Source organism: Streptomyces sp. S4.7, from assembly GCF_010384365.1.
In the GTDB taxonomy this organism is placed as follows: Bacteria; Actinomycetota; Actinomycetes; order Streptomycetales; family Streptomycetaceae; genus Streptomyces.
Window position 1 is genome coordinate 7,315,909 of record NZ_CP048397.1, and the last position, 57,671, is coordinate 7,373,579.

General features: G+C 71.7%; 42 protein-coding genes and 2 pseudogenes (2 of these 44 only partly in view). 29 read left to right on the forward strand and 15 right to left on the reverse strand.

Annotated features, from left to right (window positions below; genetic code table 11):
- From SSPS47_RS32175 to SSPS47_RS32200, 6 genes are all read left to right on the forward strand, one after another.
- Nucleotides 1–1,908 carry the 3' portion of an AbfB domain-containing protein gene (locus SSPS47_RS32175; RefSeq protein ID WP_164253969.1) on the forward strand. It extends 498 nt beyond the left edge of the window, so 1,908 of the gene's 2,406 nt are visible here — the last part of the coding sequence; the start codon falls outside the window, past its left edge; the stop codon is at nucleotides 1,906–1,908.
- A gap of 20 nt (nucleotides 1,909–1,928) precedes the next feature.
- The gene (locus SSPS47_RS32180) at nucleotides 1,929–2,132 is read left to right on the forward strand and encodes a hypothetical protein (protein WP_147874700.1); all 204 of its coding nucleotides are present in this window, start codon (nucleotides 1,929–1,931) and stop codon (nucleotides 2,130–2,132) included.
- A 162-nt stretch (nucleotides 2,133–2,294) separates the two neighbouring features.
- Nucleotides 2,295–2,738 carry a tetratricopeptide repeat protein gene (locus SSPS47_RS32185; RefSeq protein WP_164253970.1) on the forward strand — a complete coding sequence of 148 codons (444 nt, stop codon included), beginning with the start codon at nucleotides 2,295–2,297 and terminating at the stop codon, nucleotides 2,736–2,738.
- Between the two features lie 466 nt (nucleotides 2,739–3,204).
- Complete coding sequence (locus tag SSPS47_RS32190; RefSeq protein WP_164253971.1) at nucleotides 3,205–6,081, forward strand: carbohydrate-binding protein; 2,877 nt, start codon at nucleotides 3,205–3,207, stop codon at nucleotides 6,079–6,081.
- 20 nt (nucleotides 6,082–6,101) lie between these two features.
- Entirely contained in the window at nucleotides 6,102–7,829 is a 1,728-nt protein-coding gene (locus tag SSPS47_RS32195) for a ThuA domain-containing protein (RefSeq protein WP_164255254.1), read from the forward strand.
- A gap of 157 nt (nucleotides 7,830–7,986) precedes the next feature.
- Nucleotides 7,987–8,658 carry a GntR family transcriptional regulator gene (locus SSPS47_RS32200; protein ID WP_164253972.1) on the forward strand — a complete coding sequence of 224 codons (672 nt, stop codon included), beginning with the start codon at nucleotides 7,987–7,989 and terminating at the stop codon, nucleotides 8,656–8,658.
- Here SSPS47_RS32200 and SSPS47_RS32205 read toward each other — a convergent pair.
- Both SSPS47_RS32205 and SSPS47_RS32210 read right to left on the reverse strand, forming a co-directional pair.
- Nucleotides 8,646–10,391, reverse strand: coding sequence for an alpha-glucosidase (locus SSPS47_RS32205; protein WP_164253973.1), 1,746 nt, complete (start codon nucleotides 10,389–10,391; stop codon nucleotides 8,646–8,648). The two genes, SSPS47_RS32200 and SSPS47_RS32205, sit on opposite strands and share 13 nt — an antisense overlap.
- Nucleotides 10,392–10,436: 45 nt before the next feature.
- Nucleotides 10,437–12,605 (reverse strand): alpha-galactosidase, encoded by a 2,169-nt coding sequence (locus SSPS47_RS32210; RefSeq protein WP_164253974.1) that lies wholly within the window; start codon nucleotides 12,603–12,605, stop codon nucleotides 10,437–10,439.
- A gap of 244 nt (nucleotides 12,606–12,849) precedes the next feature.
- Here SSPS47_RS32210 and SSPS47_RS32215 point away from each other — a divergent pair, with 244 nt between their 5' ends.
- Nucleotides 12,850–14,019 (forward strand): ROK family transcriptional regulator, encoded by a 1,170-nt coding sequence (locus SSPS47_RS32215; protein ID WP_164253975.1) that lies wholly within the window; start codon nucleotides 12,850–12,852, stop codon nucleotides 14,017–14,019.
- Between the two features lie 133 nt (nucleotides 14,020–14,152).
- Here the strand turns inward: SSPS47_RS32215 and SSPS47_RS36100 are convergent.
- The 3 genes and pseudogenes from SSPS47_RS36100 to SSPS47_RS32230 all read right to left on the reverse strand — a co-directional run.
- Nucleotides 14,153–14,266 (reverse strand): annotated as a pseudogene (locus tag SSPS47_RS36100) (cyanate hydratase); the annotation flags it as partial.
- Between the two features lie 31 nt (nucleotides 14,267–14,297).
- The gene (locus SSPS47_RS32225; RefSeq protein ID WP_164253976.1) at nucleotides 14,298–14,762 is read right to left on the reverse strand and encodes a hypothetical protein; all 465 of its coding nucleotides are present in this window, start codon (nucleotides 14,760–14,762) and stop codon (nucleotides 14,298–14,300) included.
- Nucleotides 14,759–15,676: an alpha/beta hydrolase gene (locus tag SSPS47_RS32230; RefSeq protein ID WP_164253977.1), complete on the reverse strand. Its 918-nt coding sequence runs from the start codon at nucleotides 15,674–15,676 to the stop codon at nucleotides 14,759–14,761. Before SSPS47_RS32230 ends, SSPS47_RS32225 begins: the two co-directional genes overlap by 4 nt.
- 163 nt (nucleotides 15,677–15,839) lie before the next feature.
- On the opposite strand from SSPS47_RS32230, the gene SSPS47_RS32235 reads away from it, so the two are divergent.
- The gene (locus SSPS47_RS32235) at nucleotides 15,840–17,168 is read left to right on the forward strand and encodes a PLP-dependent aminotransferase family protein (RefSeq protein WP_164253978.1); all 1,329 of its coding nucleotides are present in this window, start codon (nucleotides 15,840–15,842) and stop codon (nucleotides 17,166–17,168) included.
- A gap of 111 nt (nucleotides 17,169–17,279) precedes the next feature.
- Here SSPS47_RS32235 and SSPS47_RS32240 read toward each other — a convergent pair whose 3' ends face one another.
- Nucleotides 17,280–18,251 carry an acetylxylan esterase gene (locus SSPS47_RS32240; RefSeq protein ID WP_164253979.1) on the reverse strand — a complete coding sequence of 324 codons (972 nt, stop codon included), beginning with the start codon at nucleotides 18,249–18,251 and terminating at the stop codon, nucleotides 17,280–17,282.
- 250 nt (nucleotides 18,252–18,501) lie between these two features.
- Between SSPS47_RS32240 and SSPS47_RS32245 the strand changes: the two genes are divergently transcribed.
- From SSPS47_RS32245 to SSPS47_RS32270, 6 genes are all read left to right on the forward strand, one after another.
- Nucleotides 18,502–19,602, forward strand: a complete 1,101-nt coding sequence (locus SSPS47_RS32245) for a LacI family DNA-binding transcriptional regulator (RefSeq protein ID WP_164253980.1) — start codon at nucleotides 18,502–18,504, stop codon at nucleotides 19,600–19,602.
- A gap of 83 nt (nucleotides 19,603–19,685) precedes the next feature.
- Nucleotides 19,686–21,299, forward strand: coding sequence for an FAD-dependent oxidoreductase (locus SSPS47_RS32250; RefSeq protein WP_147874682.1), 1,614 nt, complete (start codon nucleotides 19,686–19,688; stop codon nucleotides 21,297–21,299).
- A 170-nt stretch (nucleotides 21,300–21,469) separates the two neighbouring features.
- Nucleotides 21,470–23,599: a hydantoinase/oxoprolinase family protein gene (locus SSPS47_RS32255; protein ID WP_164253981.1), complete on the forward strand. Its 2,130-nt coding sequence runs from the start codon at nucleotides 21,470–21,472 to the stop codon at nucleotides 23,597–23,599.
- Nucleotides 23,600–23,631: 32 nt separating this feature from the next.
- Nucleotides 23,632–24,249, forward strand: coding sequence for a hypothetical protein (locus tag SSPS47_RS32260; protein ID WP_164255255.1), 618 nt, complete (start codon nucleotides 23,632–23,634; stop codon nucleotides 24,247–24,249).
- Between the two features lie 4 nt (nucleotides 24,250–24,253).
- Complete coding sequence (locus SSPS47_RS32265; RefSeq protein WP_164253982.1) at nucleotides 24,254–25,534, forward strand: TRAP transporter large permease subunit; 1,281 nt, start codon at nucleotides 24,254–24,256, stop codon at nucleotides 25,532–25,534.
- Between the two features lie 27 nt (nucleotides 25,535–25,561).
- Nucleotides 25,562–26,668: a hypothetical protein gene (locus SSPS47_RS32270; protein WP_164253983.1), complete on the forward strand. Its 1,107-nt coding sequence runs from the start codon at nucleotides 25,562–25,564 to the stop codon at nucleotides 26,666–26,668.
- 82 nt (nucleotides 26,669–26,750) lie between these two features.
- Here the strand turns inward: SSPS47_RS32270 and SSPS47_RS32275 are convergent.
- Nucleotides 26,751–26,882 (reverse strand): annotated as a pseudogene (locus SSPS47_RS32275) (ABC transporter ATP-binding protein); the annotation flags it as partial.
- Nucleotides 26,883–26,988: 106 nt separating this feature from the next.
- On the opposite strand from SSPS47_RS32275, the gene SSPS47_RS32280 reads away from it, so the two are divergent.
- Complete coding sequence (locus tag SSPS47_RS32280) at nucleotides 26,989–28,290, forward strand: alpha/beta fold hydrolase (protein ID WP_164253984.1); 1,302 nt, start codon at nucleotides 26,989–26,991, stop codon at nucleotides 28,288–28,290.
- A 112-nt stretch (nucleotides 28,291–28,402) separates the two neighbouring features.
- On the forward strand, nucleotides 28,403–29,230 hold the full coding sequence (locus SSPS47_RS32285) for a M55 family metallopeptidase (protein WP_164253985.1): 828 nt from the start codon (nucleotides 28,403–28,405) through the stop codon (nucleotides 29,228–29,230).
- Here SSPS47_RS32285 and SSPS47_RS32290 read toward each other — a convergent pair.
- Nucleotides 29,217–29,954, reverse strand: a complete 738-nt coding sequence (locus tag SSPS47_RS32290; protein WP_164253986.1) for a VOC family protein — start codon at nucleotides 29,952–29,954, stop codon at nucleotides 29,217–29,219. The genes SSPS47_RS32285 and SSPS47_RS32290 overlap by 14 nt on opposite strands.
- A gap of 202 nt (nucleotides 29,955–30,156) precedes the next feature.
- Between SSPS47_RS32290 and SSPS47_RS32295 the strand changes: the two genes are divergently transcribed.
- The 12 genes from SSPS47_RS32295 to SSPS47_RS32350 all read left to right on the forward strand — a co-directional run bounded on the left by SSPS47_RS32295 (nucleotide 30,157) and on the right by SSPS47_RS32350 (nucleotide 42,127).
- Entirely contained in the window at nucleotides 30,157–30,897 is a 741-nt protein-coding gene (locus tag SSPS47_RS32295; protein ID WP_164253987.1) for a PIG-L deacetylase family protein, read from the forward strand.
- A gap of 121 nt (nucleotides 30,898–31,018) precedes the next feature.
- Nucleotides 31,019–32,131, forward strand: coding sequence for a PP2C family protein-serine/threonine phosphatase (locus SSPS47_RS32300; protein ID WP_164253988.1), 1,113 nt, complete (start codon nucleotides 31,019–31,021; stop codon nucleotides 32,129–32,131).
- Nucleotides 32,132–32,175: 44 nt separating this feature from the next.
- Nucleotides 32,176–33,162 carry an NADPH:quinone oxidoreductase family protein gene (locus SSPS47_RS32305; RefSeq protein ID WP_164253989.1) on the forward strand — a complete coding sequence of 329 codons (987 nt, stop codon included), beginning with the start codon at nucleotides 32,176–32,178 and terminating at the stop codon, nucleotides 33,160–33,162.
- The gene (locus SSPS47_RS32310; protein WP_164253990.1) at nucleotides 33,159–34,379 is read left to right on the forward strand and encodes an acyl-CoA dehydrogenase family protein; all 1,221 of its coding nucleotides are present in this window, start codon (nucleotides 33,159–33,161) and stop codon (nucleotides 34,377–34,379) included. Before SSPS47_RS32305 ends, SSPS47_RS32310 begins: the two co-directional genes overlap by 4 nt.
- The gene (locus SSPS47_RS32315; protein ID WP_164253991.1) at nucleotides 34,376–35,590 is read left to right on the forward strand and encodes an acyl-CoA dehydrogenase family protein; all 1,215 of its coding nucleotides are present in this window, start codon (nucleotides 34,376–34,378) and stop codon (nucleotides 35,588–35,590) included. Before SSPS47_RS32310 ends, SSPS47_RS32315 begins: the two co-directional genes overlap by 4 nt.
- A 109-nt stretch (nucleotides 35,591–35,699) precedes the next feature.
- On the forward strand, nucleotides 35,700–37,298 hold the full coding sequence (locus SSPS47_RS32320; protein ID WP_164253992.1) for an ABC transporter substrate-binding protein: 1,599 nt from the start codon (nucleotides 35,700–35,702) through the stop codon (nucleotides 37,296–37,298).
- A gap of 23 nt (nucleotides 37,299–37,321) precedes the next feature.
- Complete coding sequence (locus SSPS47_RS32325; RefSeq protein WP_164253993.1) at nucleotides 37,322–38,287, forward strand: ABC transporter permease; 966 nt, start codon at nucleotides 37,322–37,324, stop codon at nucleotides 38,285–38,287.
- Entirely contained in the window at nucleotides 38,280–39,197 is a 918-nt protein-coding gene (locus SSPS47_RS32330) for an ABC transporter permease (RefSeq protein WP_147874667.1), read from the forward strand. Before SSPS47_RS32325 ends, SSPS47_RS32330 begins: the two co-directional genes overlap by 8 nt.
- An 83-nt stretch (nucleotides 39,198–39,280) precedes the next feature.
- Nucleotides 39,281–40,210 carry an ABC transporter ATP-binding protein gene (locus SSPS47_RS32335; protein WP_164255256.1) on the forward strand — a complete coding sequence of 310 codons (930 nt, stop codon included), beginning with the start codon at nucleotides 39,281–39,283 and terminating at the stop codon, nucleotides 40,208–40,210.
- Nucleotides 40,203–40,865, forward strand: a complete 663-nt coding sequence (locus tag SSPS47_RS32340) for an ATP-binding cassette domain-containing protein (RefSeq protein WP_164253994.1) — start codon at nucleotides 40,203–40,205, stop codon at nucleotides 40,863–40,865. The genes SSPS47_RS32335 and SSPS47_RS32340 overlap by 8 nt, the downstream gene beginning before the upstream one ends.
- A gap of 108 nt (nucleotides 40,866–40,973) precedes the next feature.
- Nucleotides 40,974–41,831 (forward strand): phosphatidylinositol-specific phospholipase C/glycerophosphodiester phosphodiesterase family protein, encoded by an 858-nt coding sequence (locus SSPS47_RS32345; protein WP_164253995.1) that lies wholly within the window; start codon nucleotides 40,974–40,976, stop codon nucleotides 41,829–41,831.
- Between the two features lie 101 nt (nucleotides 41,832–41,932).
- The gene (locus SSPS47_RS32350; protein WP_147874664.1) at nucleotides 41,933–42,127 is read left to right on the forward strand and encodes a hypothetical protein; all 195 of its coding nucleotides are present in this window, start codon (nucleotides 41,933–41,935) and stop codon (nucleotides 42,125–42,127) included.
- 11 nt (nucleotides 42,128–42,138) lie between these two features.
- Here SSPS47_RS32350 and SSPS47_RS32355 read toward each other — a convergent pair whose 3' ends face one another.
- A complete protein-coding gene (locus SSPS47_RS32355) occupies nucleotides 42,139–42,495 on the reverse strand; it encodes a DUF779 domain-containing protein (protein WP_078073687.1) in 357 nt (118 codons plus the stop codon).
- A gap of 131 nt (nucleotides 42,496–42,626) precedes the next feature.
- Here SSPS47_RS32355 and SSPS47_RS32360 point away from each other — a divergent pair, with 131 nt between their 5' ends.
- Nucleotides 42,627–43,463: an SGNH/GDSL hydrolase family protein gene (locus SSPS47_RS32360; protein ID WP_164253996.1), complete on the forward strand. Its 837-nt coding sequence runs from the start codon at nucleotides 42,627–42,629 to the stop codon at nucleotides 43,461–43,463.
- 84 nt (nucleotides 43,464–43,547) lie between these two features.
- On the opposite strand, the gene SSPS47_RS32365 is transcribed toward SSPS47_RS32360, so the two are convergent.
- The 6 genes in view from SSPS47_RS32365 to SSPS47_RS32390 are tightly spaced (at most 48 nt apart) and all read right to left on the reverse strand, a layout consistent with a single transcriptional unit that may run on beyond the window.
- The gene (locus tag SSPS47_RS32365) at nucleotides 43,548–45,449 is read right to left on the reverse strand and encodes an ABC transporter ATP-binding protein (protein ID WP_164253997.1); all 1,902 of its coding nucleotides are present in this window, start codon (nucleotides 45,447–45,449) and stop codon (nucleotides 43,548–43,550) included.
- A 48-nt stretch (nucleotides 45,450–45,497) separates the two neighbouring features.
- Nucleotides 45,498–46,682: a glycosyltransferase gene (locus tag SSPS47_RS32370; RefSeq protein WP_164253998.1), complete on the reverse strand. Its 1,185-nt coding sequence runs from the start codon at nucleotides 46,680–46,682 to the stop codon at nucleotides 45,498–45,500.
- Nucleotides 46,679–47,491, reverse strand: coding sequence for an alpha/beta hydrolase (locus SSPS47_RS32375; protein ID WP_164253999.1), 813 nt, complete (start codon nucleotides 47,489–47,491; stop codon nucleotides 46,679–46,681). The genes SSPS47_RS32370 and SSPS47_RS32375 overlap by 4 nt, the downstream gene beginning before the upstream one ends.
- 4 nt (nucleotides 47,492–47,495) lie before the next feature.
- Entirely contained in the window at nucleotides 47,496–47,807 is a 312-nt protein-coding gene (locus SSPS47_RS32380) for a phosphopantetheine-binding protein (RefSeq protein WP_147874659.1), read from the reverse strand.
- Nucleotides 47,804–52,354: a type I polyketide synthase gene (locus SSPS47_RS32385; RefSeq protein WP_275405183.1), complete on the reverse strand. Its 4,551-nt coding sequence runs from the start codon at nucleotides 52,352–52,354 to the stop codon at nucleotides 47,804–47,806. The genes SSPS47_RS32380 and SSPS47_RS32385 overlap by 4 nt, the downstream gene beginning before the upstream one ends.
- A 5-nt stretch (nucleotides 52,355–52,359) precedes the next feature.
- Nucleotides 52,360–57,671, reverse strand: partial view of a type I polyketide synthase gene (locus SSPS47_RS32390; protein WP_164254000.1) — the 3' portion only. The gene runs 1,615 nt beyond the window's last position; the window shows 5,312 of its 6,927 coding nt (coding positions 1,616–6,927); its start codon lies off the right edge, out of view; it ends in the stop codon at nucleotides 52,360–52,362.

A 57,671-nucleotide genomic window follows, 5' to 3' on the forward strand; every position in this document is an offset into this window, starting at 1 on the left:
GCGAGTGACTGGCAGACCACGGTCTGGGTCAACGGCCGGCAGGCGGGCGCCGCCCACAGCGGCGGCTTCGACTCCTTCGCGTACGACATCACGCCACTGCTCACCACGGGCACCAACACCGTCGTCGTCTCCGTATTCGACCCCTCCCAGACCGGCGGCGGGGCCGTCGGCAAACAGCGGATCAACGACGTCACTCCCCACCCCGGCGGAGGCATCTTCTACACGGCCGCCTCCGGCATCTGGCAGACCGTGTGGCTGGAGCCCACCGCCTCCGCCCACATCACCCGGCTCGACATGGTGCCCAGCCTCTCCGACAACACGCTGAAGGTCACCGTCCGGGGCGCCGGTATCGCCGGCCAGACCACCAGGGTGACGGTCTCCTCCGGCGGTACGACCGTTGCCACCGCCACCGGCCCCGTGAACAGCCAGTTCTCGGTGGCGATGCCGAACCCGCGTCTCTGGACCCCCGAGGACCCGTTCCTCTACGACATCCGGGCCGATCTGCTGTCCGGCACCGGCGGCTCGACCGTCGACTCGGTCGGCAGCTACACCGGTATGCGCTCCATCTCCGTCGGCAAGGTGGGAGGCGTCCAACGCCCGCTCCTCAACGGCAAGTTCGTCTTCCAGACCGGCACGCTCGACCAGGGCTACTGGCCGGACGGCATCTACACCGCCCCCAGCGACGAGGCGCTGCGTCACGACCTCCAGAAGCACAAGGACCTCGGCTTCAACATGGTCCGCAAACACATCAAGGTGGAGCCGCAGCGCTGGTTCCACTGGGCCGACCGGCTCGGGCTCCTGGTGTGGCAGGACATGCCGTCGATGGACACCCGGACACCGGACGGCGCGGCGCGCGTGCAGTGGGAGGCGGAGTACGACCGGATCATCGACCAGCACCGCAGCTCGCCGTCCCTGGTCATGTGGGTCAACCAGAACGAGGGCTGGGGCCAGTACGACCAGGCCCGCATCGCCGACGAGGTCAAGGCGTACGACCCCTCCCGCCTCGTCAACAACATGAGCGGCGTCAACTGCTGTGGCTCCGTCGACGGCGGCAACGGTGACGTCATCGACAACCACATCTACGTCGGCCCCGGCACCACGACACCGACGGCCACCCGCGCGGCCGTCCTCGGCGAGTTCGGCGGCCTCGGCTGGAAGGTGCCGGGTCACGAGTGGTACCCGGGCGGCGGCTTCAGCTACGAGGACCAGGCGAGCGTCGCCGCGCTGAACGACCGCTTCGTCGGGCTCATCGACACCATCCGTGAGAACCAGATGCCCAGCGGTCTCTCGGCGTCCGTCTACACCGAGATCACCGACGTCGAGAACGAGGCCAACGGTCTGCTGACGTACGACCGGCAGGTGGTCAAGGTCGACGAGGCCCGCGTCAGGGCCGCCAACCTCGCCCTCGTCGACGCCTCGCGCAACCCGCCCCCACCGGTCACGCTTCCCACCGGCCAGAACAAATCGCTACGGGTCACCACACCCGGCCACACCGGCAAATACCTGCGCCACCAGGAAGGGCTCGCGTTCACCGCGCCCGTCGACGCGAACAGCGACAGCCTGCTGAAGAACGACGCCACCTGGAAGATCGTCCCCGGCCTCGCGGGCAGCGGCTGCTACTCCTTCGAGTCCCGCAACTACCCCGGCCAGTATCTGCGGCACCGCGACTTCCGCGTCTACAAGGAGGCGGGTGACGGCTCGGCGCTCTTCCGGGCCGACGCCACGTTCTGCGCGCTTCCCGCCACCGGGGGAGTACGGCTGGCCGCGTACAACATGCCCGGCGGCTATCTGCGGCACATCAACTCGGAGGTGTGGATGGCGACTCGGGGCGGTCCGCGAGCCTGGGACGACGCGGCGTCGTTCACGCCGGACACGACCTGGTCCGTCGACAACCCGTGGGCCGGGTGAGCGTGTGCGAGCATTCCCGTATGGATCTGCCCAGCCTCGAACTTGCCGTACAGCGACTGCGTGACGCCGAGGCGGCCCTGGACGCCGCACGCGCCGATGTGGAGATCGAGGCGGTACTCGCCGTGCGCCGGGGCGAGGCCGTCGAAGACGTCTCGACGGCCTCGGGAATCACACCGCGCGACCTGCTGAGACTGGAGAAGACGGCGGACCGACGTCCGGCCTGACCGCCGGGCGGCCCGCGACCGCGGACCGCCCGGCGAATCCTCCCGTCGCAAGACGTGCGATTCGGCTGATTTGTCAGTCCGGACCCCCGACTGGCCGTACAGTTCCGCACACGGGCTGTGGGTGGGACAGGCGGGGGAATCAGGGGGACGAGCGTCGTTTTCGTGCACGGCACGGGAGTCCGGATCGAGTCCTACGAAAAGTCGTTCACCCGCGTCTCCCGAGTCCTGATCACAAGAACAGTCCGGGCGGATTCCCTGAATGATCAGGGCCGGTCCGAAGCGGCCGAGAAGGAATACCGGGCGTTGGTGATACTCAACACGCGCCATGAAGGTGCGGACGCCGCCTGGACGCTGAGGCTCCGCCATGCCTTGGGGTTCACTCTCGACAAACTGCGCCGATTCGAGGAAGCGGAATCGGAGAACCGCGCGACGTGGGAGTCCCGGAAAGGTGCCCTCGGAGACGAAGCCCCCCTCACCCTGACGACCCGGCACAGTCTTGCTTTCTCACTTCACGGCCTCGGGCGCCCGGATGAAGCGGAAGCGGAGTACGAGGCGGTGCTTGAGGCGCGGTCCCGCGTCCTGGCCCGGATCACGGGAACACCGTGATCACGCGGAACCGGCTCGTGAAAGCCCGTCAGGACCGCGCCGCCGACCGACCGTAGCCGCTCTCGGGCGCACCGTGCTGTGCCACGGCCCACCGCACTCGCGCCAGTGCACAGTGCACCCGCCTGCGGCATTTGTTCAGTGTGCGGACGCAATCCGGGTCGACCGTCAACAGCCTTGATCCCCTGGCCGGGTCGCCGCTCACGCGCGCTCGGCGCGGGTGCAGGTCACAGCCATTTGGATAGACCCTTGACAAATTATGATTCCGTTGCCAGCATGCAAAACTCTCGCGGGTTTCTCGCGAATGTTCGGTGCCGCATCACATGCCCTTGCACGGACGCACGGCTGCTCATCGGGTGACGGGACATCACCCGGTCGGCAGGTTCCTCCCTGAGTGAGACACGGTGGCGCGCTCGCCCGCGCTTCCGCCTGCCTCGCTCCCCTTGGATCAGGTAAGGAAGGAAGCTCGATGTCAGGACTCTCAGGACGGCCGCGCCCGAGACAGAAGTGGCTGAGGTGGCTCGCGGTGCTGGGTCTGGTGGTGGGTGGCGGCGCGATCAGCGTTCCCACCGCCGCCGCCCATCCCGGCCACGAGGCAGCACCCGCAGTACCCGCAGCACCCGCCGCCATTCCGGCAGGCGACTACCAGCAGGTACAACTCGCGCTCGGTTCAGCCGAGTTGGGCCAGGCGATGTCACTCGCCGTACTCCCCGACCGTGCCGTCGTGCACACGGCGAGGGACGGCACGGTCCGCTTCACGGACGCCGCAGGCAACACCAAGTCGGCGGGCAAGCTGGACGTCTACACCCATGACGAGGAAGGCCTCCAGGGGATAGCCGCCGACCCGAACTTCCAGAGCAACCGGTATCTGTATCTGTACTACTCGCCCAAGCTGAGCACCCCCGGCGGCGACGCGCCGGTGACCGGCAGCGCCGCGACCTTCGAGGCGTGGAAGGGCCATCTCAACCTCTCCCGCTTCACGCTCAAGGCCGACAACACGCTCGACCTGGCCAGCGAGAAGGTCGTGCTCGAAGTCCCCAACGACCGAGGCCAGTGCTGCCACGTCGGCGGTGACATCGACTTCGACGCGGCCGGGAACCTGTATCTGACCACGGGCGACGACACGAACCCGTTCGAGTCCTCGGGCTACTCGCCGATCGACGAACGCGGCGACCGCAACCCGCAGTTCGACGCCCAGCGCTCCTCGGGCAACACCAACGACCTGCGCGGCAAGGTCCTGCGGATCAAGCCGACCGCGGCCGGCGGCTACACCGTCCCGTCCGGCAACCTCTTCGCCGCCGGCACCGCGCGGACGCGCCCCGAGATCTACGCGATGGGCTTCCGCAACCCGTTCCGGATGTCCGTCGACAAGGCCACCGGCATCGTCTACCTCGGCGACTACGGCCCGGACGCGGGAGTCACCAACGCCGACCGCGGTCCCAGCGGCCAGGTCGAGTTCAACCGCATCACCGCGCCGGGCAACTACGGCTGGCCTTACTGCACCGGCACGAACACCGCCAACGAGACGTACAGCGAGTACACCTTTCCGAGCGGTCCGTCCGCCGCGAAGTACAACTGTGGCGCACCCGCGAACAATTCGTTCCGCAACACCGGTCTTCCCACCCTGCCCGCCGCCAAGTCGAGCTGGATCAAGTACGGCGGAGACGCGGGCTCCCCGCCCGAGTTCGGCGGCGGCTCCGAGTCGCCCATGGGCGGCCCCGTCTACCGCTACAACGCCAACCTCAACTCGAACGTGAAGTTCCCGCAGTCCCTCGACGGCCGCTTCTTCGCCGGTGAGTACGGCCGCAAGTGGATCAAGGCCATCGAGGTCAAGGCCGACGGCACCCCGGGCGTCATCGAGGCCTTTCCGTGGACCGGCACGCAGGTCATGGACCAGGCCTTCGGCCCGGACGGCGCGCTGTACGTCCTGGACTACGGCACCGGCGGCAACAACCAGGCTCTCTACCGCGTCGAGTACGTCGGCGCGGCGAACCGCAACCCGGTCGCCAAGGCAACCGCGGACAAGGTGTCCGGCCCCACCCCGCTGACCGTCGCGTTCTCCTCGGCCGGCAGCTCGGACCCCGAGGGAAAGGCCCTGACGTACTCCTGGAACTTCGGTGACGGCAGCACCTCCACGGCAGCCAACCCGAGCCACACCTACACCACCAACGGCACCTTCCGGCCGACGCTGACCGTGCGGGACCCGGAAGGCCTCACCGGTACGGCGAGCCTGGTCGTCACGGCCGGCAACACCGCGCCGACCGTGACCCTCCAGACCCCCAAGGACGGCCAGCTGTTCTCCTTCGGTGACACCGTGCCCTTCCAGGTCACCGTCAGCGACCCGGAGGACGGGACCATCGACTGCTCCAAGGTCAAGGTCACCTATCTGCTCGGCCACGACGAGCACCGCCACCAGATCACCCAGGCCACCGGCTGCTCCGGCAACCTGAACGTGCCCGCCGACGGTGAGCACGACAGCGCGGCCAACATCTACGGAGTCTTCGACGCCGAGTACACCGACGGCGCCGGGCTGACCACGCACAGCGCCCGTATCCTCCAGCCCCGGCACCGGCAGGCCGAGCACTTCGGCGCCCAGTCCGGCATCCAGGTCGCCGCGCACGGCAACGCCGAGGGCGGCAGCACGGTCGGCTTCACCGACAACAACGACTGGGTCTCCTTCAAGCCGTACAATCTGTCCAACGCCAACAGGATCACCGCCCGGGTCGCCTCCGGCGGCGTCGGCGGCACTCTGGAGGTACGGGCCGGGTCCGCGACCGGCACACTGCTCGGATCCGTGGCCGTGGCCCCGACCGGCGGCTGGGAGAACTTCGTCGACGTCTCGGCGAACATCGCCAACGCCCCCGCCGCGACAACCGAGTTGTTCCTGGTCTTCAAGGGCGTGACCGGCCAGGGCAAACTCTTCGACGTCGATGCCTTCACCTTCACCACCGGCGGCGCCTCCAGCCAGACCGTCGAGGGCGAGTCCTTCAGCTCGGGGCAGGGAGTTCGGGCGGCCGACCACGCTCCGGCGAGCGGCGGCCGGACCCTCGGCTACATCGAGAACGGTGACTGGGCGGGTTACGCCTCCGTCCCGACCGCCGGGACCAAGACCTTCTCCGCGAAGGTCTCGTCGGCCGGCGCCGGCGGCACCGTGACGATCCGCTCGGGCTCCGCCACCGGCGCCGTCCTCGGCACCGTGGCCGTCCCCAACACCGGTGGCTGGGAGACGTTCAGCAACGTCTCCACCGCGCTGACCGGTACCGGATCGTCCGGTGCGCTGTTCCTCACCTTCACCGGTGGGGCCGGCTCCCTGTTCGACATCGACACCCTCACTCTCACCAAGTGACGCGAGTCAAGGAGACGATGATGCTCCGTCAGCTCCGCACACTGCCGAAGACCGCCGCGGCGGCCTTCGCCCTCACCCTCGGCCTCGCCGCGTCACTCCTGACACCGGCCACGGCGGCCCAGGCCGCCGACCCCGCGTACAAGGTCCTCGTCTTCTCCAAGACGGCGGGCTTCCGTCACGACTCCATCCCCGTCGGCATCCAGACCATCCGCGACCTCGGCGCCGCCAACAACTTCACCGTCACCGCCACCGAGGACAGCAACGCCTTCACCTCCTCCAACCTGGCCGGCTTCAAGGCCGTCGTCTTCCTCTCCACCACCGGCGACGTGCTGAACACCAGTCAGCAGGCCGCGCTCCAGGGGTACGTGGACGGTGGCGGCGGCTACTTCGGCGTCCACGCGGCGGCCGACACCGAGTACGAGTGGCCGCACTACGAGCAGCTCGTCGGCGCCTGGTTCAAGAGCCACCCGGCGATCCAGCGGGCCACGGTGAAGAACGAGGACCGGTCGCACGCGGCCACCTCGCACCTGGGCCAGACCTGGTCCCGTACCGACGAGTGGTACAACTACCGCACCAATCCCCGCCCGCAGGTTCGCGTCCTCCAGAGCCTGGACGAATCCAGCTACAGCGGCGGGGAGATGAGCGGCGACCACCCGATCACCTGGTGCCACCCGCAGGGCAACGGCCGTTCCTTCTACACCGGACACGGTCACACCCAGGAGTCGTACGCCGACCCGGCGTTCCGCTCCCTGCTGCTCGGCGGCATCCGTTACGCGGCGGGCTTCGCCAAGGCCGACTGCCGTGCGGAGACGGGCTACACCACGCTCTACAACGGTTCGACCACCGGCTGGTCCCAGGCCGGACCGGGGAGCTTCACCAACACCGATGCCACGCTGAACGCGCAGGGCGGCATGGGCCTGTACTGGTACCGGGCGAAGGAGTACGCCTCGTACTCCCTCAAACTGGACTGGCGCATGGCCGGGGACGACAACTCCGGTGTGTTCGTGGGCTTCCCGGCCTCCGACGACGTCAACACGTCGGTGAACCAGGGCTACGAGATCCAGATCGACGCCACCGACGCGGCCGACCGGACCACCGGGTCCATCTACGGCTTCAAGGCGGCGGACATCGCAGCACGGAACAACGCCCTTAATCCGCCAGGAAGTTGGAACACCTACGAGATCCGAGTGGAGGGGGAGCGGCTCCAGGTCTTCCTCAACGGCGTACGGATCAACGACTTCACCAACACCGATCCGGTGCGCTCCCTGACGCAGGGTCATATCGGGATCCAGAACCACGGCACCGGTGACGACGTGTCCTTCCGCAACATCCGGATCAAGGAACTGGGAGGCATCACACCTCCTCAGTCGACCACCTACGAAGGGGAGTCCTACACCTCAGGACAGGGCGTCCAGCCCGCCGACCACGCCCCGGCGAGCGGCGGCCGGACCCTCGGCTACATCGAGAACGGCGACTGGGCGGGCTACTCCCAGGCGTCGCTGACCGGTGCGAAGACCTTCTCCGCGAAGGTCTCGTCGGCCGGCGCAGGAGGTACCGTCCAGGTCCGCTCGGGCTCGGCGACCGGACCGGTCCTCGGTACGGTCGCGGCGCCGAACACCGGTGGCTGGGAGACCTTCCGTACCGTGTCCACCACACTGTCGGGCACACCCACCGGGCCGGTGTTCCTCAGCTTCACCGGTGGGGCCGGCTCCCTGTTCGACATCGACACCTTCACCATCGGGACGTAGCGTCTACCTCGGCGGACCCGACTGACAGGCCGTAAGCGATCTGCGGTGCGGCCGAGTCGGCCCCGGAGGATCCAGATTCTCCGGGGCCGACCCATTTTTACGCATGGCTTGCGTCAACCGCGTTGACGCGTCGTACTTCATACGTCATATATGACACATGACCTTTACGCCCACCCCGATACCGTCCCGCACCCAGTACGTACTGGAGGCGATCAAGCACGCCATCCTGACGGCGAAGCTCCCACCGGGACAGGCACTGGTCGAAGCCGAACTCGCCGCCCAGTTCGGCGTGTCCAAGACCCCCGTACGCGAGGCGCTCAAGACCCTCGCCGGCACCGGACTCGTCGTCATGAGCCAGTACAAGGGCGCTGTCGTACGACACGTCGACGCGGCCATGGCGCGGGAGGTGTACGACGTACGCCTGCTGATCGAACCGGAGGCGCTGAGGCGCTCGGTGGGCCGGAAGGCCCGCTTCGAAGCGGCCCAGGAGGCCCTGGACCGGGCCGAGTCGGCGGGGGACCGGGCGGACAGATCGCTCGCCAACCGCGACTTCCACCGGGCGCTCTATCTGCCCTGCGGCAACCCGCTCCTCGCCCGGATACTGGACGAGATCCGCGACCAGGCCGCCCTCGTGTCCACCGTGGCGTGGGCGGCCGTCCCGACCTGGGAGCGCGAGGCGGCCGAGCACCGCGAGATCCTGCGGCTCGCGGTCGCCGGGGACGCGATGTCCGCCGCGGACGCCCTCCGCGAGCACATCGCGTCGTTCGTACGCCGCGCCTTTCCCGAGGACCGGGAGGAGGCGGACGGCTCCGGTTCTCAGACCGGCTGAGCCGGATACGGCGACGGGTCCCCGTCCCCTCGTCGCACGCGCCGGCGGTGCACCCTCGCCTCCCAGGGGGCGAGCGTCACCGTCGTGGTCACGGGCCCGGGGTCCGCGACGTTCCCGATCAGCAGCTCGGTGTCCCGCCAGCCGTCGTCCTGGAGGTCGACCTCGGCCACCGCGCCGGTGAAGTTGCCCATGACCAGCAGCTCGGTCGCCGTCCCGTCGGCCGCCGCCAGCCGTCGGGTGAAGGCGTACACACGCGGGTCCTGTGGCAGCAGCATGGTGAAGTCGCCGTGCGCCACGGCCGGTTCAAAGTGCCGGAGCGCGATCAGCCGCCGGTAGTGGTGGAAGACGGAGGACGGATCGGCGTACGCCGCCTGCGCGTTGACCTCCGTGTGGTTCGGGTGGACCGGGATCCACGGGATGCCGGTGGTGAACCCGGCGTGCGGCGAGGCGTCCCACTGCACGGGCGTACGGGCGTTGTCACGTCCCATCGCCCGCAGCCCCGCCAGGACACGCGCCGGGTCGGCGCCCCCGCCGACCGCCTCCGCGTAGTGGTTGAGGGATTCGATGTCGCGGAAGTCCTCGATGGAGGTGAACGGGGCGTTGGTCATGCCCAGTTCCTCCCCCTGGTAGATGTACGGCGTGCCGCGGTGCAGATGCAGGACGGTGGCGAGCATCGTCGCCGACCTGACCCGGTGGGCGGGCCCGTCGTCGCCGAAGCGGGAGACGACACGCGGCTGGTCGTGGTTGTTCCAGTAGAGACTGTTCCAGCCCCTCTCACCGAGGGCGTCCTGCCACCGGCCGAGGGACGCCTTCAGATCGAGCAGGTTCAGCGGCCGTACGTCGAACTTGCCGTCGCCGTGGTCGAGTCCGACGTGTTCGAACTGGAACACCATGTCCACCTCGGCGCGCGCCGGATCGGTGAAGAGTCTGGCCTCCTCGACGGTGACGCCCGGCATCTCGCCCACGGTGAGGAGCCGTTCGGGGCGCCCGGCGAAGACCTCGCGGTGCATCTCCTGGAGGAACTCGTGGATCCGGGGCCCCGCGCCGTGGTGGGTGCGGTCGGCCAGTGCCGGGTCCTTCGAGATGAGGTTGATGACATCCATCCGGAAGCCGTCGACGCCCCGGTCGAGCCACCAGTTCATCATCCGGTGGACGGCCGCGCGGACCTCGGGATTCTCCCAGTTGAGGTCGGGCTGCTTCCGGGAGAAGAGGTGCAGGTAGTACGCGTCGCCGGGCTCGTCGTACTCCCAGGCGGGCCCGGAGAAGAAGGAGCGCCAGTTGTTGGGCTCGGCGCCCGGCGTACCGGGCTCGGCGCCGTCCCGGGCGGGCCGCCACCAGTACCAGTCGCGCCTCGGGCTGTCCGGCCCCCGCCGTGACTCGGTGAACCACGGGTGTTCGTCGGAGGTGTGGTTGACGACGAGGTCCATGACCAGCCGCATGGAGCGTGCGTGGACGGCGGCGAGCAGGTCGTCGAAGTCCGCCAGCGTGCCGAAGGCCGGATCGATGTCCTGGTAGTCGCTGATGTCGTATCCGTTGTCGTCCTGCGGCGACGGGTACACCGGCGACAGCCACAGGACGTCGACGCCGAGAGCGGCGAGATGGTCCAGCCGGCCGATGATGCCGCGCAGGTCCCCGACGCCGTCGCCGTCGGAGTCGGCGAAGCTGCGCGGATAGATCTGGTAGACGACGGCGGACTTCCACCAGGCGTCCTGGGAAGAGGAGTTGCTGCTCATGTGCCGGAACCTCGTGTGATCGCGGACGGGTGGCCGTGGCGGTGGTCAGAGTCTGCGCGCCTCCACGAGCACCAGACGTTCCGGGAAGAGTGTGGGCGCCCGTAAGCCGGCGGTCGTCAGCATCCTGCCCGTCAGCGTCACGCCCGCGGGGCGTTCCCACCAGAGGGGATCGGACCGGTGGGGTCCCTCGGGCCGGTCGCCGGGCCTGCGGGGCCGTACCTGGTAGCGGGCGTCCGGATCGAGGCCGGGCAGCCGTACGAGGCCCGCCGGGGACATCACGCTCGTCGCCGTCTGGACGAGGGCGTACAGCGCGTGCGAGCGGTCGGCCGCCACCACACCGTGCACCCGCAGCGCCGGATCGGGGTGGTCCCCGTGGACGACCGTGCCGGTGTGCAGCAGCGGCCGCAGCTCCTTGTACGCGGCGACCCACTCGGCGAGCCGGGCGCGCTCGCCGGGGCTGGCCGCGGTGAGATCCCACTCGATGCCGAAGTGCCCGAAGAGGGCGGTCCCGGCCCGGAAGTCGAGGGTGTGGGCGCGCCCGGTGGTGTGCGACACGGGCGAGCCGACATGGGCGCCGAGCAGCTCCGGCGGCAGCAACAGCCCCGTCCAGCACTGTATTTGCCCGCGCTCCAGCGCGTCGATGCAGTCGCTGGTCCAGACGCGGTCGGTGCGCTCCAGGATGCCGAGGTCGACCCTGCCCCCGCCGGACGAGCAGGACTCGATCTCCAGACCGGGGTGCCGGGCGCGCAGCTCGTCCAGCAGCCGGTACGCCGCGGCCGTCTGCGCGTGGACACCGGCGGCGCCCGTCGGGCTGTGCCCGGCCTCCACGAGATCCCGGTTGTGATCCCACTTGAGGTAGTCGATGTCGTACTCGGTGACCAGTGCGTCGAGCCGCTCCAGCAGATGGTCGTAGGCTCCGGCGTGGCCGAGGTCGAGCACCTGCTGCTGCCGGGACTCGGGCGGGAGCCGGCCGCCCGTCGCGAGGATCCACTCGGGATGGGTCCGGGCGAGGTCGGAGTCGGGGTTGACCATCTCGGGCTCGACCCAGAGCCCGAACTCCAGCCCCAGGGAACGGACATGGTCAACCAGCGGACCCAGCCCCCGGGGCCAGACGGTCTTGTCCACGTACCAGTCGCCGAGCCCCGCGCGGTCGTGCCTGCGGCCCTTGAACCACCCGTCGTCCAGGACGAACCGCTCGGCGCCCACCTCGGCGGCGGCGTCCGCCAGCGCCTTCAGTGTGTCGATGTCCTGCTGGAAGTAGACGGCCTCCCAGGTGTTGAGGGTGACCGGCCGGGGCCGCCGTGGGTGGTGGGTCCTGGCACGCAGGTGCTGGTGGAAGCGCCCGGCCAGCTCGTCGAGTCCGTGACCGTACGATCCGACGAGCCACGGGCTCGTGTACGACTGGCCCTCGGCCAGCAGGACTTCGCCCGCGAGCAGTGTCTCGCCGCCGCCGAGCAGCGACACCCCGGCGGGGGTGCGTTCGGCGAGGGTGCGGTGGTTGCCGCTCCAGGCCACGTGCACGCCCCAGACCTCGCCCGTACGGAAACCGAAACCGCTCTCGCCCGCGAGATGCAGCAGCGTCGCGTCCGTGCCCGTTCGGCCCCGCCGGTTCTCCCTGAGATGCGTTCCCAGCGTGAACTCGTGCCGCTGCGGGCTGCGTTCGCGCAGGTGCCGGCCGGTGAGGTCGAGGAGTTCGGTGGCGTGGGCGGGAACGGGCAGGGTGAGCAGCAGACCGTCGAGTGTGTACGGTCGCCCGCCGGCGGCGCGGTTGGTGAGCGTGGCGCGCTGCCGCACCAGCCCGGAGGCGGTCAGCTCGATCTCCAGCACCAGGCCGAGGCGGGCGTGTTCGTCCACGGCCTCGACGGTGAGTTGATGCGCCTGGAGAAGGTCGGGCGTGCGGACGGTACGGATGGAGCGGACGGTGAAGGCCGCCGAGAAGTCGGCCCCGTCGCGGTGGCCGGTGAGGCCCGGCGTACCGAGCCAGCCCGCCGAGTGCTCCGGCAGGAGGGAGAGCGGGACGGGCAGGTCGAGGGTGTTGGTCATCTGCCGCGCGGCGCTCGCCGTCGCCAGTTCGGCGAGTCCGGTCGCGCCGGGGTCTGCGAGATCGTCGCCCCAGTGGACCACCCGGGGCAGCCGGTCACCGGTGCAGTCGAGGACCAGGCTGGTACCCGCGGCGCGCAGGTGGAGGTAGTCACGGGGGTGACCGGTGGGCATCGGGGCTCCTCGGGTCGTCCATCGTCCATCGGCCGCCGGTCGGCCCCTGCGTTGTCACGCTGCGGTCCCTAGTTTCGTGGTGGAAGTTTCTGCCCGTCAATAGGTGGCTGCCACGTCGTGGGGTTGGCGAAAACCCGCCCGTCGGGCCAGGTTTGTTTCCGATGTGGAAGTAAATGGGGCGGGCTGGCAGGATGGCCGGATCAACTGTCGGGCGGACTCCCCGCAGAAGGGCACTCCCTTGCACGTGACTCCAGCGCCGTGGACCCCCCTCTCGGGAGCCACCCACGCCGTCGCCCTGGAAGTGCTGCTCCACGGGCCGCTCTCCCGCAGCGAACTCGCCCGTCGGCTCGACCTCTCCGCGGGCAGCCTCACCCGGCTGGCGAGGCCGCTGTTGGACAGCGGTCTCCTCGTCGAGTCGGGTACCGGCCAAGAGCCGCGCGCGGGACACGAGTCGCGTGCCGGCCGGCCCACCCGCCCGCTCGACGTCGTCGCCGACGCCCACCACTTCATCGGCGTCAAGATCACCCACGAGGACGCGCACGCGGTACTGACCACGCTCCGCGCCGAGGTCGTCGCCTCGGCACGGGCGGATCTGCCGGGCCGTGACCCGGCCTCGGTCGTCGCCGTCCTGCGCTCGCTCACGGCCGGACTCGTCGCCGAACTCGCCCCGAAGGCACCGCACATCACCGCCGCCGGCGTCAGTCTCGGCGGTCGTGTCGCCGACCGCGGCACGGTCGTCGAAGCGCCGTTCCTGGAGTGGGACGACGCCGTGCCGCTCGGCGTCATGCTCTCCGACGCGCTCGGGATGCCCACGGCCGTCGACAACGACCTGCTCGCGCTCACCCGCGCCGAGCACTGGTTCGGCTCCGCACGCGGCCGGGACCGCTTCGCGGTCCTCACCGTCGGGGCCGGCATCGGCTACGGACTCGTCGTGCACGACCGCGTCGTGGACAGCCCGGACGCGGGGGTCGGCCTTCTCGGACACTTCCCGCTCGATGCGTTGGGGCCACTGTGCCCACGCGGACATCGCGGCTGCGCCACCGCCATGCTCTCGATGGCCTCCGTGTGCGCCGCCGTGTCGGTCGGGCTGCGGCGGGAGGTCGGTTACGACGAGTGCCTCGATCTGGCGGCGGCCGGTGACCCCGTGGCCGGGCCGCTGGTCATGGCCTCGGGGCGGGCGCTCGGCCGGCTCGTCGCCGCCGTCGCCAACCTGACCCTCACCACGGAGATCGTCCTGACCGGCGAGGGGGTACGGCTCGCGGAGGTGGCCCACGAGGCGCTGCGCGACGGCCTCGCGTACGACCGGGATCCGCGGGCGGCGGCCGTCTCGCTCGACGTACGGCCGGTGGACTTCGCCCTGTGGGCGCGCGGCGCGGCGGTGACGGCCATCCAGGCGTACGTACTGGGGAGTTGACCTTCCAGGTCGGACTTGAGTCTCCCGTAGAGGGGAGACCGGAGGGTGAGGCCATGGACGGCGGCGCGCTCCACCCGATCGGCGAACCGGCCCCGCGTACCCGGACACCGGCCGTCACCACTGGTACGGCAGGTACTTTTCCGTCGCCGCACTGTTCGTGGATCAGTTCCTTGATGGTCGGACCGTAGACCTGGACGACCTCGTACAGCCGGTGGATTGTCGGATCGACCGGTACGGCCGCGTCCAACGCCCCACGTGAGTGAACGGCGGGGCTCCGCTCACGCCGGTGACCTGCGCGCCCTGCGCAGCCCGAGGAGCTGGACGTCGGCGAATCCCAGCACCGCCACCGCCTGGACCACGATCACCACCGTGCCGAGGCCCGTCGGATCGAGCCGGCCCGCGGCGGCCGTGACGACACTGAGCGCGAACCACGCCAGGTTGCCGCCGACCACCGCCCAGACCGCCTTTCGGTTCGGGGCGGACGCGGAACCGACCCGCCCCGGGAAGAGCGCGTAGAGCACCAGGAACGCGCCGACCCCGGCGAGGAATGCGACGGGCAGGCCGAGTACCTGGTCGAGCGCCGCGCAGCCGATCAGCGCGGCGGCCCCCACGGCTCCGGTGGCCACGGCGTCGAGCCGCAGCGCCAGGCGCAGCAGACCGGTGTCACCGCGCACGACCGCGGAGTCGGTGGGCGCGGAGGTACGGGACGGGGCGGGGACACCGAACGAATCCGACGAACTCATGGGTTCCTCCTCGGGGAAGCGGCTTGACCCCCCTGATGGTTCTCGAAGTGGCCGACCTGGTCGATTACCCGGGAGGTAATGGGCGGCAGTGAGCGGAGGAACGCGCCGAGCACCGCGTCGAACTCCGCCCGCCGCTCCAGGTTGGGCATGTGCCCGGCGCCCTCGACGACCGCGAGCGCCGCGTCCGGTATCCCGTCGCTCATCACGCGCGCGTCGGCGACCGGCGTGAACTCGTCCTCGCTGCCGACCACGACGAGCGCCGGGACCGCGACACGCGCCAACATGCCGACGTAGTCCGGCCGTTCGGCCCGGCCGCGCAGCGCCGCCGCCGCGCCCTCGGGCGGTGCGCCGCGCATCATGTCCCGTACGTGTGCGGCCACCGCGGGCAGGGCCTCGACGTTGTGCGGCGCGACCATCTTGGTCAGCACCTCGTCCGTGTACGGCCCCATGCCCTCGCGCAGCAGCCGGTCGGCCATCGCGTTGCGCGCCGCCCTGCCCTGCTCCGTCTCGGCGGCGGCGAAGGTGTCGGCCAGCACCAGGGCCCGGACCCGCTCCGGGAACAGCCGGTGGAACTCCAGGACGATCTGGCCGCCCATCGACAGTCCGCCCAGCACCACCCGGCCGACGCCGAGCCGGTCGAGCAGGGCGGCGATGTCCCACGCGAAGGTGGTGAGTGTCGTCTTGCCGGGCAGGACGGTGGAGCCGCCGTAGCCGCGCAGATCCGGGGCGATCACGCGCCGCCCGGGGCCGGCGAACGTCTCGATCTGGGGGCGCCACATCGAGCGGTCGAACGGGTGGCCGTGTACGAGGACCAGGACCTCACCGTCGCTTCCGCCCCCGCCCCCGTCCTTGCCCGCGCTCCCGCCCTCGTCGTCGTACGTGAGGGTGATGTCGTGCAGCGTCATGGTGCTCATGTGCGCGTCCTTCGTCTTCCGTACGGTGCTCGGCCCGGATGCTCGGCTCCATGCGGTCCCACTTGCTTTCTCGATGCTAAGTGGTGCAATATCTCGAAGCAATATTGAAATTGATCTCGGTGCAATGTCGCACCGCCGTGAGCGGCGACGGGAGGGGAGCGCCATGGAGGACTACCGTCTGATCGCCGATCAGCTCGCGGCCGACATCCGGGCCGGCCGGCTGCGCCCCGGCGAACGGCTGCCACCGCAGCGGCGGTTCGCCCGGAGCCGCGAGATCGCCGGCTCCACGGCCGCCAGGGTCTACGGCGAGCTGATCCGGCGCGGACTCGCCGTCGGCGAGGTGGGCCGGGGGACCTTCGTGCGCGCCGCGCCCCCCGGACCGCAGCCGATGCTCACCGAGCCCAGTGAGGCCAGGGTCGATCTGGAGGTCAACTTCCCCGTACTGCCCGAGCAGGCCGAAATGCTCGCCGCAGGTATGACGCGCCTCCAGCGCCCCGACGTGCTCGCCGCGAGTCTGCGGCCCCTCGACCGGTCCGGGACCGCCGCCGCCCGCGAGGCCGCCGCGCCCCTCCTCGCGCGCGCCGGCTGGACGCCCGAACCTGAACGGATCCTCTTCGCCGGAAACGGCCGCCAGGCGATCGCGGCCGCTCTCGCGGCCTGTGTCCCCGCCGGTGAACGGCTCGGCGTGGAGGAGTACACCTACCCCGTCGTCAAGGGCATCGCCGCCCACCTCGGCATCACCCTCGTCCCGCTCGCCATGGACGAGGACGGACTCCTGCCCGCAGCCCTCGCCGCCGCTCCGCCGCTGCGGGCCGTCTATCTGCAGCCCACGCTCCACAACCCGCTGGGCATGTCGATCCCGCCGCACCGCAGGGCTCAACTCGTCGAAACGATGCGCACGTTGGACCTGCATGTCATCGAGGACGCCATCTACGGATTCCTCCGCGACGACGTGCCGCCGCTCGCCGCCCTCGCCCCTGAACGCACCATCGTCCTGGACAGCATGTCCAAGCGGCTCGCGCCCGGCCTGACGCTGGGCTTCGCCGTCGCCCCGCCCGCGTTCGAGCAGCGCCTGGCCTCCGCCCTCCGTTCGGGCGCCTGGTCGGCGGGCCGGTTCGCTCTCGACGCCGCGACGCAGTGGATGGCCGACGGCACCGCCGACGCGATCGGCCGGGCCAAGCGTGCCGACGCGGTCGAGCGCCAGCGGATCAGGGCCGGAAGCCTGACCGGCTTCACCGTGCACGCCGACCTCCGCGGCTACCACTGCTGGTGGGAGCTGCCCGATCACTGGCGCGCCGAGACCTTCGTCGCCGCCGCCGCCCGTCTGGGCATCGCCATCGCGCCCGGCGCCGCGTTCACCGTCGGCACCGGCCGAGCCCCGAATGCCGTCCGGCTCGCCCTGGGAACCCCCTCCCACCGCACGCTCTCCGACGCCCTGGACCTTCTCGCCGGCCTGGCCCGCGGCACACCCGAGGACGTCGCACCCGAATGACCCCCGGCGCGCCGGCCGCCGTGCCGGAGCGCGGGTCACGTACGCGCCGACCCCACGCGCGGCCCCGCCGGACGAGGGCCGGTCGAGCCGTCGTCGGGGACGTCGGGGGTCTCACGCCGTCAGACGAGGTGGCAGCCAGGCCAGTTGGGCCTCCTCCTGGTACGCCTGACCCCCCTCGTGGCCGTTGAACTCGTACACCTCGATCGTCCGGTCCTCGTGCGGATAGACGTTGAAGGCCCCGAACACCGTCGACGGCGGACAGGTCTGGTCCTCCAGAGCGGCCGAGAACAGCGCGGGTGCCCGGCCGCGCGCCGCGAAATGCACGCCGTCGAAGTAGCTGAGAGTCCGCCGGACCTGCTCGCCCCGTCGGCGGTAGGTGTTGAGGTACTTGCCCACCTCGCGGTAGGGGTCCCTGTCGGTGAGCGTCGTCGCCCGCGGGAAGTCGCAGAGGAACGGCACATCGGGTGAGATCGCCACCAGATCCGGTATCAACCCGGCCACCGCCAGCGTGATCCCGCCGCCCTGACTGCGGCCGATCGCGGCAGTCCGGGAGGCGTCGGCGAGCGGATGCGAGCGGGCGGCCTCCACCGCGCGGACCGCGTCCGTGAAGACACGGCGGTAGTAGAACTCGTACGGATCCTCGATGCCGCGGGTCAGGAAACCGGGGAACGCCGAAGCGCTGCCCACCGGGTCGGGGGTGTCGCCGCCGCCCCATCCCGCTCCCTGCCCCCGCGTGTCCATCACGAAGTACGCGAAGCCGGCGGACGGCCAGAGCAGCCGGGCGAACGGCATGCCGCGCCCGCCGCCGTAGCCGACGAACTCGACCACCAGGGGCAGCGGTTCACGCGTCCCGGCCGGTACGGCGAACCAGCCCTTGACCGGGTGGCCGCCGAAGCCGGCGAAGGTCACGTCGTACACCTCCACGGTCGACAGTTCCGTCAAGACAGGTTCGAAACGGGCGTCCAGATCGTGGGTGCGGGCCTCGGCGAGGGTCGTCGCCCAGAAGGCGTCGAAGTCGGCCGGTTCCACGGACCGGCTGCGGTAGCTCCGCAACTCGTCGAGGGGGAGATCGAACAGGGCCATGTGCGGGATCACCTCTGGTTTCGCGAGCGGACGATCACACCGTACGGCCCGCCTCACGGCCGCAGAAGAACCGAGGGAGAGCCGAGGAAAGGGCGTCGGACGGGCGGAGGAGAGCCGGCAGGACTCCGGAGGCGGGTCGCGGATATGTGCGAAAGAAGTCCGGCTCGATCTATTGACCGGCGCCGTCCGAAGGTCCACAGTACTCGCTAATGCGCATCACTAATACGCATTAACGATCCGGAGGAACACGGTGGAGGAACCCAGGAAGCGGGCCCGGCCGGGCCGGACCCCCGCACCCACGGGCCGGACGTCACGGCCCCGCCAGGCCGAGGTCGCCAGGCTCGCCGGGGTCTCGCAAGCCACGGTCTCGCTGGTGCTCGGGGGCCGGAAGCAGGGCGCCACGATCTCCGAGGAGACCCGGCGCAAGGTGCTCGACGCGGTGCGGATCCTCGGATACGTCCCCGACCCGGCGGCCAGCCGGCTGGCCGCCGCGCGCAACAACCTGCTCGGGGTCTTCAGCTTCACGTCCACCTTCCCGACCGACGTGCAGCACTCGTACTACCCGTTCCTCGTCGGCGTCGAGCAGGAGGCGGCGGCACGCGGCTACGACCTGGTGCTCTTCACCGGCTCCAGCACGGGCGGCGCGGGGGCCGCCGGACCGCACGCCCTGGGCCGCGTGCGGCTCGCCGACGGCTGCCTCTTCCTCGGCCGCCACGCGCCCGCCGGCGAACTGCTGCGGCTGGTCGCCGACGGCTTCCCCGTGGTCCACCTCGGCCGCAGGGACGAACTGGAAGGGCTGGCCTGGGTCGGCGCCGACTACGTCAGCGCCAGCCAGGAGGTCGTCGCGCACCTCGCCGCGCTCGGCCACCGGCGGATCGTGCTCGTACGGGAGGACGACGACGCCCCCGCGTCCACCGACCGTGAGCACGGCTTCCTCAAGGGACTGGAGGAGGCGGGGCTGCCCGGCGGCCCGGATGCCGTCTTCCGCTCCGCCGCCCCGGAGCACGACCTCACCGCCGCACGGCTGCGCGGCTGGCTCGACGACGGCGTGACCGCGTTCGTCGCCGAGGAGACCGACACCGGCGACGCCTGGCGCGCGCTGCACGGCGCCGCGCACTTCGTCGGCATCGACTGCCCGCGCGACGCCTCGCTCGCGCTGCTCGGCAGCCCCCCGCCGGACCTGTCGGACGGGCCGACGCCCACCGGATTCGACATCCCCCGACCGCAGTTGGGCGCCGCCGCCGTGCGGATGCTCGCCGCGCTGGTCGCGGGGGAGCAGGCCACGGAACCGCTCGTCGCCTGCGCCTTCAGGCCCGGCACGACGGCGGGACCACCACCCGCCCACCCCTGACCCGGCCGCACCTCGCAACCTCGGCCCATCAGGCGCACACCGCCCGAACGCACCAAGAACGACACAGCTATTCAAGGAGACCCGTGACATCCGCACCCGACATCCTCATCGTGGGCTCCGGGCTCGGCGGCGTGGCCGCCGCCCTCGCCGCCTGCCGTGCCGGACGCACCGTCGTCCTCACCGAGGAGACGGACTGGATCGGCGGCCAGCTCACCTCCCAGGCCGTCCCCCCGGACGAGCACCCGTGGGTCGAGCAGTTCGGCACCACCGCCTCGTACCGCACCCTGCGCGACTCCATCAGGGACTACTACCGACAGTGGTACCCGCTGCGCTCCGAGGCGCTGGCCCTGACCGACCTCAACCCGGGCGCGGGCCGCGTCAGCAAGCTCTGCCACGAACCGCGCGTCGCGCTCGCGGTGATGGAGGCGATGCTCGCACCGCACCGCTCGTCGGGCCGGCTCACGCTCCTGACCGAGCACCGACCGGTCGCCGCGGAGGCGGGCGACGACGACACCGTACGTTCCGTGACGCTCACCGATCTGCGCGACGGCAGCCGCCGTACGATCGCCGCCCGCTACGTCATCGACGCGACGGAGACCGGCGAACTGCTCGAACTCGCCGGTGTCGAGCACGCGATCGGCGCCGAGGCGCGGAGCGAGTTCGACGAGCCGCACGCCCCCGACGAGGCACAGCCCCTCAACCAGCAGGGCATCACGGTCTGCTTCGCGCTCTCCCACCACGAGGGCGAGGACCACACCGTCGAGCGACCGGCCGACTACGACTTCTGGCGGAGCTACCAGCCGGACTTCTGGCCCGGCCCGCTGCTCGGTTTCCTCGCGCCGGACCCCCGCACCCTTGAGGCCGTACCGCGCACCTTCGTCCCCAACCCGGACCTCGACCCGCTCGACGTCACCGCCGACCAGTCCGCCGACGCGGGCGACAAGGAACTGTTCGGCTTCCGCCGGATCCTCGCCCGCAAGCTGCACCGGCCCGGCGCGTTCGACTCCGACATCACGCTCGTCAACTGGCCCCTGAACGACTACTGGCTCAAGCCCCTGATCGGGGCCGGCGAGGAGACGTCGGCCGCCGCGCTCGCCGAGGCGCGCCAACTGTCGCTGTCGGTCCTGTACTGGCTCCAGACCGAGGCGCCCCGCGCCGACGGCGGCAAGGGATTCCCCGGGCTGCGGCTGCGTCCCGACGTCACCGGCACGCCCGACGGGCTGGCCAAGGCGCCGTACGTACGCGAGTCGCGCCGTATCAAGGCGGTCACCACCGTCACCGAGCACGACGTCTCGATCGACATCGTCGGACCCTACGGCGGCACCCGCCACCGGGACTCCGTCGGCGTCGGCAACTACCGCATCGACCTGCACCCCTCGACCGGCGGCGACAACTACATCGACATCGGCTCGGTGCCCTTCGAGATCCCCCTCGGCGCGCTCGTACCGCGCCGCGTCCGCAATCTGCTGCCCGCCGGAAAGAACATCGGCACCACCCACATCACCAACGGCTGCTACCGGCTCCACCCGGTGGAATGGAACATCGGCGAGGTCGCGGGCGCGCTCGCCGCGCACTGCGTCGCCGAGGGCGTCGAACCCCACCAGGTCCAGGCCGAGGACAAGCGGTTCGACCAATTCGCCCGGCTGCTCGACCGCGAAGGAGTTCAGCGCCACTGGCCGGACGTACGCGGCTACTGACAGCACCGTCACTGGCGGAACGGCCTCTGACGGAGCGGCCACCGACAGAACAACACAGAACGAGACAGAACAACAACGCCGGCGGACAGCCGGGCAGGAGCAGCTCCACCTGCCCCGCCCGGCCTCACCGCCCGCGCCATGCCCACCCTGCACAAGGAGGTGCCCAAGCCATGAACACCCACCGCATCCGCGTCGGCATCGACGTGGGCGGAACCTTCACCGACGCCGTGGCCGTAGACGCCACGACCCTGCGACTTCTGGGGCAGGTGAAGGTCCCCACCAGCCACCATCACGAGGACGGCGTCGCCCACGGCATCGTCGAAGCTCTCGACCGCCTGCTGGAGCAGACCGGACACGCCCCGAAGGACGTGGCCTTCCTGGCCCACGGCACGACCCAGGCTACCAACGCCCTGCTGGAGGGCGACGTCGCCACCGTCGGTCTGATCGGCATCGGCGCCGGTCCGAGCGCCGCGTTCACCCGCAGGCTCGCCGCCTTCCGCAAGCTCGAACTCACCCCCGGCAAGCGGCTTCCGCTCGCCTACGCGCATGTCGCCGACCCGGAAGACGCGCCCGCCGTACGCGCCGCCGTCGACGCGGTCGTCCAAGAAGGCGCCCAAGTCGTCGTCACCAGCCAGCCCTTCAGCGTCGACCGCCCCGGGGGCGAGGACACCGTCGCCGCCGTGGCCAAGGAGCGGGGACTGCCCACGACCGCCGCGCACGAGATCACCTCGCTGTACGGGCTCCACAAGCGCACCCGCACCGCCGTCGTGAACGCCGCGATCCTGCCGCGCATGCTCGCCACCGCGGACCTCGTCGACGCCTCCATCGTCAAGGCGGGCGTGAGCGCGCCGCTGATGGTGATGCGCTGCGACGGGGGAGTGATGTCGCTGGACGAGATGCGGCGCAGGCCGCTGCTCACCGTGCTGTCCGGTCCGGCGGCGGGTGTCGCCGGGGCGCTCATGCAGGAGCGCATCAGCGAGGGCCTGTTCCTGGAGACCGGCGGCACGTCCACCGACATCAGCGTCGTACGGCGCGGCAAGGTCGCCGTCCGGCACGCCACCATCCTCGGCAAGACGTCGTACCTGTCGGCGCTCGACGTGCGGACCGTCGGCGTCGGCGGCGGCTCCATGGTCCGGATCGGCGGCGGCAAGGTCACCGGCGCCGGACCGCGCAGCGCGCACATCGCCGGGCTGCCGTACGCCTGTTACGCGACACTCGACGACCTGCGGGACGCGAAGGTCACCACCATCCGGCCCATGGACGACGACCCCGCCGACTACGCGGTGCTCGACGCCGCCGGCGGACGCTTCGCGATCACCATGACATGCGCCGCCAACGCGCTCGGCCGGGTCCCCGAAGGGGACTTCGCGCACTGCGACCCGGCCGTGGCGAAGGCCGCGATCGAGCCCCTGGCGGCCACGCTCGGTACGGACGTCGCCACGGCGGCGGCCCGTGTCCTCGACGCCGGCACCGACCAGGTGAAGTCCGTGGTGGACGCGATGATCCGCGACTACCGCCTCGACAAGGACACCGCCGTGCTCGTCGGCGGCGGCGGAGGCGCGGCCGCCGTCACCCCGCACCTCGCGGCCGTCTCCGGCCAGGAGGGCAGGATCGCCCGCCACAACGAGGTCATCAGCCCCATAGGTGTCGCCCTCGCTCTCATCCGCGAGCAGGTCGAACGCATCATCCCCGGCGCGGGGCAGGAACAGATCCTCGCAGTACGGGCCGAGGCCGAGGCCGCCGTCGTCGCCCAGGGCGCGGCCGCCGACGGCGTCGAGGTGGAGGTCACCGTCGACCCGCAGACCAGCACCGTGCGGGCTGTCGCGACCGGCGCCACCGAGCTGCGTACACAGGACCGTGCCCACCGGGCCGACGACGCCGACCGGCTGCGCGCCGCCGCCGACAGCCTCAAGACCGACCCGGCGTCGGTGCGCGTGCTCGCGGGCACCCCCGCGCACACCGTGTACGGCACCGACGTGCACCGGCGGTTCCGCGCGGACCGGCACCCGGTGCGGGTCGTGGACGCCGACGGGGTCGTACGGCTCCACGCGCCGGACGCCCATGTCGAGACCACGACGGTCGGCCGCGCCCCCGAAGTCCTCGCCGGGCTGGTGAAGGAGGCCACGTCGTACGGCGACGGCGGCGTCCGCGCCCCCGCCTTGCGGCTCCTCCTCGGCTCCCGGATCGCCGACCTCTCCGGTGTACTCGACCCCCAGCCCCTGCTGGCGCTCGCCCGCAGCGAACTGCGCGCACGCGCCGCCGACGAACCGGTCGTCGCCGTGCTGGAGGTACGGTCGTGACCACCTCCCTGCTCGACCACATCCGGCCGGGGATGCTCGAAGAACTCGACGCGCTCGTGGCTACCGACGACATCGAGTTCGGTGTCCGGCTGCTCGCGAACACCCCCACGCACGAGGGCCGCGACCCCGAGCGGCTGCGCCGATGGGCGCGTACCGCCGACGAGTTCGGCGCCGCGTTCGCACGCGGCCCCGAGCCGCTGGCCGCCACGGCCCGCGTCGTGGAGAGCGGCGACGGCCTGGCGAAGGGCCTCCTCGCCCGCTACACCTCCCGGCCGGTCCCGACCGTGGAACTGTTCACCGACACCCTGGCCCTCGCCGAGGAGCTGACCGACCGGCTCGGCTGGCGCCACTGGTATCCCGCCGGTTCGGTGCGGGCGGCGGCGATCGCCCACGAGGCCGTGCACGAACAGTTCCACCACGGCCCGGCGAAGACGGCGCTGAAACGGTCCCTCGACCATGTCGTGCTGCGCGCGGGACGCCACCGCCTCCACGGCCATGTCGCGGGCGCCGACGAGATCGCCGCCCACGCCTACGCCCGCACCGTCTGCGGCCTCGGCCGCAGCCCGCTCATGCTGACGGCCGCCCTCGCCGCCGTGGCCGAACCGCAGCACGGGGCCCCGCACAGGCCCCCGCACGGAAGAAAGAAGTAACGCCATGGGCGTCGTCATCCTTCTCGTCATGGCGGCCGGTGTCGCCGCGATGCTCACCCGCAGGCTCCCCACCGCCTTCGCCCTCGTCATCCTGGCCGTCGCCATCGCCTTCCTCGCGGGTGCCCCGCTGACCGGCGAGAACAGTGTCCTGGACACGGTCATCCAGGAGGGCGCACCGGCCCTCGCGGCCACGATGATCGCGATCCTGCTGGGCTCCTGGCTCGGCAAACTCCTCGACGAGACCGGCATCGCGGGCACCCTCGTCCGCAAGATCGTCGAATTCGGCGGAGACCGCCCGGTCGTGGTCGCCCTCGGCGTCCTCGGCGTCTCCACCCTCGTCGGTACGGTCACGGGCTCGGCACCCGCCGCGATGCTCGCCGGCATCATCGGCATCCCCGCCATGATCGCCGTCGGCATCCCCAAGGTCACCGCCGCCGGCACCATCCTGATGGGCATCGCCGCGGGCATGCCCTTCGAACTGCCCATCTGGCAGTTCTTCTCGACCGCGCTCGAACTGCCCGTCGAGACGGTGCGCGGCTTCATGCTGAAGCTGTTCCCGTTCGCGCTGGCCGCCGCCGTCGTCTTCGTCCTCGTCGAGACGCGGCGACGCGGCGTCGAACACGCGTGGTCGCTCAAGTCCGCCTCCGCGAAGCCCGCCTCACGCCGCAAGCAGCTCGGCGACGCACCGTGGTACGCGCTGCTCACCCCGCTCGTACCGCTGATCCTCGCCCTCGGCTTCGAGATCCCGATCCTGCCGTCGATGCTGGCCGGTGTCCTGTACGCGCTGTTCACCACCACCCGGCCGGGCGAGATGAACAAGCGGCTGCTGCGCACCCTGTACGGCGGCTTCGAGATCGCGGCGGCGCCGATCGTGCTGTTCATCGCCATCGGCATCCTGCTCGCCGCGGTGAAGCTGCCCGGCGCGGTGGAGGCCCTGGAGCCGTTGATCAAGGCGGTCAGCCCGCAGAACCCGGTGCTGTTCGTCGTGGTCTTCACCCTGCTCGTGCCGCTCTGCCTCTACCGGGGACCGCTCAACGTCTTCGGTCTCGGCGCCGGAATCGCCGGCGTCCTCATCGCCGCCGGCATCTACCCGGCCGTCGCGGTACTGGGGCTGGCCACCTCGTACAACCAGGTCTTCGGTGTGTCGGACCCGACCAGCACCCAGACCGTATGGAGCGCCCAGTACGCGGGAGTCACACCGCAGCAGGTGATGCTGCGGACCCTGCCGTACGTCTGGGCCGTCGCCCTGGGCGGATTCTGCGTCACCGCCGCCACCTATCTGTGATCTCTCACTCCCGGGACGGAGAACGACATGACACAGCACGACACGAGTCAGCACGGCGACAACGGATCTCAGCACGCCGCCGACGAGCCGCGGAACCCAGGCCGGCGGATATTCCTGCGCGCGGCGGCGGCCACCGCCGCGGTGGCGTCGGGAGTGGTGGCCACCGGCGCGGCGGCGGGCAGTGCGGCCGCGGCCCCCGTCGGGGCCGCCCCCGCCGCCGCCCCCGCTCTCGCGGCGGCGCCCGGCGGATTCCCGAACTACCGGTATCTGAGAACCCTTCTGACGCCGTCTCAGCTCAAGTACAACCCCACGGGCGAGATCATCTTCCCGTGCATCCGGGGCGTCTACGACAAGCTGGCCGATCCGCTGGGCCGTTACTACCTCTACTACGGTCCGCACGACGCGCCCGGCGGCATCTGCCTGGCCTACGGCGACTCGCTGGAAGGACCCTTCACCGAGTACACCGCCAACCCGATCGTCTCCAACAACTGGCAGCCGCACTACAAGGTCAGCCACGTCGCCTCCCCGCACGTCATCTGGCGGGCGGACCTCAAGGAGTTGTGGCTCTACTTCCACGGCGAGAACGGCACGACCCGCCTCGCCCGTTCCAAGGACGGGATCACCTTCACGTACGACAAGGTGGTCCTCACCACCGCGATGATGCCCGCGGGCAGCACCGAGACCTCGTACGCCCGCGTCTTCGCGCACGAACTGCCCTCGCGCGGCGCGCACTACGTGATGCTCTTCATGCTCAACAACAAGTCCAACCACCGTGACATCGCCTGGGGCTGGTCGGGCGACGGCCGCAACTGGACGTTCGACCAGACGCCGCTCGTCCGCCACTCCGACGTCGGCGCGAACAACATCGGCGGCCCGCACCTGCTGAGCCGCGACGGCAGCACGTACGTCGTCTACAACACCAGCAAGGAGAACGGCGGCAATCTGCTGATCACCGAGGTCGGCAACGACTTCAGCCGCCGCAACCACCTCGGCCTCTTCTACGACTCGGCCAACACACCGCCCGACAACGGGCGCAGCGCGGCACCCTCCTTCGGAACCGACCGGGGGGTGCCGTACATGGTCTACGAGGCGGGCGAACGGCTCCAGGGTTCCATCGCCGTGGCGCGCGGCTGAGCCACCGCCGCCGGGCGGGGTACCTCCCGCGTACCCCGCCCGGCGGTCCGGGCACGTCCTACGCGTCCGACACCGAGTCGAACGTGGCTGTCCTGCCGCGGCCGGAAGGGCCGACCAGGGCCACCGGCTCGCGTTCGAGGACCTCGACGGACAGGCCGTCGACGGCTGCCGTACCGTCCGGGTAGACCTTGCTCACCCGCTCGAACCGGATCATGGGCACACGCTGGACGTGAGCGGGGACGCCCGCATACGGGACGCGGCCGAACGGTCGCGGCCCATCCACGGACCCACACCGATCACCGCACGTACCTGGAGCACCTTTGACCAGCTACCGCCAGCCCGGCGTCACTCTCACCGACCACCGCTTCTCGGTCCCGCTCGACCACGCGAACCCGTCGTCGGGGGAGCGGATGGAGCTGTACGGCCGCGAGGCCGTGGCCACCGCGAAAGCCGGCGCCGACCTGCCGTGGCTGCTCTATCTGGAAGGCGGACCCGGCTTCGGCGCCCGCCGTTTCATCGGCCGGCAGGCATGGCTCGGGCGTGCCCTGGAGGACTTCCGGGTGCTCTTCCTCGACCAGCGCGGCACCGGCCTCTCCACGCCCGCCAACCGCCAGACGCTCCCGGCGCGCGGTGACGCCCGGCAACAGGCCGACCACCTCGCCCACTTCAGGTCCGACAACATCGTGCGGGACTGCGAGGTCATCAGGCGCGAGGTCACCGGCGGCGCCCCGTGGACCCTCCTCGGCCAGAGCTTCGGCGGCTTCTGCGCCGTCCGCTATCTCTCCACCGCGCCCGAGGGACTGCGCACCGTACTGATCACCGGCGGCCTGCCCTTGCTCGACGGTGGTCCCGACGACGTCTACCGCGCCGCGTACCCCCGCATCGAACGCAAGGTCGCCGCCCACTACGCCCGCTACCCGCAGGACGTCGAACAGGCCCGGCGGATCGTCGGACACATCGCCGAGCACCACCCCGTCCTGCCGAACGGCTACATCCTCACGCCCGAGGCGTTCCAGTCCCTCGGCATCCTCCTCGGCGTCGGGGACGGCACCCACCAGCTGCACCACCTGCTGGAGAACGCCTTCGTGCCCACCCCCGGCGGCCACGAACTCTCCGACACCTTCCAGGAGAGCGTCGCCGCCCAGCTCTCGTTCGCGGGCCACCCCTTGTACGCGCTCGTCCACGAGGCGATCTACGCCCAGGACGACCGGCCCACCGCCTGGTCGGCCGAGCGGGTACGCGCGGAGTTCCCCCGCTTCGACGCGGCGCGGACCCTGGCGGGAGACACCCCGCTGCTGTTCACCGGTGAGACGATCCACCCCTGGCACTTCACCGCCGACCCCGCCCTGCGCCCGCTGCGTGAGACGGCGGAGCTGCTGGCCGCCCGGGGGGACTGGCCCGCGCTGTACGACCCCGACCGCCTGGCCGCCAACGAGGTCCCGGTCGCCGCCGCCGTCTACCACGACGACATGTACGTCGACACGGCCCACAGCCTCCGGACGGCACGTGGCATCCGGGGGCTGCGCACCTGGGTCACCGACGAGTACGAGCACGACGGCGTCCGCGCCTCGGGCCCACGGGTGCTCGACCGGCTGCTGGCACTGGCGCGCGACGAGATCTGACGGGCGGAGACGGAGACGGCGCCGACGCGGGCCTGTCTCGGTCCGGCCGAGCTGGTCAGGAGTCCGGTGAGCACTGTCGGCCGGCACGCGCGGCGCATAGGCTCCCTGCCTTATGAAGGTTCTGATCTCAGTTGACATGGAGGGCATCTCGGCGATCGTGCACCCCGCCGAGACGAATCCGGATCGCTACGACTACGAGCGAGGCCGTGCGTTGATGACGGCCGAAGCGAACGCCGTGATCGCGGGTGTCCTGGACGCCGAGCCCGCGGCCGAGGTCTGGGTCGCCGACGCGCACGGGCCCTTCCGGAACCTGCTGCCGGAGGAGCTGGACCGGCGGGCCCGGCTCGTTCGTGGCAAGCCCCGTCCCATGGGCATGCTCGGCGGGCTGGACGAGCACACCGACGCGGTGATGTTCGTCGGTTACCACGCCCGAGCCGGTGGCGGACCGGCCGTGCTGGCGCACACCATGAGCGACGCCGTCCTGGACGTACGCGTAGGCGGGCGTTCCCTGGGCGAGATCGGCCTCAACGCCGCCATGGCCGGGCATGCGGGTGTGCCGGTCGTGCTGCTCAGCGGCGACGACACCGCCTGTGCCGAACTCGGTGAACTGGTGCCGTCGGCCGTCACCGTCGCGGTCAAACAAGCCCTCGGTCAGGCCGCCGCCGTGGCGCTGCACCCCGAGGAGGCCCGAGAGCGGCTGCGCCGGGCGGCCGCGGTGGCCGTCGAGCGGCGGGCCCACGTCACGCCACTCGCCCTTGCCGGACCGCTGGAGGTCGAGATCGACCTCTACGGCGCCTACATGGTCGACCTGGCGACACTCGTGCCGGGTGTCTCACGCGCCGGGGGCGGCCGGACGGTCACCTTCACCGCCGCCGACTTCGCCGAGGCCTACCGGCTGGTCCTGCTGCTCGTACAGCTCGCGAGCATCAAGCCCGGCTAGCAGGGGCTCGCCGTACGGAGAGCTCGTTGCCGTCGGGGTCGAGCATCAGCTGCCGGACGCCGTCGCTCCCGCCGGTGCCTGTGCCGGTGCGCGTGGCGCCGAGTGAGATCAGGCGGTCGGTCTCCGCCTCGAAGTCGGCGTCGGCGGGGACCGTCAGCTCGAAGTACAGCCGGTTCGTGCCCGTCTTCGGCGCCACCGGAGGACCTCCCCACGTGATCTTCGTGCCGCCTTCCGGCGACTGGATCGCGGTCTCCTGGTCCTGGTCCCACACCAGCGGCCAGCGCAGCGCCTCGCTCCAGAAGTAACCGACCTCCTGCGTACCGTCGCAGGCCAGCGCCCCGATGAAGCCGGTGTCGGCGAGGAACTTGTTGCCCGGCTCGATGACGCAGAACTCGTTGCCGTCCGGATCGGCGAGCACCACATGCCCCTCTTCCGGGAGTTGGCCCACGTCGATGTGTTTCCCGCCGAGTTCCAGCGCCCTGGCCACCGTCTGCCGCTGGTCCTGTGGGGACGAGCTCGTCAGGTCGAAGTGCGCCCGGTTCTGGCCGGTCTTCGGCTCCCGGCCCGGCAGGAAGCGGATACGGAACCCGGTGGTGCCAGGGGGCAGGATCGCGACGTCGTCCGGGCCCTCGGCCAACTCCCAGTCCAGGACACCGGACCAGAAGCGCGCGAGGCCCGAAGGCCGGGTCGCGTTGAAACAGATCGCGAACAGTTGACTGGTCATAACCCCGTGCGTCTCCGATCCACTGACGGTCGATACGGCGGCTCGCATCGCCCGCGGGGCGCAGCCTAGGGGTGGCCGCGCGGCACCGCATCCGAGTTACCGTCCCGGAGAAGCGGCCTCCGCGAGACGGCGTTCGTGCGGACCGGCACCGTCGTCCGCCGGCGTCACCCGTCCGGGGCCGGACAGGACCTAATCTGCGGGCATGACTGATTCGACCGAACAGCTCGCCCCCATGCCCGCCGACTGGCGGCGCGCCCTCGCCGTGGTCGCGCACCCGGACGACCTGGAGTACGGCTGCTCGGCCGCCGTCGCCGTCTGGACCGATGAGGGCCGTGAGGTCACCTATCTCCTCGCGACCCGGGGCGAGGCGGGGATCGACACGATCGACCCCGTCACCGCGGCCCCGCTGCGCGAGCGGGAGCAGCGGGCGAGCGCGGCCGTCGTCGGTGTGTCCGAGGTGGTGTTCCTCGATCACAAGGACGGTGTGATCGAGGAAGGGCTCGCGCTGCGCCGGGACATCGCGGCGGCCATCCGCCGCTACCGCCCCGAACTCGTCATCACCCTCAACCACCGTGACACCTGGGGCGGCACCGCCTGGAACACCCCGGACCACCGCGCCGTCGGGCGCGCCACGCTCGACGCCGCCGGTGACGCGGGGAACCGGTGGATCTTCCCCGAACTGGCGCGGGAGGGGCTCCAGCCGTGGGACGGGGTGCGATGGGTGGCCGTCGCGGGATCCGCCACCCCGACGCACGCCGTCGACGCGACGGCCGGGCTGGAACGCTCCGTACAGTCGCTGCTCGAACACCGCAGCTATATCGAGGTGCTGACGGACGAGGACCCGGAGGCGTACTGCCGTACGTTCCTCACGGCCAACGCGCAGGGGGCGGCCGCGCGCTTCGGCGGCCGGCCCGCGGTGCCCTTCGAGGTCTTCGGCCGCTGACGCGGCGGGCCGCGAGTCGCCTTTCATCTGTTTTTGGTGGTTTCGCAGCACGGTGAGCGCATCGCTCCCGTGATGTGGTTGCCGGATGGAGAGACGGGCGCGGCGGAGCACGACCGGTGACATGGACGAGAGGCACTCCCGCCTCCAGCAGTACCCCTGGTTGCCCCCGGTACTGCTCGTCGCTTCCGTCGGCCTCGAACTGGTGACCCCGAAGATCGTCAGCGGCGCCGCGCTCATCGCCGTCGCCGCCATGGCGGCGGCCATCAGCGGCACGTTCCGCTACACCCTGCTGATCGTGGCCGTCGGCCTCGGGCTCACCGGCGTCTCCGCGATCCAGAGTCACCGCGGCTACGCGTCCGCGACCGTGCAACTGCTGGAAATCGTGATCGCCTCGGCTCTCGCGCTCGCCGTCCGGCGGATGCTCGACAGCCAGAGCGCCAGGTTCTCCCGGGTCAGATCCACCGCCGAGCAGTTGCAGCGGGCCGTGCTGCCACCGCTGCCCAGGATCGTCGGCCCGATGGCCGTCGCCTGCCGCTACGAAGCGGCGGACGCCGCCGCCCGGATCGGCGGCGACCTCTACGCCGTGGAGGAGACACCCTTCGGCCTCCGGCTGCTCATCGCCGATGTGCGTGGCAAGGGTCTCGGCGCGGTGTCGGCCGTCTCCATCGTCGTCGGCGCGTTCCGTGAGCGCGCCGAGTCCGAGCCGGACCTGGTGGGGCTCGCGAAACGGCTCGACCGTGCCATCGTCCGTTCCGTCGAGCAGTACGCGGACCCGTTCGCCGTCGACGCCGCCGAGGCCTTCGCCACCGCGCTCCTGGTCGAGATCGACCGGCCCGGCACCACCCTGCGGCTGCTGAGCTGCGGTCATCCCGCCCCCTATCTCGTACGGAACGGTGAGGTGAGCCAACTGGACACCGGCCAGCCGACGCCTCCGCTGGGCATGCGGGACCTCGCGCCCGGTATCGGCGGCACCCGTTCGTACGACTTCCCCGTCGGCGCCACCCTGCTCTGCGTCACGGACGGGGTGACGGAGGCGCGGAACGCGGACGGGACGTTCTACGACCCCCGCAGCGAGCTGAAGCCGGTCCCGGGCGGGGATCCGGAGCGGCTGATCGGGGCCCTGTTCTCGTCGGTCGGCCGCTGGACCAAGGGCGGACGCGACGACATGGCGGTGCTCGCGGTGGCGCGTTACGACGCCGACGAGTCTGTTCCCACAGGACAAGCGACCGCTTAGTATGCGGTGAGCGCGTACCGACCCTCATCAGTGGAGGCCCCCGAATGCAGGCATGGCGAGTGCACCGGAACGGCGAACCGGGCGAGGTGATGCGGCTGGACGAGGTGGACCGGCCGGCACCCGGTGACGGTCAGCTCCTGCTGAGGGTCCTCGCGGCGGACATCAACTTCCCCGACGCCCTGCTCTGCCGGGGCCAGTACCAGGTCCGCCCGCCGCTGCCCTTCACGCCCGGCGTCGAGGTCTGCGGCGAGACACCGGACGGGCGGCGCGTCATCGCGACCCCCGCGCTGCCCGACGGCGGACTCGCCGAGTACGTCGTCGCCGACGAGGCGGCCGTGCTCCCCGCGCCGGACGCGCTCGACGACGCCGAGGCGGCGGCCCTGCACATCGGCTACCAGACGGGCTGGTTCGGACTGCACCGCAGGGCGCACCTCCAGGCGGGCGAGACGCTGCTCGTGCACGCCGCCGCCGGAGGCGTCGGCAGCGCGGCAGTCCAGCTCGGCAAGGCGGCCGGCGCCACCGTCATCGGTGTGGCCGGCGGACGCAACAAGGTGCGTGTGGCGCAGGAGCTGGGCTGCGACCATGTCATCGACCGGCGCACCGACGACATCGTCACCGCCGTGAAGGACCTCACCGGCGGGCGCGGCGCGGATGTCGTCTACGACCCGGTCGGCGGCGACGCGTACACCAAGTCCGCCAAGTGCGTGGCCTTCGAGGGCCGCATCCTCGTCATCGGCTTCGCCAGCGGCACCATCCCGGCCCCCGCGCTCAACCACGCGCTGGTGAAGAACTACGCGATCCTCGGGCTGCACTGGGGTCTGTACAACCAGAAGGACCCCGCCGCGATCCTCCACTGCCACCAGGAACTGACCGGACTCGCCGCCAAGGGCATCGTCAAGCCGCTGATCAGCGAGCGGGTGCCGATGGCGGACGCCGCGTCGGCCGTCCAGCGCGTGGCCGACGGCGCCACCACCGGCCGGCTGGTCGTGATCCCCGACCTGGCCGCGACATCGGGGGCGGGCGCCCGGTGACCGGGCCGGACGCGGCCGAACTGCGCCGCCGCACCGAGGACTTGCTCGCGGCCGATCCACCGGCCGATACGGCACCGGCCGACTTCCTGAAGGCCCGCTTCGACGCCGGACTCGCCTGGGTGCACTTCCCCGCCGGCCTCGGCGGACTCGACGCCCCGCGCTCACTCCAGTCGGTTGTCGACGCCCGACTGGCCGCCGCAGGAGCCCCCGACAACGATCCGCGCCGAATCGGCATCGGCCTGGGTATGGCCGCGCCCACCATCCTCGCGTACGGCACCGACGAGCAGAAGCGCCGCTTCCTGCGGCCCCTGTGGGTCGGCGACGAGGTCTGGTGCCAGCTGTTCAGCGAGCCCGGCGCCGGGTCCGACCTCGCCGCGCTCGCGACCCGCGCCGTACGCGACGACAACGGCGAACACGGCGGCGAACCCAGTGGTGGGGGCGACTGGATCGTCGACGGGCAGAAGGTGTGGACCTCCAGCGCCCACCTCGCGCGCTGGGCCATCCTCATAGCACGCACCGACCCCGCCCTGCCCAAGCACCAGGGCATCAGCTACTTCATCTGCGACATGACCGACCCGGGCGTCGAGGTCCGGCCGCTGCGTCAGATAACCGGCGAGGCCGAGTTCAACGAGGTGTTCCTCACCGACGTCCGGATCCCCGACGCCCACCGGCTCGGCCCGGTCGGCGACGGCTGGAAGGTCGCGCGGACCACCCTCATGAACGAACGCGTCTCGATCGGTGGCGCCCGTCTGCCCCGCGAGGGCGGCATGATCGGCACGGTCTCCCGGACCTGGCGCGAGCGCCCCGAACTGCGCACCCACGAACTGCACCAGCGTCTCCTCGCGCTCTGGGTGGAGGCCGAAGTCGCACGGCTGACCGGTGAACGCCTGCGCCAGCAGCTCGCCGTGGGCAGGCCCGGCCCCGAAGGCTCGGGCCTGAAGCTCTCGTTCGCCCGGCTCAACCAGGAGATCAGCGGACTGGAAGTCGAACTCCTCGGCGACGAAGGCCTGTTGTACGACGACTGGACGATGCGGCGCCCGGAGCTGGTCGACTTCACCGGCCGCGAGGCGGGGTACCGCTATCTGCGCTCGAAGGGCAACTCCATCGAGGGCGGTACGAGCGAGGTACTGCTCAACATCGTCGCCGAACGCGTCCTCGGGCTGCCCGCCGAGCCGCGCGACGACAAGGACGTCGCATGGAAGGACCTCGCCCGATGAGCACGGTGAACGACCTGAACACGGACCCGGAGACGGAGAGGGACACGGAGACCGGGACGGTCGGGGCCGCGCCCGACCTGCTGTACTCCGAGGCGGAGGACGACCTGCGCGCCGCCGTACGGTCCCTGCTCACCGGCCGCGCCGACCTCCCCGCCGCGCTCGCCCGCGCCGAATCGGGCGCGCCCTACGACACCGCGCTCTGGACGTCGCTCGCCGCCGGGATCGGCGCGGCCGGGCTGCTCGTCCCCGAAGCCCTCGGGGGCCAGGGCGCGAGCCACCGCGAAGCGGCGGTGGTGCTGGAGGAGCTGGGCCGGACGGTCACGCCCGCGCCGTACCTGACCAGTTCCGTGATCGCGACGCAGACGCTGCTCGCGCTGAGCCCGCGGAGTCCGCGGGGCGCCGGGAGCGCGGCCGCCGGCGAACTGCTCGGCGCGCTGGCCGGCGGCCGTACGGTCGCCGTGCTCGCCGTCCCGCTCTCCACCGGGCCGGACGCCCCGCTCCCCACCGCCACCACGAGCGGCGGCGTCAGGGCCGTGGCCGATGCCGCGATCGCCGATGTCCTGCTCGTCCTGAGCGACGACGGGCTGTACGCGGTCGAGACGTCGGCGCCCGGCGTCACCGTCCGCCCGGGGACCCCGCTCGACCTCACGCGCCCGCTCGCCACCGTCACCGTGGCGCCCGCCGCCCTCGCCGCCGGGACGCGGCTCGCGCAATCCGGTACGGCCCCCGGCGCCGCGGAGGCCGCCGTACGCCGTGGACTGCTCGCGGGGGCGGGACTGCTCGCCTCCGAGCAACTCGGGCTCGCGGAAAGGTGCTTGGAGGAGACGGTGCGGCACACCCGCGAACGGCACCAGTTCAACCGGCCCATCGGCTCGTTCCAGGCGCTCAAGCACCGGATGGCACACCTCTGGCTGGAGGTCGTGTCGGCCCGCGCCGCCGCCCGGAGCGCCGTCGACGCGCTGGCCACCGACAGCCCCGACGCGCCGCTCGCCGTGGCGGTCGCCCAGGCGTACTGCGGCCGGGTCGCCGTGCACGCGGCCGAGGAGTGCGTCCAACTCCACGGCGGCATCGGCATGACCTGGGAGCACTCCGCGCATCTGTATCTCAAGCGCGCCAAGTCGGCGGAGATCGCGCTGGGTTCGACCGGATCGCACCGTGAGGCGGTCGCGAACCTGACCGCTCTTCCCGCGCCCGGCGCCCCCGCACCGTAGTTCCGGCCGCCGGTCGGCTCCATACGACCTGGACAAGCACCCCTTTACATACTGTTTAATTGCGAGTCGTTCGCAATAACGTTTGATCTTCAGTAGGGGTGTGGAATCCATGACCGCCCGTTCGATACGCGGCACGGCCGCGGCGGCGCTGGCCGGTTCGCTGGCCTTCACCGCCACGGCCTGCTCGAACCCGGACAGCGGCTCCGGTCCCGACGGCGGGGACCAGGAGTCCGCGGTCGTCGGGATCGCCTACGAGCCGGACAGCCTCAGCCCGCTGCTCGGCTACGGCAAGGACGGCAACTCCAAGCTCTTCGACGGGCTGCTCGCGGTCGACGGCGACATGAACCTCAGGCCCGCCCTCGCCTCCGCGCTCCCCGAGGTCGGCGCGGACGGCACGACCTACACCTACCGGCTGCGCGACGACGTGAAGTTCAGCGACGGCAAGCCCTTCAGCGCAGCGGACGTCGTCTTCACCTACCGCACCATCCTGGACGCGAAGACCAACAACCCGTCCAAGACCGAGCTGGCGGCGATCAAGGACGTCACCGCCAGGGGCGAGGACACCGTCGTGTTCACCCTCAAGTACCCCTACGCGCCCTTCGCCCAGCGGACCGTGCTGCCCATCGCGCCGGAACACCTGGCGGGCAGGCAGGACGTCAACACCGGCCCTTTCACCACCAAGCCCGTCGGCACGGGGCCCTATCTCCTCACCAACTGGTCCAAGGGCGAGAAGATCAGCTTCAAGGCCAACCCGGACTACTGGGACGGCGAGCCCAAGGTGAAGAAGTTCACCATGGCGATCATCAAGGACGACGACGTCCGCGCCACCCGGCTGCGCGCCGGAGACCTCGACGGCGCGATCCTGCCGCCCAACCTCGCCAAGGGCTTCGAGAACGACAAGGGCAGGCGGACCTACTCGGCCACGTCGTACGACTACCGAACCGTCACCCTGCCGACCCACAACAAGGTCGCGGGCGACAACGCCGTGCGCCGCGCGCTCGACATCGCCGTCGACCGCGACACCATGGTCGACAAGGTCCTCGACGGCGCGGGCAGGGCCGCCCACGGCCCGGTCCCCACCGGCAGCGAGTGGTTCACCAAGGGCACCGAGCGCGTGCACGACCTCGCGAAGGCCGAGCGGATCCTCGACGAGGCGGGCTGGAAGACCGGCCGGGACGGCGTCCGTACGAAGGACGGCGTACGCGCGAGCTTCCCGCTCTGGTACCTGAGCGGCGACAAACTCCGCCAGGACCACGCGCTCGCCTACGCCTCCGACGCCAAGAAGGCCGGCATCGACATCAAGACCCAGGCAGGCACCTGGGAGGTCATCGAGCCGCGGATGAGGACCGACGCGGTCCTGGCGGGCGGCGGAGCCCCCGGCGACCCGGACTTCGACCAGTTCAGCCTGCTCAACTCCACTCTCGCCGGCGACGGCTTCAACAACATGGCCTGGTACGACAATCCGGCCGTCGACAAGGCACTCGACGCCGGTCGCGAGAGCGGGGACAAGCAGGCCCGCAAGGCCGCGTACGACACCGTCCAGCGCGAGCTGGTGAAGGACCCCGGCTACACCTTCCTCACCCACATCGACCATGTGTACGTCGTGAACGACACCTGGGGCACCCTCACCACCCAGGTCGAGCCGCACGACCACGGCCTCGCTTCCGGCCCGTGGTGGAACGTCGAGAAGTGGGCCCCCACACCGTGAACCGACGCCTCCCGTGGGGGGCGATGGCCCGTATGACGGGGCGGCGGCTGCTGTTCGCCGCACCCGTCCTGCTGGTCGTCACCTTCGGCGTCTTCGCCGTCGCCGCCGCCTCACCCTTCGACCCCGTCAAGTCGTACGCCGGCACCGCCGGTCTCAGCGCCTCGCAGGAGACCCTCGACCAGCTGCGCGCCAACCTCGGCGTCGACCAGCCGCTCGTCGCGTGCTGGTGGGAGTGGCTGACATCGGCCGTCACCGGCGATCTCGGCGACTCCGCCGTCATGCGCAGACCGGTCGCCGACGTGATCACCGAACGCCTCGGCTGGTCCGTGCTCCTGGCCACCTCCGCCTTCGTCCTCGCGATCCTGCTCGGCACGGCGCTCGGTGTGGCCGCGGCCCGGCGCCCCGGCGGCTGGCTCGACCGGTGCGTCGGCTCCGCCGCGTACACCCTGGAGGCCGCGCCCGCGTTCTGGCTCGGACTGCTCGCCATCTGGTTCTTCGCCCTGCGGCTCGGTGTCCTGCCGGCCGGCGGGCTCACCGACTCCGGGAGCGACACCGTCACCTTCGGCCAGGTCGCCTCGCACCTGGTGCTGCCCGCCGCCGTGCTCGGCGTCTCGCAGATGCCGTGGTTCTACCTCTACGTACGACAGGGCGTCGCCGACGCGCTGGAGGAGGACCCGGTACGCGGGGCGCGCGCCCGGGGACTGAGCGAACGCACCGTACTGCTCGGCCACGCCTGGCGCTCCGGCATGCTGCCGATGCTCACCCTCATCGGCTCCCGTGTCCCCGAACTCATCACCGGCGCCCTCCTCATCGAGACGGTGTTCAGCTGGCCGGGGATCGCGGCGGCCACCGTCGAGGCGGCGACCTCCGTGGACTTCCCGCTGCTGGCCGCTCTCACCGTGCTCGCCACGGCCGCCGTGCTCATCGGCAACCTGCTCTCCGACCTGCTGTACGGACTCGCCGACCCGAGGGTGGGCTTCGATGGCTGACACCACCACGCGCACCACCCGTCCCGAGGACGCGCCGAAGACGGCGAGCGACCCCCGGTGGCGCTCCCGCGGGCGCAGCCGCCGCTCGACCCGGAGCGTCCGCGCGGTCACCTCGGCCGTGATCGTCGCCGCGGTGGCCCTGGCCGTCCTGGTCGTCCCGCCGGTCGTCCAGCTCGACGAACAGGCCGTCGACCTCGCGCTCAAGCTCCAACCGCCGTCCCTCGCGCACCCGTTCGGCACCGACGACGTCGGCCGCGATCTGCTCCTGCGCTGTGTGTACGGGCTCCGCGTCTCGCTCCTCGTCGGACTGGTCGCCGCCCTCGTGGCCACCGTCATCGGCACGGCGGTCGGTGCCGCCGCCGCGGCCTTCGGCGGCTGGACCGACCGCGTCGTCATGCGTCTCGTCGACACCTTCTCCTCGGTGCCGCACCTGCTCCTCGGGATCTTCATCGTCGCGATGTTCCGGCCCGGCGTCTGGCCGGTGATCGTGTCGGTCGCCCTGACCCACTGGCTCTCCACCGCCCGGATCGTCCGCTCCGAGGTCCTGTCGCTGCGCTCGCGCCCGTACGTGGACGCCGCGGTCTCCGGCGGCTCCTCGCGGTGGCGCATCACCGTGCGCCATCTGCTGCCGGGGGTCCTGCCGCAGGCGGGGCTCGCCGCCGTGCTCATGGTGCCGCACGCCATGTGGCACGAGTCGGCGCTCTCCTTCCTCGGCCTCGGTCTGCCCAGCCACCAGGCGAGCCTCGGCAATCTGGTGCAGACGGCGCGCGGGTCGCTGCTCGCGGGCGACTGGTGGCCGACGCTCTTCCCCGGTCTGTTCCTGATCGTCCCGACGCTCGCCATCGCCGGCCTCGCCGGGGTGTGGCGGGAACGGATCAATCCGCGCCGCCGATCGGAGCTGATGCTGTGACCACGCCCTCGACACATACGCCGGGCTCCTCGGCCGGGGCGTCGCCCGTGCTGTCGGTGCGCGGTCTCGGTGTCCGCTTCCGGATGCGCGGCGGACGGCACATCGCGGCCGTCACCGACGCCACCTTCGACCTCGCCGCGGGCGAGTGCCTCGCGCTCGTCGGCGAGAGCGGCTGCGGAAAGTCCGTCCTCGCGTCGGCGCTGCTCGGCCTGCTGCCGGGCAACGCGCAGACCACCGGGGCCGCCCTGCTCACCGGGCCGGACCCGGCGGCGCCCACCGATCTGCTCGCCGCCGACGAACGGACCCTGGCCCGTACCGTACGCGGCCGGCGGATCGGCCTCGTACCGCAGAGCCCCGCCGCGCACCTGACCCCCGTACGCACCGTGCGGTCCCACATCACGGACGTGCTGCGCGAGTTGACCGGCGCCCGTGGGCCGGCGCTCACCAAGGGAGCCGAGACCGCCGCCGCACGGGCGGCCTTCCCCGCCGACCACCTCGACCGCTACCCGCACGAACTCTCCGGCGGTCTGGCCCAGCGCGCCGCGACCGCGCTCGCACTCATCGGGGACGCCCCACTGCTGCTGGCGGACGAACCGACCACCGGACTCGACCGCGAACTGGTCGACCGCACGGCCGACGAACTGCGACGCCACACCGACGACGGCCGCGCCCTGCTGATGATCACCCACGACCTCGCGGCGGCCGAGCGGATCGCCGACCGCGTCGCCGTCATGTACGCGGGCCGGATCGTCGAACTCAGCCCCGCGGCGGGCTTCTTCGGCGCCCGCGGCCCGCGCCACCCCTACGCACGCGGTCTGCTCGACGCGCTGCCCGAGCGGGAGTTCACCGCCATTCCCGGGATGCCGCCCGAACTGGGCGACCTGCCCGACGGCTGCGCCTTCGCCGCCCGCTGCACCAGGGCCACCGACATCTGTTCCGCACTGCCGGCCCTGACACCCGGTCACGGTCCGTCCGTCGCCTGCCACCACGCCGAGGAGCGCGTCGATGCTTGAACTCCTCGGGATCACCGCCGGATACGGGCGCGGCGCCCCGGTCGTCACGGGAGCGTCGGTGACCGTCGCCCCCGGTGAGTCGGTCGGTCTCCTCGGGCCCAGCGGCTGCGGCAAGTCCACACTCGCCCGGGTCGCCGCCCTGCTCCACCGGCCCGACGCGGGCACCGTCACCCTCGACGGCGAACCCGTCACCGGCTGGCGCCACCGCGCGCCGAAGGCACGGCGCACCGCGATCGGTGTGGTCTTCCAGCAGCCCCGGCTGTCGGCCGACCCCCGGCTGCGGCTGCGCGATCTGATCGCCGAACCACTGCGCGCGGGCGGCCGCCGTGACGAAGTCATCGACCGGGTCGGGGAGTTGGCGGGCACGGTCGGGCTCACCGACGACCTGCTCGGCCGCCGGCCGCACGAGGTCAGCGACGGCCAGCTCCAACGCGCCTGTCTGGCCCGCGCGCTGGTGCTGAGGCCGCGCTGGCTGGTCTGCGACGAGATGACCGCCATGCTCGACGCCTCGACCACGGCCGCGCTGGTCACGGTGGTCGAGGAGTACCGGCGCGCGCAGGGCGCGGGACTGCTGGCAGTCGGCCACGACCGGGTGCTCCTGGAGCGCTGGTGCGACCGTACGGTCCGCTGGCCGGAGATCGCCGGGGCTGTCTGAATCACAGCCGTCGGGTCGTCGAACTCTCGGTAGCACCCTGCCCCTTGAGGCTCTCGGCGGCGGATACTCACCCAGGCCCCAGTCGTCCCCACACACCTCGGAGGCATCATGGCCCTCACGACCCGACGCAGAGCGGTGACCACCATCGCCGCCGCGTTCGCCGGAGCAGTCGCCGTCCCCTCGTACGCGCGGGCAACGGAGCGCGGCGGCCCTCCCGCGCCGCTGCGCCGTGCCCACGCGCACAACGACTACCTGCACGAGCGGCCCCTCCACGACGCGCTGTCGCACCGCTTCACCAGCGTCGAGGCCGATGTCTTCCTGGTGGACGGCGAGTTGCTGGTCGCCCACGAGCCCGAGACGCTCGACCCCACACGTACGCTCCGCTCGCTCTACCTCGACCCGCTGCGCGAGCGCGTGCGGGCCAACGGCGGAGCCGTGTACCGGGGCCACCACCGGCCGGTGCAACTGCTCATCGACATCAAGACGGACGGCGCCGCCGCCTACCTGGAGCTCCACCGCCAACTGCGCGCCCATCGCTCGATGCTGAGCACCTACTCCCACGGCGCGGTACGGCACGGGGCCGTCACCCCGGTCATCTCCGGTGACCGCGCCGCCCGCGTCCCGATGGAGGCGCAGAAGGTGCGGCACGCGTTCTACGACGGCCGGCTCGAAGACCTCGGCGGCACGGCGGGCGCCTCGTTCATCCCGCTCATCAGCAGCAACTGGACAACGAGCTTCAGCTGGCAGGGAGTCGGCGCGTTCCCCGCCACTGAGCGCACCGAGCTGCACCGCATCGTCCGCACCGCCCACCGGCGGGGCAGGCGCGTCCGGTTCTGGGCGACGCCCGACCTCGCCGGACCCGCACGCGACGCCGTCTGGACCGAGCTGCTCGACGCCGGCGTCGACCACATCAACACCGACGACCTCGCCGGCCTGGAGCGCTTCCTGGCCGCGAACGACCGGTAGTCAACCCGTACGGCCTACACGCCAGTTGCACGAACAGCCCCTCCGCTCCGCCAGACTGACGGCCGAATGCCGCAATTCCGGCGCGGCGGAGGAGGTTGGCGATGGCCATTTCTATCTCACTGGTCCTGTTTCTGTTGCTACTCACCGTGATCTTCGTGCGCAACGGCGGACTCAAGATGGGGCACGCGATCGTCTGCGTGCTGCTCGGGTTCTTCCTCGCGGGCACGAGCATGGCCCCCACGATCCAGGACGGGATCAACTCCACGGCGAACGTGGTGAGCAGCCTCCAGCCGTGAGGGCCGGGGCCTCAGACCAGCCGTGAGCGGATGAGGAACCGCACCCCTTCGGGCGCCTCCAGTGAGAAACCGCTGCCGCGTCCCTCCACGACGTCCACGATCAACCGGGTGTGCCGCCACGCCTCGTACTGGCTCACCGACATCCAGAACGGCACCGGCTCCGTGACGCCCTCGACCTCCAGGGACTGGAGCAGTACGTCCGAGTTCCCCGTACGGAACTCGCCGTCCGGGTAGCACATGGGCGCGCTGCCGTCGCAGCAGCCGCCCGACTGGTGGAACATCAGCGGTCCGTGGTCCGCCCGCAGTCGCCGAATCAGATCAGCGGCGGCGGGCGTCACCTCCACGCGCGCGGTCTCCTCCTGGCTCATCCCGCCAGTGAACCGGACGCAACGTTGCATGAAGGTTGCGTGCCCGGACGGGGTGCCTCCTGAAATGCCATCAGATAATTTATGGCGAGGTATTCCGCAGAGTGTCAACCGGTGCTATTTATATAGAGTCCATGACCCCACTCATCGGAGAAGTATTCGTGCGCTCAAAAAGACCAATCATCGCCGCACTTCTGGCAATGGTCGTAGCCGCAACCGTCGCCCCCACAGCGAGTGCGGCCCCGAAGGCGGACGGTAAGTACGTCGCCATCGGCGACTCCTACGCGGTCGCTCCCGGTACGCGTACCTACGACAACCCCGACGACCCGTGCCGGCGCGGTCCGCTGACCTACCCTCGACTCTGGGCAGCCCAGCACCCGTCCGTCGCTTTCGTCGAGGCATCGTGCTCCGGCGCGACCACGGCCGACGTCGTCAGCACCCAGATACCGCAGCTGACCGCGGACACCACCCTGGTAACGGTGCAGGTCGGAGGCAACGACGTCGGTTTCGTCGATGTACTGACCAACTGCATCCTGACGATCGACGACGAGGACTGCATCGCCGGCGTCGAGCTCGCGAAGCAGGCCGCGCAGGGCGCGCTGTCTCCCGCGCTCGCGCAGACCTACGGTGCGGTGCGGGCCGCCGCCCCGTCGGCCAGGGTCGTCGTCGTGGGCTACCCGCGTCTCTACAAGATCGGCGGGGACTGCGGAATCCTCGGCCTCAGCGACGCGGAGCGTTCGGCCATGAATTCAGCGGCCGACGTACTGAACGACATTATGGCGAGCCGCGCCTCCGAGGCCGGATTCACCTTCCTGGACCCGCGTCCCTCATTCGATCAGCACGCGCTCTGCTCGGGCGGATCGGAATGGGTGACGAGTCTGGAGTGGGACAAGCTCAATGAGTCCTACCACCCGAATGTGGAAGGTCACAGGGACGGATATCTCGCGTCTCTGAACGCCATTACCGGCTGACCCGATCGCACTGATCGAGAACGCTGAGAACGGCTGAGAAAAGTGAGGGCATTCCGCTCGAAGGCGGAATGCCCTCACCGCGTTTCACCGAGTCACCGGCACCGGCTCCCCGGCCGGTCCGCCGGCACCCGTGACGCCCGCCACCTCGGAGACGTCCGCGCCGTCGTCGCCGACCAGCATCTGGGAGGCGGCGAGTTCGCGGTACAGCACATCGGCCTCGACCAGCTCCTCGTGCGTCCCCGTGCCGCGGACCCGGCCGTGTTCGAGCACCACGATCTGCTCCGCCCCCGTCACCGTGGAGAGCCGGTGCGCGATCAGGATCACGGTGCAGCGCCGCGCCGCCTGCTCTACCGCCTCGCGCAGCGCCCGCTCGTTGCTGGCGTCGAGCTGCGCCGTCGCCTCGTCCAGCAGCAGCACCTCGGGACCGCGCAGCAGGGCGCGCGCGATCGCGAGCCGCTGCCGTTCACCGCCGGACAGCGCGACGCCCCGGCTGCCGACCTCCGTGCGCAGCCCGTCGGGCAGCCGCTCGATAAGTGAGTCGAGCCGCGTCAGCCGCAGGACCTCCGCCACTTCCTCGTCCGACACGTCCGACGCCGCGTAGGTGAGGTTGTCCTCGATCGTCCCCGCCATGACGGGCGACTCCTGCTCGACATAGGCGATCCGGCGGCGTACCTCGGCGCGGGGCAGCGTGGCGATGTCCACACCACCGATCAGGATCCGGCCGGCCGAGGGCTCGTAGAACCGCTGGAGCAGGGCGAACATCGTGGTCTTTCCGGCGCCCGACAGACCCACCAGCGCGCTCTGGGTGCCGCCGCGCACCGTGTACGAGACGCCGCGCAGCGCGGGGGACCGGTCCGGGTAGGAGAAGTGGACGTCCCTGAACTCGACCGGCGGGGCGTCCGTCCCGTCCCAACGGCCCGCACCCGCACGCCCGTCACCGTCACCGTCGGTGTCGACGTCGTCCTCGATCGGCATCCGTCCGACCTGTTCGATACGCCCCACGGCGCCCAGCCCCTGCTGAAGCATTCCGAGCCCCGCGACCAGCGAGCCGATCGGACTCGCCAGGTAGAACACGTACAGCAGGAACGCGATGAGCGCCGACGCCTCCAGACTTCCCGAGGCGACCAGCGCGCCGCCCACCCCGAGCACGGCGAGGAACGCCGCCTGGATGGAGACGCCGGACAGCACCTTCACCATCGCCACGTACCGCGCACCGGTCAGTCCCGCGCGGTACGCGCCGTCGACCGCCTCTCCGGCGCGCGCCGTCTCCCGGCCCTCGGCGCCGTTGGCCTTCACGGTCCTGGCCGCCCCCAGCGCCCGGTCGAGCGCCGCGCCGACGGAGCCGATCGACTCCTGCGAGCGGGCGACCGCCTCACGGATCCGGGGCAGGATGAGCACCATCACCAGCGTGACGGCGAGCAGTACCCCCACGGTCACTCCGAGCAGTCCCAGATGCACCAGTCCCATCAGGACGACGGCCCCCAGGATGCTGAGCACACCGTTGGCGACCATCACCAGGCCCTCGGTCGCGGCGTTCTGCACGAGGGTGCTGTCGGAGGTGACGCGGGAGATGAGATCGCCGGGCGCGCGGCGGTCGAGTTCCGGCACCCGCAGCCGGATCAGCCGGAACACCAGGTCCCGGCGGATCTGCCGGACCACCCGCTCCGAGGTGCGCTGCTGCCACCAGGACTGGAGCCCGGTGAGCAGGGCACCGAGGACGACCAGCGCGGCCAGGAGCAGTACGGGCCCCATGACGCCGTCGCCGTCGGCCAGTCCGTCCAGTACGTGCTGCGCCACCAGCGGCTGTACGAGACCGGCCCCGCTCGCCGCCAGGAGGAGGAGCAGGGTGGCGCACAGCACGAGCCGGTGCGGCCGGGCGTAACCGAGCAGGACGCGCAGCGGAGTTGTACCAGACGGTTCGTCAACGGCGCTGTTCCCACCGGCTGGTTCGGTGGGGGAGTCGGTGGGGGCGGAAGCCGATGTCATGGGGGGTCCCGTGGTAGCGGTGGGGGAGTTCGGCGGGAAGGTGGGGTCTCAGCCGGACGCGGGGACGGGGGCGTGCCGTGCCGCGATCCGTTCGAGATGATCGGCGGCTGCGGACCGGCCGCCGGCCGCGCGCAGCGAGCGGCCGATGGATTCGGCGACGGCCCGGTGGCCGCCGGTGTCTTCCAGCACGGTCTCGATCGCCGCGCCGAGCCTGGCGGCGTCCACGCGGCGGAAGCGGACGCGCACACCGGCGCCCGCGTCGACCACCTGCCCCGCGACGATGGGCTGGTCGTCGCGGATCGGGGCGAGCACCAGTGGCAGGCCGTGCCACAGCGTCTCGCACACCGTGTTGTGGCCGGCGTGGCAGACGACGGCGTCGGCCCGTGCCAGCAACTCGAGTTGAGGCACGTGCGGGCGCACGATCACTCCGGGCGGTACGGCTCCGAGGGTGCGGCCGGGATCGACCACGACCCCCTGCACACGGTCGCCGAGGGCGTCGAGCGCGGTCACCGCCTCGTTGAGGAAGCGGCCCCCGGCGTCCGCGTTGGCCGTGCCGAGCGAGACGAGAACGAGGCGCCGGGCCGGGTCCAGACGCTCCCACGGGAAGTCCGAACTCCCCGCGCGCGGGGCGACGGCGGGACCGACCAGATGGACGTGTTCGCTCGGCAACGGCGTGTCGCCGACCAGCTCCCGTCCCGTGAACGCGATCACGCCGTGCGGTGAGAACCGCGGATCGCCCGACGCCGACGGATCGCCGACGCGCGCCCGCAGACCGCCGAGCAGCTCGTCCAGCCAGGCACCCACCTTGGGCAGGTCCGCCAGTGGGTCGACGAGTTCGGCCGACGTGGTCGCGGATGTGACGTGCACGATCCCGCGCCGTTCGGCGACCAGCGCGCCCGCGACGGCGTGCTGGTCGGTGAACACGGCGTCGGGCCGGAACGCGTCGATCGCCGCGTCGACGCCCGGCGCCATCAGATCGCCGAGCGGGATGAAGAACTTCTCCCAGAGGTGCTGGAAGGCGGCGGGCCCCTTGAGGCCCGGCGGCCGGCTCAGTCCGGCGTCCGGCATGGCGCACTCGAACACCTCGGCCCGCGGGCCCGCGAGCGCCCGGATCTGTTCGCCGTAGCCGGCCCACGCCACCTCGTGGCCCCGGTGGAGCAGTTCGCCGGCGACGGCGGCCAGCGGGTTGGTGTGCCCGACCAATGGGGGGACGACGAGCAGGAACCGTGTCACCGCACGGCCTCGGTGAGGGTGTGTTCCCGCACCCAGCGCAGGATCAGTTCCTGGGTCTCCTCGGTGCGCTCGACCAGCACCGAGTGGCCCTGCTCGGCCAGGACCACGGTGCGGCACGACATCAACTTGGCCTCCAGGGCCGGCACTTGAGCGCTCAGCCCGGACTCGTCGCCGAAGATCGCCAGCACCGGGCAGCCGTCGAGGGCGTCGAGGCCGTCGTCGATGACCCGCCCGGCCGGGACGTCCTCGGCGAGGGTGGTCGTGGCCAGGATGCGGCTCGCTCCCCGGGACAGCCGGGCGGTGTGCGCGCCGTGGTTCGCCGAGATCCAGCCGATGACCTCCTCGCGGGCGAGCTGGTTCTTCGCGTCGCTGAGCCCGTCGGCCATGTGCCGGGTCCACTCCGCGACCGGCGGCTCCGACTCGATCATGGTGACGGTGGCGACCCGGTCGGGATGCCAGGCGGCGAACGCGGTGGCGATCGTGCCGCCGAAGGAGTTGCCGACCACATGCACCCGGCGCGTCTCGCCGAGCGCGTCGAGCACGCCGACGAGGTCCCCGACGAACGATTCGAGCCGGTACCCCGTGGGCGGCCGGTCGCTGCGGCCATGGCCCCGCAGGTCGTACATGATCACGTCGATGCCCGCCGCCGCGAACGCCGGGCCGAGTGTGAAGTAGTAGCTGGCCAGGCTGTCCGTGAGCAGACCGTGCACGAACACGACGACCGGCGGTTCGCCGCCGTCGGCCGGCGGGTTCGCCGCGGGCAGGCGCTGGACGTGGGTGGTGATCTCCCCGGTGCGTATCTTCGCCATCGGATCAGACCTGCCCGTCCGCGTGCAGGGAGGCGGCGACGTAGTCGATGAGCTCGCCGACCGTGAGCGCGATGATCTGCTCCAGGTCCAGGTCGGCGATGAACAGGGCGAGGTTGACCCGGTCGCCGTAGTGCTCGCGCAGCGAACCGGCCAGGGTCACCAGATCGATGCTCTCCAGTTCGAGGTCGTCGTGGAAGGTGGTCTCGCGCGTGATCTCCGCGTCGTCGAGGCCGTCCTCCTCCAGCATGGTCCGCAGCATCGCGGTGATGTCGCTCTGCACGGCCGCCGCCGTACCCGCGATCGTTTCGGTGGTCATGTCGGATCTCCTGTCTGGTCTGTCTCGTTGTGCTCGGTCGTCGTCCAGGCGACGACGTACTGCCGATCCGGCAGCCCCGGCGGATTGGCTGTCTGTTCCACACGCACCTCGTAGAGCCGTCCCCCGGCCATCACACGTACGCGCCTCTCGTCGGCGGACACCACCCGGAACTCCGCCGGGCGGCCCCGCAGACCCGTGCCGCGCGCCTTGGCGACGGCTTCCTTCGCGGTCCAGAACCGGGTGAACCACAGCGCGCCGCTGTCCGGTGACCGCGCCACCAGGCCGTCGAGCAGGGCGAGTTCGCTGGTGTCGCACGAGGTCTCGACCGTGGCGCGCGGCCGGTCGGCGATCTCCTCGACGTCGATGCCGCAGGTCCCGCGCGCGGCGACGGCCACCCCCGTCTCGCGGCGGTGCGCGATCGAGACCGTCAGCTCGCCCAGCTCGCGCCCGTGTACGCCCTCGGCCAGCGGGCGCCCCGTCCTGTCGTTGCGAACGGCGATCTCGGCCGGATAGATCTCACCCGCGCCCTCCCGCCACAGCAGCCCGCGCACCGCGTCCTTGGCCGCGACGCGTCCAAGGAGCCACTGGCGACGATGCACCGGCGGAAGCTCGTCGTACCGGGCCCGCTCCGCGCTGCCGAGCATGTTGCGCATGATCAGCTCGCGCGTCGCGAGATCCGGCCAGCGCTCGTGGACCATCGTCCAGCCGCCCGGCCGCTCCGTGGACAGGGTGTTGTCGCCCGGAAAACGGTCCACCGCGCGGATGTTGGCGTCGGTGTCGAAACGCCGGTCCTGCCAGCCCGTGAACTCCGCCCACACGGCGCCGCCCCGACCGATCAGCTGCATGTCGGCCGTGAGCGTGAGGTCGGTGACCTCGGTGATACGGATCAGACAGGTCAGCCGCTCGCCCGGCCTCGGGTGCGGTCCGTGGAAGCGGATGTGCTCCATGCGGACCGGGAAGACGGTCGTGCGCTCGGTGAGCGTCGCCATGATCCAGTAACCGAGCAGCTGACCGACGTTGTCGAGCAGGGCGCCCGGAGCCGAGGGCGTGGTCAGCACACCGCGTACCCACCGGTCGCCGACGGCCGACAGCTCACTGACGCCCTGGAAGCGCGGCCCGTGGAACATCCACCGCTCGTCGTAGAGCTGTCGGGCCGTCAGTTCCGGCACCCGTTCCACGGAAGTGTCGACCGGCCACGGCTCGGGCGGAGCGGGATGGGCGGCGGCCAGCTCGACCACCGCACGGGAGTAGCCCGTGAGGGACACCTCGACCCGGTCCGCCGCCAACTGCCGCACCTCCACCGGCACATCGACGGCGGGCATCGCCTCGATCCACTTCAGCAGGCGTACGTCGTGGACCGCCACCGCCCGTGTACCGGGTACGACGCGTTCGGCGATCCCCATCAGATGACCGATGACGGTGGTGGCGGGAACGATCGGCCAGCGGTCGCCCTCGTCGGGCCAGCCGGGACGCTGCCGGAAGAAGCAGTGGTCGAGGAGGTACGGCATCTTGGCGACGTCCACGCGCAGCGCGGTGGGTACGGCGGGGGGCGCCGTGGCGGGCGCGGGCGCCGGGGGTGCCACCGGCGCCGGAAGTACGGCCCGCCCCGCCCGACGTGCCGCGATCAGCTCGTCCGCGACGGCCGCCGTGTCGTGCATCAGCGCCGACAGTTCGGCGGCGATCGGGAACCCGGCACCGTCCCGGCCGAGCGCCTCCAGCCGTGCGAGCGCGCCGCCGTCACCGAGGGAGCGGGCGGCCGGGGGATGGCCGATGCTGTCGGCGAGGAGCTTTCTGGCCTGCTCGGGCAGGGACACCAGCGCCCCGCCGAGGTCGAGCCGTACGCCGGGCCGGGTACGTCCGGCGCCCGCCGGAGCGGCTGCCGGGGTGGCGACGGGACCGGGTCCGAGCAGCGGACCGGCGTCCGGCGCCGCGCCCTCCACCCACAGCGCGGTGACGACCCGGCGCAACTGCGCCAGACTGTCGCGCGCCGAGGAGTGCGCGGAGACGACCAGCCGGTCCTTGCCCGCCAGCGTGTCGTCGATCAGCGAACCGAGCTGACCGGCGCCGAGCTGGATGAACGCGCGGTGCCCCCCCTCGTGCATCGCCGTGACCAACTGCCGGAACCGCACCGGTTCGAGCAGATGCCGGACGAACAACTCCCGTACCGCCGCCGGGTCCTGGGGATAGCGCGCCGCGGTCGTCGCCGACCAGACCGGCGTGGACTGCGGGTGCAGCGTGTACGTCTCGGCGGCCCGTCGGATCGGGTCCAGGTACGGGGCGAGCATCGGGGTGTGGAAGCCGGAACGGAACGGCAGCACCTGCCCGATCACGCCCTCGGTCCGGAACCGGTGGACCAGTTCGCCGACCGCCTCCTGCGGACCGCAGATCATCGACTGGTTCGGCGCGTTGTCGTGCGACAGCACGACGTCGCTGCGGCCCGCCAGCTCGGCGAGCACCCGGTCGGCGGGCATCCCGAGCACGGCGAAGGCCGCACCGGGCACGCGCAGCGCGTCCGGGTCGAAGCCCGCGAGGAACGCGTCGACCTCGTCGGCGGCATGGATCCCGCCGCAGGCCATCGCCGTCCACTCACCCACGCTGTGGCCCGCGACCGAGTCCGGCACCACGGACAGCCGACGCAGCGCCGTGTCGAGGAGCCGCCCGAGCTGGAACACCGCCGCGCCGTGCCGACCCACATCGCCCACCTCGGCGCCGTGCCCCGGCGACCACGTCAGCCCGAACCGCTCCGCCAGGGAGTCCACCTGGGCCTCGAACTCGGCTTCGAGACCGGGGAAGACGAACGCCGTCGTGCCGCCGCCGGGACCGAGCAGCGGGCGCGGGCTGAACCACACGTCGCTGCGTCCGCGCCAGGCCGCGCCCTTGGTGACCGCCTTCCTGGCCAGCTTCAGCCGGCGCGCCGTCGGGTCGACGATGCCCAGCCTGACCGGCCCGCCGACGGTGGCCCGCTCGTCGAGACCGGCCGCCAGGACCGTCGAGTCGTCCGCGTCCAGCAGCGCCGCGAGCGTCGCCTGATCGGGGGCGGCGAGCCGCAGCACCCGCTCCGGTTCCGTGACGGTCGCCGTCGCATGCGCCGTACGCCCGCCGACCGTCACGCTCCCGCCGGCCGGGGCAGAAGCGGTGGCGGCCGGCGCCGCCTGCTCCAGCACCACATGCGCGTTGATGCCGCCGAAGCCGAACGCGTTGACACCCGCGCGCCTCGGCGCGCCCGTGCCGGGGTCCTCCCACGGCGCGGACCGGGCCAGCGGGGCGAACCTCGTCGCCTCCAGCGCCGGATTCGGGTCCTCGCAGTGCAGCGTCGGGGGCAGCACCCCGTGATGGAGCGCGAGCGCCGCCTTGATCAGACCCGCGACACCGGCCGCCGGCATGGTGTGGCCGATCATCGACTTCACCGACCCGATCGCGGCACGCGCGCCCACGGCCGGGCCGAACACCTCGGCCAGCGTGGTCAGTTCGGCCCGGTCACCGGCCGGGGTCGCCGTACCGTGCGCCTCCAGCAGACCGATCGCGTCGGCCGCGCGCGGATCGAGACCCGCCGCTTCCCACGCCTGCCGTACGGCACGGACCTGCCCGCCGGGATCGGGATTGAACAGACTGGCCGAACGGCCGTCGCTGGCCACACCGGTACCGGAGATCACCGCGTACACCCGGTCGCCGTCACGCTCCGCGTCCGCCAGCCGCTTGAGCACCACGATGCCCGTGCCCTCGCCGATGAGCACACCGTCCGCGCCCTGGTGCAGCGGTCGGATCCGCTCACTCGGCGACAGCGCGCCGAGCTGGCTGAATACACTCCACAGCGTGATGTCGTGGCAGTGGTGCACCCCGCCCGCGAGCATCACGTCGCAGCGGCCACTGTCCAGTTCACGGACGGCGTGGTCGACTGCCACGAGCGACGAGGCGCACGCGGCGTCGACCGTGTACGCGGGGCCGCGCAGGTCGAGCCGGTTGGCCACCCGTGAGGCGGCCAGGTTCGGCACCAGTCCGATCGCGGACTCCGGCTGCTCCGGGCCGAGTTGCCCGGCGAAGGCCGAACGCACCTCCTCCAGTCGGTCGTCGCCCAGCTCCGGCGCCAGCTCACGCAGGGTGCGCACCAACTGGTTGGACGTACGCACCCGTTGGTCCAGTCGGACCAGACCGGGCGTCAGATAGCCGCCCCTGCCCAGCACGATCCCCGCCCGCTGCCGGTCCTCCGGCAGCACCGGCTCGCCACCCGCGTCGGCGATCGACTGATGGGCCACGTCCAGCGCGATGAGCTGGTCCGGCTCCGTCCCCGCGACCGATGTCGGCATGATGCCGAAGCGCGTCACGTCGAACTCGGCGCTCTGGTCGACGAATCCGCCCCGGCGGCAGTACACCCGGTCGCTGCGCGGGGGTCCGCCGGGCGCGTAGAACTCCTCGTCCCAGCGGCCCTCGGGGACCTCGGTGATCGAGTCGACGCCGTTGACGATGTTGTGCCAGTAACTCTCCAGACTGTTGGCGCCCGGGAAGTACACGGCCATGCCGACGACGGCGACCGGTTTGCGGGAGTCCACCGGTGTCACCAGCCCGACGCGGTGTAGACGGCCGCGTGCACCTGGGGCGCGCCCCAGGCGAGCTCACGCAGCAGACTCAGGGGCCCCTCCTCGGGGTCGATGAGCTTGATCCCCCGCGCGGCGTAGATACGCATCAGCGCCGGGGTGACCATGCCGCCGTTGGTCTCGGCGGCGGCCCACGGGCCCCAGTGCACGGTCAGACCGCGCCGGTCGTCCGTCGACCAGCGGCGGCCCAGCTCCTCCAGCGCGTCGTTGGCCGCCGCGTAGTCGGACTGGCCGCGGTTGCCGAGCGCCGCGGCGATGCTGCCGAACAGCACCGCGAAACGCGGGCCGCGAGGCAGTACGTCCACCGCGTCGAGCACGGCGCGCGCGCCGTCGACCTTGGTGGAGAACACGCGGCCGAAGGACTCCGCCGACTTCTCGGCCAGCAGCTTGTCCTCGATGACCCCGGCCGCGTACACGAGACCGTCGAGCCGGCCGTGCTCGGCGTAGATGTCCTTGACCGTGGCCCGTACGACCTCCGTGTCCAGCACGTCCACGCAGTGGTAGCGCACCTCGCTGCCGAGCGCCCGCAGGGCGTCGACGGTGGCGCGCACCTCGCGTTCCGCGAGGACCGCCCCGACCCGGCGTTCCACCTCGCCGGGAGAGGTCAGACCGGTGGCCAGGAAGGCCGCCCGCAGACCGTCATGGTCGGCGGCTCCGGCCGTGGCCGGGTCCTCCACCGGAGCGGGCACCGGGGTCCTGCCCATGAGTTCGATACGGCACCGGCTCGCCGAGGCGATCGTGCGGGCGAAGCGCGCGGTGATCCCGCGCGCGCCGCCGACCAGCAGGACGACCGACTCCCGGTCGAGCCCCGCAGCCTCGGCCTCGGCCTGGCCCTCGCCCGCCGGACCCGCGCCGGTGGCGGCGAGCGCCCCCAGATCGGTCGGGGTCAGCCGCAGCGCACGCCGCCTGCCGCCGTCGTTGAGGACGACCGGTTCCCGGTCGGTGGCGGCCAGTTCCGTGACGACGGCGTCGGCCACCGCGTCGGCGGTCGCGTCGGCCGCCACCTCGACGAGGGTGGTCTTCATGTCGGGGTACTCACGGGCGACACTGCGGAAGAAGCCGCGCAGACCGCTGGCCGACCCCTCGGTCCTGCGCTCGACGGCGACGAGCGTGCCGGGCGCGCCCGCGAGCGCCGCCTGGAACAGCGGGAGAGCCGCGGGGAACGGCGGCTCCGCCGCGTCCAGGGTGTCGAGAACGACGACGGCGTCGGCGGTCGCCGTCGGCAGTTCACCGGCGGGTACGAGCGTGGGCGAGGCACCGGCCGCACGCAGCCGCTCGGCCAGCGCGGGCGCAGACCCGCCGCCGAGCAGCAGTACGCGGGCCCCGGCGGCGATCGTGCCGGTCACCTCGTCCAGCGGAGCCTCGGTGAACTCCAGCCGCTGCGGCGCAAGGATCTCCGCCTCGGCAGGGTCGTCCTGCGCCGGGACCGTCTCCACCACCGGCGGGGCGTCCCCGCCGGCAGGCGCGTCGGAGCCGGTGAGCCGCTCGACGAGCAGGCCGGTGATTCCGGCCGCGGTGCGCGCCGTGCTGAGACCCTCCAGTTCGCCGCTCGCGTCGACGGGCAGGCCGAGGCGTACGGCCAGTTCACCGGCGATCTCGGCGCGCTTGATCGAGTCGACGCTGAGGTCCGCCTCCAGATCGAGCTCGGGCTCGATCATCTCGACCGGGTAGCCGGTGCGGTCCGCCACCACGGTCAGTACGGCGGCGAGCACGGACTCCGGGTCCGTCGGCGACGTGGCCGGGGCGGTCTCCGGGACGGTCGCGGGTGCTGGCTCGGTGCCGTTCGTCGTGCTGGGGCCCGCCGCCGCGGTGGGGGACACGGCGGCGGGCAGTGTGAGGACCGACGGTGCGGTCGGTGCGGCGACAGCCGCGGGCTGCCAGGTGACGGCGGCCGGGGCGGAGACGGCGGCGACTGCTCCCGGACCACCGAGGTAGGTCATCAGGACGTCGCGCTGGGCGGCCACCAGATCGCGGCTGGTGCGCAGGAACTCGGCGACGAGGGCGTCCGGCGCGCTGTGGGGGGCGTGGGGGGAATGGTTCTCCGGCACGATCAGCTCCGTAACGGGTCGGGCGGGGTGCAGGGCGTGAGGGGGAATGGTTCCGTCGGCGAGACGGACGAGCTGACCGTCCACGGTCCAGCCGGGACTCCGCTCGGCGACGGCCGTCTCCGGATCGACCGCGTCCCGGCCCCGGAAAAGCCTGCCGGTGCGGACATCGGCACCGCTCACGGCGAGTTGGGCCAGGGCGGTGAGGAAACCGGACAGTCCGCCGCCCCGCCCCCCGTCGAGCGGAACCGTGCGGTGAGGACGGTCACCGAGTACGGCCGAGACGAGTCGGCTGAGCACACGGCCCGGACCGACCTCGGCGAAGACCCGGGCACCGGCCTCGTACATGGCCTCGATCTGCTCGGCGAACCTGACCGGCGAGCCGATCTGGGCGGCGAGCCCCGCCCGTACCCCGGCGGGATCCGTCGGATAGGGCTCGGCCGTGCGGTTGGCCCACACGTCGAACGCGGGCGGATAGACGGTCAGTTCGCCGAGCCGCTCGGCGAAGGCGTCGCCCGCGCCGGCCAGCAGCGGACTGTGGAAGGCGCACGCCACCTGGAGGGGTTTGACGGAGTGCCCGGCGTCCCGCAGCCGCGCGACCGCGGCGGCCACCTGCTCGGTCGGCCCCGAAATGACCGTCTGGGTGGGCGAGTTACGGTTCGCGGCCACCACCTCACCGGCGAGACCGGCCAGCCGCAGCACCTCGTCCACCTGCTCGGGCGACGCGGTGACGGCGGCCATCGTGCCGGGGTCGCCGCCCGCGGTCCGGGACAGGATCGCCTCGGCGCGCTCGGCGCTCGCCGTGATGACGTCCCGGGGGGAGAGCGCCCCGGCCACCCCGAGCGCGACCAGTTCGCCGTAGCTGTGTCCCGCCGCCATGGCCGGACGTACGCCGACGGAGGCGAGCAACTCGGCGGCGGCGAGTTCGACCACCCCGAGCGCGGGCTGGGCGACGGCCGTGTCGGTGATACGGGCCAGCTGACCCGCCTTGCCCTGTTCGCCGAAGGCGGCCGGGGGGTGGAGCACATCGGCCCAGCGCGCGCCGAGCTGGAGATGGCGCTGCAACTCCGGGAAGGCGACGAAGAGTTCGGCCAGCATGCCCGGACGCTGGCTGCCCTGTCCGGGGAACAGGAAGGCCAGCTTCCCGTCGCCGATGTCGGCCGTCTCAGCCGCCCCGGCCGAGTGGATTCCCGCCTCGGGCGCGTGTTCCCCCTCGGCCGCGCGGCGCAGCAGTCCGGGCAGCTCGGCGAGGTTGTCCGCCACCACGGCGATCCATACGCGCTCGCCACGCACCGCGGCCCGGTCGCTCCGCTGTGCGGCGCTACGCGCGTAGTCGCGCAGCCTCCACCGGCCACCCTTGGCGAGGAGGTCCTGAAGCGCCCGGACCGACCGTCGTGCGGCCTCGGCGTCCAGGCCCCGGAACGTGAAGAGTTCGGCCGGCCAGGTGTCGAGTGAATGCGCGGGTGGAGCCTGGGTGTACGCGCGTAGAACGGCGTGGAAGTTGGTGCCGCCGAATCCGAAGGCGCTGACTCCCGCGATACGTTCCGTCGGCTCCGCCGCCCACGGGGTCGCCTTCGTGTGGAAGACGAACGGGCTGCTCTCCGACTTCCAGGCGGAGTTGGGCTCCTTCAGATGCAGGGTCGGCGGCTTCACACCGTGGTACAGCGCCAGCGTCACCTTGATCAGCCCGGCGAGACCCGCGGCGCACTTGGTGTGCCCGATCTGGGACTTGACGGAGCCGACCGCGCAACTGGCCACCTCCGCACCGGCCTCGGTGAACACCTCGGTGAGCGTGCCGAGTTCGGTGCGGTCCCCGACGACGGTCCCCGTGCCGTGTGCCTCGACGAGGCCCACATCGGCGGGTGAGACACCGGCGTTGCGGTAGGCGCGGGTGAGGGCGGCGTGCTGGCCCTCGGGGCGCGGCGCGGTCAGACCGAGCGCGCGGCCGTCGCTCGCGCTGCCCACTCCGTCGATCACCGCGTACACTCGGTCGCCGTCGCGCTCCGCGTCCGCGAGACGCTTGAGCACCACGCACGCGACACCCTCGCCGAGCGCGATTCCGTCGGCGGCCGCGTCGAAGGTGGCCGAGCGGCCCGTGGGGGAGAGCGCGTGCACGGACGAGAACAGCAGATAGTCGTTGATGCCGTTGTGCAGGTCTGCGCCGCCGCACAGCACCATGTCGCTGGTGCCCGAGACGAGTTCCTTGCAGGCGACGTCCACGGCGGTGAGCGAGGAGGCGCACGCGGCGTCGACGGTGTAGTTGGCACCGCCGAGGTCGAGCCGGTTGGCGACGCGCCCCGCGATGACGTTGGCGAGCATCCCGGGGAAGGAGTCCTCGGTGAGCCGCGGCAGTTGCTCGTCGAGCGCGGGCGGGATCTCGCCGATGTAGCCGGGCAGCACCGTACGCAGCGTCGTCGCGTTGGACAGGTCGCTGCCCGCCTCGGCGCCGAACACCACCGACGTACGGGCGTGATCGGTGCCCTTCGCGTCGTACCCCGCGTCGGCGAGCGCGCGTCGCGCGGCCTCCAGCGCGAGGAGCTGAACCGGTTCGACGGCGGCGAGAGAGGCCGGCGGAATGCCGTAGCGCAGCGGGTCGAACGGGATCTCGGGCAGGAAGCCGCCCCAGCGTGAGGGGGTGCGCTCGCCGTCGCCGTCCGGCGCGTAGTAGCGCTCCTGGTCCCACCGCTGGGCCGGGACCTCGGTGACGCAGTCCTTGCCCGCGATGATGTTGGCCCAGAAGTCGGCCAGGTCGGGCGCGCCGGGGAACATACCCGCCATGCCGACCACGGCGACCCGCAGCGGCTCGGGAGCCGCCCGCTCGTCGGTGGCGTCGATGCCGAGCGGACCGCGCAGTTCGCCGGCCCTGACCCGCAGTCGGGCCGCCGCGCCCCCGGTCACCGATTCGTGCAGCGCGGCGACGGTGGTGACCGCGTCCCGCAGGACCACGACCTCGCCGGCCATGAACATGCCCTCGTCGGACTGCCGGGCCTCGTCCACGGCGAGCAGGTCGTCGCCGACGCGCTCGATGCCCTTGCTGGCGAGCCGGAGCCGGCCGACGTTGAACCGCTCCAGACGCTCCCAGATCTCCCGGTCGGGCACGCCTTGTTCGCGCAGTTCGTCCTTGAGGGCGGCGAAGTCCTCGCTGATGGCGCTGCGCGCGCACCGGGTGGCGTGACCCGGCGCGGTCTCCAGCAGATCGGTCCGCTCCGCGTCGAGGATCCGGCGCT

Coding starts and splice junctions, on each gene's coding strand:
- SSPS47_RS32180 (WP_147874700.1), top strand. CDS start 1,929: ATGGATCTGCCCAGCCTCGAACTTGCCGTACAGCGACTGCGTGACGCC.
- SSPS47_RS32190 (WP_164253971.1), top strand. CDS start 3,205: ATGTCAGGACTCTCAGGACGGCCGCGCCCGAGACAGAAGTGGCTGAGG.
- SSPS47_RS32195 (WP_164255254.1), top strand. CDS start 6,102: ATGCTCCGTCAGCTCCGCACACTGCCGAAGACCGCCGCGGCGGCCTTC.
- SSPS47_RS32200 (WP_164253972.1), top strand. CDS start 7,987: ATGACCTTTACGCCCACCCCGATACCGTCCCGCACCCAGTACGTACTG.
- SSPS47_RS32205 (WP_164253973.1), bottom strand. CDS start 10,391: ATGAGCAGCAACTCCTCTTCCCAGGACGCCTGGTGGAAGTCCGCCGTC.
- SSPS47_RS32210 (WP_164253974.1), bottom strand. CDS start 12,605: ATGCCCACCGGTCACCCCCGTGACTACCTCCACCTGCGCGCCGCGGGT.
- SSPS47_RS32225 (WP_164253976.1), bottom strand. CDS start 14,762: ATGAGTTCGTCGGATTCGTTCGGTGTCCCCGCCCCGTCCCGTACCTCC.
- SSPS47_RS32230 (WP_164253977.1), bottom strand. CDS start 15,676: ATGAGCACCATGACGCTGCACGACATCACCCTCACGTACGACGACGAG.
- SSPS47_RS32235 (WP_164253978.1), top strand. CDS start 15,840: ATGGAGGACTACCGTCTGATCGCCGATCAGCTCGCGGCCGACATCCGG.
- SSPS47_RS32240 (WP_164253979.1), bottom strand. CDS start 18,251: ATGGCCCTGTTCGATCTCCCCCTCGACGAGTTGCGGAGCTACCGCAGC.
- SSPS47_RS32255 (WP_164253981.1), top strand. CDS start 21,470: ATGAACACCCACCGCATCCGCGTCGGCATCGACGTGGGCGGAACCTTC.
- SSPS47_RS32260 (WP_164255255.1), top strand. CDS start 23,632: ATGCTCGAAGAACTCGACGCGCTCGTGGCTACCGACGACATCGAGTTC.
- SSPS47_RS32265 (WP_164253982.1), top strand. CDS start 24,254: ATGGGCGTCGTCATCCTTCTCGTCATGGCGGCCGGTGTCGCCGCGATG.
- SSPS47_RS32270 (WP_164253983.1), top strand. CDS start 25,562: ATGACACAGCACGACACGAGTCAGCACGGCGACAACGGATCTCAGCAC.
- SSPS47_RS32285 (WP_164253985.1), top strand. CDS start 28,403: ATGAAGGTTCTGATCTCAGTTGACATGGAGGGCATCTCGGCGATCGTG.
- SSPS47_RS32290 (WP_164253986.1), bottom strand. CDS start 29,954: ATGACCAGTCAACTGTTCGCGATCTGTTTCAACGCGACCCGGCCTTCG.
- SSPS47_RS32295 (WP_164253987.1), top strand. CDS start 30,157: ATGACTGATTCGACCGAACAGCTCGCCCCCATGCCCGCCGACTGGCGG.
- SSPS47_RS32300 (WP_164253988.1), top strand. CDS start 31,019: ATGGACGAGAGGCACTCCCGCCTCCAGCAGTACCCCTGGTTGCCCCCG.
- SSPS47_RS32305 (WP_164253989.1), top strand. CDS start 32,176: ATGCAGGCATGGCGAGTGCACCGGAACGGCGAACCGGGCGAGGTGATG.
- SSPS47_RS32315 (WP_164253991.1), top strand. CDS start 34,376: ATGAGCACGGTGAACGACCTGAACACGGACCCGGAGACGGAGAGGGAC.
- SSPS47_RS32320 (WP_164253992.1), top strand. CDS start 35,700: ATGACCGCCCGTTCGATACGCGGCACGGCCGCGGCGGCGCTGGCCGGT.
- SSPS47_RS32325 (WP_164253993.1), top strand. CDS start 37,322: ATGGCCCGTATGACGGGGCGGCGGCTGCTGTTCGCCGCACCCGTCCTG.
- SSPS47_RS32330 (WP_147874667.1), top strand. CDS start 38,280: ATGGCTGACACCACCACGCGCACCACCCGTCCCGAGGACGCGCCGAAG.
- SSPS47_RS32335 (WP_164255256.1), top strand. CDS start 39,281: ATGCGCGGCGGACGGCACATCGCGGCCGTCACCGACGCCACCTTCGAC.
- SSPS47_RS32340 (WP_164253994.1), top strand. CDS start 40,203: ATGCTTGAACTCCTCGGGATCACCGCCGGATACGGGCGCGGCGCCCCG.
- SSPS47_RS32345 (WP_164253995.1), top strand. CDS start 40,974: ATGGCCCTCACGACCCGACGCAGAGCGGTGACCACCATCGCCGCCGCG.
- SSPS47_RS32350 (WP_147874664.1), top strand. CDS start 41,933: ATGGCCATTTCTATCTCACTGGTCCTGTTTCTGTTGCTACTCACCGTG.
- SSPS47_RS32355 (WP_078073687.1), bottom strand. CDS start 42,495: ATGAGCCAGGAGGAGACCGCGCGCGTGGAGGTGACGCCCGCCGCCGCT.
- SSPS47_RS32360 (WP_164253996.1), top strand. CDS start 42,627: ATGACCCCACTCATCGGAGAAGTATTCGTGCGCTCAAAAAGACCAATC.
- SSPS47_RS32365 (WP_164253997.1), bottom strand. CDS start 45,449: ATGACATCGGCTTCCGCCCCCACCGACTCCCCCACCGAACCAGCCGGT.
- SSPS47_RS32375 (WP_164253999.1), bottom strand. CDS start 47,491: ATGGCGAAGATACGCACCGGGGAGATCACCACCCACGTCCAGCGCCTG.
- SSPS47_RS32380 (WP_147874659.1), bottom strand. CDS start 47,807: ATGACCACCGAAACGATCGCGGGTACGGCGGCGGCCGTGCAGAGCGAC.